The sequence below is a fragment of the Sphingomonas dokdonensis genome, from assembly GCF_002197685.1.
GTDB lineage: Bacteria > Pseudomonadota > Alphaproteobacteria > Sphingomonadales > Sphingomonadaceae > Sphingomonas > Sphingomonas dokdonensis.
Window position 1 is genome coordinate 390586 of the sequence record NZ_NBBI01000001.1, and the last position, 56910, is coordinate 447495.

General features: G+C 65.3%; 51 protein-coding genes and 2 riboswitches (2 of these 53 cut by a window edge). Of the genes, 25 read left to right on the forward strand and 26 right to left on the reverse strand.

Translation table 11 applies throughout. The features are described from left to right. The 7 genes from SPDO_RS01880 to SPDO_RS01910 form a co-directional block, all read left to right on the forward strand. Nucleotides 1-86, forward strand: partial view of a bifunctional [glutamine synthetase] adenylyltransferase/[glutamine synthetase]-adenylyl-L-tyrosine phosphorylase gene (locus SPDO_RS01880; RefSeq protein ID WP_088365746.1) — the 3' portion only. Its footprint begins 2467 nt before the window's first position; 86 of the gene's 2553 nt are visible here — the last part of the coding sequence; the start codon falls outside the window, past its left edge; its stop codon occupies nucleotides 84-86. Beyond that, the gene (locus SPDO_RS01885; protein WP_088365747.1) at nucleotides 70-516 is read left to right on the forward strand and encodes a peroxiredoxin; all 447 of its coding nucleotides are present in this window, start codon (nucleotides 70-72) and stop codon (nucleotides 514-516) included. Before SPDO_RS01880 ends, SPDO_RS01885 begins: the two co-directional genes overlap by 17 nt. A 10-nt stretch (nucleotides 517-526) precedes the next feature. Then, entirely contained in the window at nucleotides 527-1315 is a 789-nt protein-coding gene (locus SPDO_RS01890; RefSeq protein WP_088365748.1) for a ferritin-like domain-containing protein, read from the forward strand. Between the two features lie 126 nt (nucleotides 1316-1441). Beyond that, a complete protein-coding gene (locus SPDO_RS16905) occupies nucleotides 1442-2653 on the forward strand; it encodes a M23 family metallopeptidase (protein ID WP_169716230.1) in 1212 nt (403 codons plus the stop codon). A 69-nt stretch (nucleotides 2654-2722) separates the two neighbouring features. Continuing rightward, nucleotides 2723-3061: an iron-sulfur cluster insertion protein ErpA gene (gene erpA / locus SPDO_RS01900; protein WP_088365749.1), complete on the forward strand. Its 339-nt coding sequence runs from the start codon at nucleotides 2723-2725 to the stop codon at nucleotides 3059-3061. Nucleotides 3062-3071: 10 nt separating this feature from the next. Next, the gene (gene xth, locus SPDO_RS01905; protein WP_088365750.1) at nucleotides 3072-3842 is read left to right on the forward strand and encodes an exodeoxyribonuclease III; all 771 of its coding nucleotides are present in this window, start codon (nucleotides 3072-3074) and stop codon (nucleotides 3840-3842) included. Between the two features lie 279 nt (nucleotides 3843-4121). Next, nucleotides 4122-4364, forward strand: coding sequence for a hypothetical protein (locus SPDO_RS01910; RefSeq protein ID WP_088365751.1), 243 nt, complete (start codon nucleotides 4122-4124; stop codon nucleotides 4362-4364). Nucleotides 4365-4513: 149 nt separating this feature from the next. Here SPDO_RS01910 and SPDO_RS01915 read toward each other — a convergent pair whose 3' ends face one another. Next, on the reverse strand, nucleotides 4514-5668 hold the full coding sequence (locus SPDO_RS01915; RefSeq protein ID WP_088365752.1) for a GNAT family protein: 1155 nt from the start codon (nucleotides 5666-5668) through the stop codon (nucleotides 4514-4516). Nucleotides 5669-5765: 97 nt separating this feature from the next. Here SPDO_RS01915 and SPDO_RS01920 point away from each other — a divergent pair, with 97 nt between their 5' ends. Continuing rightward, nucleotides 5766-6854 carry a fatty acid desaturase family protein gene (locus SPDO_RS01920; protein WP_425441908.1) on the forward strand — a complete coding sequence of 363 codons (1089 nt, stop codon included), beginning with the start codon at nucleotides 5766-5768 and terminating at the stop codon, nucleotides 6852-6854. A gap of 181 nt (nucleotides 6855-7035) precedes the next feature. Here the strand turns inward: SPDO_RS01920 and lptG are convergent, their stop codons facing one another. The 10 genes from lptG to SPDO_RS01970 form a co-directional block, all read right to left on the reverse strand. Next, nucleotides 7036-8127: an LPS export ABC transporter permease LptG gene (gene lptG, locus SPDO_RS01925; protein WP_088365753.1), complete on the reverse strand. Its 1092-nt coding sequence runs from the start codon at nucleotides 8125-8127 to the stop codon at nucleotides 7036-7038. Then, entirely contained in the window at nucleotides 8124-9320 is a 1197-nt protein-coding gene (gene lptF, locus SPDO_RS01930) for an LPS export ABC transporter permease LptF (RefSeq protein ID WP_211279970.1), read from the reverse strand. Before lptF ends, lptG begins: the two co-directional genes overlap by 4 nt. A gap of 171 nt (nucleotides 9321-9491) precedes the next feature. Further along, nucleotides 9492-11420: an ATP-binding protein gene (locus SPDO_RS01935; RefSeq protein WP_088365754.1), complete on the reverse strand. Its 1929-nt coding sequence runs from the start codon at nucleotides 11418-11420 to the stop codon at nucleotides 9492-9494. 48 nt (nucleotides 11421-11468) lie between these two features. Next, nucleotides 11469-12731 (reverse strand): serine palmitoyltransferase, encoded by a 1263-nt coding sequence (gene spt, locus SPDO_RS01940; RefSeq protein WP_088365755.1) that lies wholly within the window; start codon nucleotides 12729-12731, stop codon nucleotides 11469-11471. A 92-nt stretch (nucleotides 12732-12823) separates the two neighbouring features. Then, complete coding sequence (locus SPDO_RS01945) at nucleotides 12824-13066, reverse strand: acyl carrier protein (RefSeq protein ID WP_046410945.1); 243 nt, start codon at nucleotides 13064-13066, stop codon at nucleotides 12824-12826. 56 nt (nucleotides 13067-13122) lie between these two features. Continuing rightward, nucleotides 13123-14004: an NAD-dependent epimerase/dehydratase family protein gene (locus SPDO_RS01950; protein WP_088365756.1), complete on the reverse strand. Its 882-nt coding sequence runs from the start codon at nucleotides 14002-14004 to the stop codon at nucleotides 13123-13125. Further along, nucleotides 14001-15101 (reverse strand): glutamate 5-kinase, encoded by a 1101-nt coding sequence (gene proB / locus SPDO_RS01955; protein WP_088365757.1) that lies wholly within the window; start codon nucleotides 15099-15101, stop codon nucleotides 14001-14003. The genes SPDO_RS01950 and proB overlap by 4 nt, the downstream gene beginning before the upstream one ends. Before the next feature lie 45 nt (nucleotides 15102-15146). Beyond that, nucleotides 15147-15716 carry an aminoacyl-tRNA hydrolase gene (gene pth / locus SPDO_RS01960; protein ID WP_088365758.1) on the reverse strand — a complete coding sequence of 190 codons (570 nt, stop codon included), beginning with the start codon at nucleotides 15714-15716 and terminating at the stop codon, nucleotides 15147-15149. A 135-nt stretch (nucleotides 15717-15851) separates the two neighbouring features. Next, nucleotides 15852-16484: a 50S ribosomal protein L25/general stress protein Ctc gene (locus SPDO_RS01965; RefSeq protein WP_088365759.1), complete on the reverse strand. Its 633-nt coding sequence runs from the start codon at nucleotides 16482-16484 to the stop codon at nucleotides 15852-15854. A gap of 113 nt (nucleotides 16485-16597) precedes the next feature. Continuing rightward, a complete protein-coding gene (locus SPDO_RS01970) occupies nucleotides 16598-17500 on the reverse strand; it encodes a TraB/GumN family protein (protein ID WP_245828993.1) in 903 nt (300 codons plus the stop codon). Between the two features lie 130 nt (nucleotides 17501-17630). Here SPDO_RS01970 and SPDO_RS01975 point away from each other — a divergent pair, with 130 nt between their 5' ends. The 3 genes from SPDO_RS01975 to ppdK all read left to right on the forward strand — a co-directional run bounded on the left by SPDO_RS01975 (nucleotide 17631) and on the right by ppdK (nucleotide 23291). After that, nucleotides 17631-18470, forward strand: coding sequence for a glycine--tRNA ligase subunit alpha (locus SPDO_RS01975; protein WP_088366321.1), 840 nt, complete (start codon nucleotides 17631-17633; stop codon nucleotides 18468-18470). Further along, on the forward strand, nucleotides 18467-20494 hold the full coding sequence (gene glyS / locus SPDO_RS01980; protein ID WP_088366320.1) for a glycine--tRNA ligase subunit beta: 2028 nt from the start codon (nucleotides 18467-18469) through the stop codon (nucleotides 20492-20494). Before SPDO_RS01975 ends, glyS begins: the two co-directional genes overlap by 4 nt. A gap of 103 nt (nucleotides 20495-20597) precedes the next feature. Further along, nucleotides 20598-23291 carry a pyruvate, phosphate dikinase gene (ppdK, locus tag SPDO_RS01985; RefSeq protein WP_088365760.1) on the forward strand — a complete coding sequence of 898 codons (2694 nt, stop codon included), beginning with the start codon at nucleotides 20598-20600 and terminating at the stop codon, nucleotides 23289-23291. A 139-nt stretch (nucleotides 23292-23430) separates the two neighbouring features. On the opposite strand, the gene SPDO_RS01990 is transcribed toward ppdK, so the two are convergent. The 8 genes from SPDO_RS01990 to SPDO_RS02025 form a co-directional block, all read right to left on the reverse strand. Continuing rightward, nucleotides 23431-23796 carry a hypothetical protein gene (locus SPDO_RS01990; RefSeq protein ID WP_088365761.1) on the reverse strand — a complete coding sequence of 122 codons (366 nt, stop codon included), beginning with the start codon at nucleotides 23794-23796 and terminating at the stop codon, nucleotides 23431-23433. A gap of 68 nt (nucleotides 23797-23864) precedes the next feature. Next, the gene (locus tag SPDO_RS01995) at nucleotides 23865-24866 is read right to left on the reverse strand and encodes a type II secretion system F family protein (protein ID WP_088366322.1); all 1002 of its coding nucleotides are present in this window, start codon (nucleotides 24864-24866) and stop codon (nucleotides 23865-23867) included. 2 nt (nucleotides 24867-24868) lie between these two features. Then, on the reverse strand, nucleotides 24869-25843 hold the full coding sequence (locus SPDO_RS02000; RefSeq protein WP_088365762.1) for a type II secretion system F family protein: 975 nt from the start codon (nucleotides 25841-25843) through the stop codon (nucleotides 24869-24871). A 37-nt stretch (nucleotides 25844-25880) separates the two neighbouring features. Next, a complete protein-coding gene (locus SPDO_RS02005; RefSeq protein WP_088365763.1) occupies nucleotides 25881-27167 on the reverse strand; it encodes a CpaE/TadZ family protein in 1287 nt (428 codons plus the stop codon). A gap of 1 nt (nucleotide 27168) precedes the next feature. Further along, the gene (locus SPDO_RS02010; RefSeq protein WP_088366323.1) at nucleotides 27169-27816 is read right to left on the reverse strand and encodes a CpaD family pilus assembly protein; all 648 of its coding nucleotides are present in this window, start codon (nucleotides 27814-27816) and stop codon (nucleotides 27169-27171) included. Nucleotides 27817-27839: 23 nt separating this feature from the next. Further along, entirely contained in the window at nucleotides 27840-29492 is a 1653-nt protein-coding gene (locus SPDO_RS02015; RefSeq protein ID WP_088365764.1) for a type II and III secretion system protein family protein, read from the reverse strand. Nucleotide 29493: 1 nt separating this feature from the next. Then, on the reverse strand, nucleotides 29494-30540 hold the full coding sequence (cpaB, locus tag SPDO_RS02020; RefSeq protein ID WP_088365765.1) for a Flp pilus assembly protein CpaB: 1047 nt from the start codon (nucleotides 30538-30540) through the stop codon (nucleotides 29494-29496). A 56-nt stretch (nucleotides 30541-30596) separates the two neighbouring features. Continuing rightward, a complete protein-coding gene (locus SPDO_RS02025) occupies nucleotides 30597-31070 on the reverse strand; it encodes an A24 family peptidase (protein WP_088365766.1) in 474 nt (157 codons plus the stop codon). 55 nt (nucleotides 31071-31125) lie between these two features. Here SPDO_RS02025 and SPDO_RS02030 point away from each other — a divergent pair, with 55 nt between their 5' ends. Both SPDO_RS02030 and SPDO_RS02035 read left to right on the forward strand, forming a co-directional pair. Next, the gene (locus SPDO_RS02030) at nucleotides 31126-32052 is read left to right on the forward strand and encodes an alpha/beta fold hydrolase (protein WP_088365767.1); all 927 of its coding nucleotides are present in this window, start codon (nucleotides 31126-31128) and stop codon (nucleotides 32050-32052) included. Beyond that, nucleotides 32049-33134, forward strand: coding sequence for an NAD(P)/FAD-dependent oxidoreductase (locus SPDO_RS02035; RefSeq protein WP_088365768.1), 1086 nt, complete (start codon nucleotides 32049-32051; stop codon nucleotides 33132-33134). Before SPDO_RS02030 ends, SPDO_RS02035 begins: the two co-directional genes overlap by 4 nt. Nucleotides 33135-33152: 18 nt before the next feature. On the opposite strand, the gene rnhA is transcribed toward SPDO_RS02035, so the two are convergent. From rnhA to ispH, 3 genes are all read right to left on the reverse strand, one after another. Continuing rightward, the gene (gene rnhA / locus SPDO_RS02040) at nucleotides 33153-33605 is read right to left on the reverse strand and encodes a ribonuclease HI (RefSeq protein WP_088365769.1); all 453 of its coding nucleotides are present in this window, start codon (nucleotides 33603-33605) and stop codon (nucleotides 33153-33155) included. Further along, on the reverse strand, nucleotides 33602-34561 hold the full coding sequence (gene thrB, locus SPDO_RS02045; protein WP_088365770.1) for a homoserine kinase: 960 nt from the start codon (nucleotides 34559-34561) through the stop codon (nucleotides 33602-33604). The genes rnhA and thrB overlap by 4 nt, the downstream gene beginning before the upstream one ends. A gap of 69 nt (nucleotides 34562-34630) precedes the next feature. Continuing rightward, nucleotides 34631-35581, reverse strand: a complete 951-nt coding sequence (ispH, locus tag SPDO_RS02050; RefSeq protein WP_088365771.1) for a 4-hydroxy-3-methylbut-2-enyl diphosphate reductase — start codon at nucleotides 35579-35581, stop codon at nucleotides 34631-34633. A gap of 77 nt (nucleotides 35582-35658) precedes the next feature. On the opposite strand from ispH, the gene SPDO_RS02055 reads away from it, so the two are divergent. The 11 genes from SPDO_RS02055 (at nucleotide 35659) to SPDO_RS02105 (ending at nucleotide 48355) form a co-directional block, all read left to right on the forward strand. Then, entirely contained in the window at nucleotides 35659-36306 is a 648-nt protein-coding gene (locus SPDO_RS02055; protein ID WP_245828995.1) for a hypothetical protein, read from the forward strand. 112 nt (nucleotides 36307-36418) lie between these two features. Next, the gene (locus SPDO_RS02060; RefSeq protein ID WP_088365772.1) at nucleotides 36419-36694 is read left to right on the forward strand and encodes a DUF4214 domain-containing protein; all 276 of its coding nucleotides are present in this window, start codon (nucleotides 36419-36421) and stop codon (nucleotides 36692-36694) included. Between the two features lie 59 nt (nucleotides 36695-36753). Beyond that, a riboswitch (glycine riboswitch) is annotated at nucleotides 36754-36855 on the forward strand. After that, nucleotides 36856-36962, forward strand: a riboswitch (glycine riboswitch). It abuts the riboswitch before it with no gap. A gap of 53 nt (nucleotides 36963-37015) precedes the next feature. Beyond that, complete coding sequence (gcvT, locus tag SPDO_RS02065) at nucleotides 37016-38161, forward strand: glycine cleavage system aminomethyltransferase GcvT (RefSeq protein ID WP_088365773.1); 1146 nt, start codon at nucleotides 37016-37018, stop codon at nucleotides 38159-38161. A gap of 1 nt (nucleotide 38162) precedes the next feature. Continuing rightward, on the forward strand, nucleotides 38163-38534 hold the full coding sequence (gcvH, locus tag SPDO_RS02070; protein WP_088365774.1) for a glycine cleavage system protein GcvH: 372 nt from the start codon (nucleotides 38163-38165) through the stop codon (nucleotides 38532-38534). Nucleotides 38535-38684: 150 nt separating this feature from the next. Then, on the forward strand, nucleotides 38685-40043 hold the full coding sequence (gene gcvPA / locus SPDO_RS02075) for an aminomethyl-transferring glycine dehydrogenase subunit GcvPA (protein WP_088366325.1): 1359 nt from the start codon (nucleotides 38685-38687) through the stop codon (nucleotides 40041-40043). Beyond that, nucleotides 40040-41617: an aminomethyl-transferring glycine dehydrogenase subunit GcvPB gene (gene gcvPB / locus SPDO_RS02080; protein WP_088365775.1), complete on the forward strand. Its 1578-nt coding sequence runs from the start codon at nucleotides 40040-40042 to the stop codon at nucleotides 41615-41617. Before gcvPA ends, gcvPB begins: the two co-directional genes overlap by 4 nt. Nucleotides 41618-41933: 316 nt before the next feature. Further along, a complete protein-coding gene (locus tag SPDO_RS02085; RefSeq protein ID WP_143559558.1) occupies nucleotides 41934-43622 on the forward strand; it encodes an ATP-binding cassette domain-containing protein in 1689 nt (562 codons plus the stop codon). Then, nucleotides 43606-44682 (forward strand): efflux RND transporter periplasmic adaptor subunit, encoded by a 1077-nt coding sequence (locus SPDO_RS02090; RefSeq protein ID WP_088365776.1) that lies wholly within the window; start codon nucleotides 43606-43608, stop codon nucleotides 44680-44682. The genes SPDO_RS02085 and SPDO_RS02090 overlap by 17 nt, the downstream gene beginning before the upstream one ends. Next, nucleotides 44679-46133 carry a TolC family protein gene (locus SPDO_RS02095; protein ID WP_342746647.1) on the forward strand — a complete coding sequence of 485 codons (1455 nt, stop codon included), beginning with the start codon at nucleotides 44679-44681 and terminating at the stop codon, nucleotides 46131-46133. The genes SPDO_RS02090 and SPDO_RS02095 overlap by 4 nt, the downstream gene beginning before the upstream one ends. Nucleotides 46134-46240: 107 nt before the next feature. Further along, on the forward strand, nucleotides 46241-46789 hold the full coding sequence (locus SPDO_RS02100; protein ID WP_088365777.1) for a DUF2062 domain-containing protein: 549 nt from the start codon (nucleotides 46241-46243) through the stop codon (nucleotides 46787-46789). Between the two features lie 138 nt (nucleotides 46790-46927). Beyond that, nucleotides 46928-48355, forward strand: coding sequence for an alginate export family protein (locus tag SPDO_RS02105; protein WP_088365778.1), 1428 nt, complete (start codon nucleotides 46928-46930; stop codon nucleotides 48353-48355). Between the two features lie 81 nt (nucleotides 48356-48436). Here the strand turns inward: SPDO_RS02105 and SPDO_RS02110 are convergent, their stop codons facing one another. From SPDO_RS02110 to SPDO_RS02125, 4 genes are all read right to left on the reverse strand, one after another. Further along, nucleotides 48437-49051: a response regulator transcription factor gene (locus SPDO_RS02110; protein WP_088365779.1), complete on the reverse strand. Its 615-nt coding sequence runs from the start codon at nucleotides 49049-49051 to the stop codon at nucleotides 48437-48439. Further along, on the reverse strand, nucleotides 49051-51858 hold the full coding sequence (locus tag SPDO_RS02115) for a PAS domain S-box protein (RefSeq protein WP_088365780.1): 2808 nt from the start codon (nucleotides 51856-51858) through the stop codon (nucleotides 49051-49053). Before SPDO_RS02115 ends, SPDO_RS02110 begins: the two co-directional genes overlap by 1 nt. A 335-nt stretch (nucleotides 51859-52193) precedes the next feature. Then, nucleotides 52194-52724 carry a hypothetical protein gene (locus SPDO_RS02120; RefSeq protein ID WP_088365781.1) on the reverse strand — a complete coding sequence of 177 codons (531 nt, stop codon included), beginning with the start codon at nucleotides 52722-52724 and terminating at the stop codon, nucleotides 52194-52196. A gap of 337 nt (nucleotides 52725-53061) precedes the next feature. Further along, complete coding sequence (locus SPDO_RS02125) at nucleotides 53062-53739, reverse strand: GAF domain-containing protein (RefSeq protein WP_211279972.1); 678 nt, start codon at nucleotides 53737-53739, stop codon at nucleotides 53062-53064. A gap of 542 nt (nucleotides 53740-54281) precedes the next feature. Between SPDO_RS02125 and SPDO_RS02130 the strand changes: the two genes are divergently transcribed. Further along, nucleotides 54282-56910 carry the 5' portion of a monovalent cation/H+ antiporter subunit A gene (locus SPDO_RS02130; RefSeq protein WP_088365782.1) on the forward strand. It continues 224 nt past the right edge of the window, so the window shows 2629 of its 2853 coding nt (coding positions 1-2629); its start codon is at nucleotides 54282-54284; the stop codon falls past the right edge of the window.

The following is a 56910-nucleotide window of genomic DNA, read 5'->3' on the forward strand; positions in this document are numbered from 1 at the left end:
GGCCGGCGGTTGTCGCCGCACTGGACAGCGCGCGCGCGGAGGTTACCGCCGCGTGGAAAGGAGTGACCCATGGACATGCTGCCTGATGTGACGGTGATCGCGCCCGATGGAGGCACGCTGCGGCTGAGAAACCGGCCGTTGCCGATGGTCGTCTATTTTTATCCCAAGGACGATACCGCCGGCTGCACCCGCGAGGCGCAGGATTTCTCGGCGCTCGCCGCGGAATTTACCGCCGCCGGTGTGTCGGTGATCGGAATCAGCCGCGATGGCCCGGCCAAGCACCAGAAGTTCATCGCCAAATACGATCTGGCAGTGGCTCTGGCGAGCGACGAGGACGGGTCGGCCTGCGAAGCGTTCGGCACCTGGGTGGAAAAGTCGATGTACGGCCGCACCTACATGGGCATCGAACGATCGACCTTCCTGTTCGATCGCGAGGGGCGGTTGGCGCGCGAATGGCGCAAGGTGAAGGTGCCCGGCCACGCCGCCGCGGTGCTGGAGGCAGCGCGCGCCCTATGACGGCGCTCCTGTGACCGATGTCGCGCAGGCAGCATGCCGCGTGCTGGAGGCTGCCGATCCGGCGGACAAGGTGAAGGCGGCACGTCAGGCGGCGCGCGACTGGCGGCTGGGCCGCATCGACCATGCGTTCGACGCGGCGCTGCCCGACGAGCCGGCACGGCCACCTGCGCCCGAGCTGCTGCCACCGAACCGGATGCCCAAGCGCGGCAAGGGCGGGTCGGCGCGCGGCCGCATCGCCTTGCTGCACGCGCTGGCGCATATCGAGTTCGCCGCAATCGACCTCGCGTTCGACATGGCGGCGCGGTTCGGCGCGCAGTTCCCGCGCGCGTTCGTCGACGATTGGTTCTCGGTCGGGGCGGATGAGGCGATGCACTTCGCCATTCTGGACCGGCGCTTGCGCGCGCTCGGCAGCCACTATGGCGCGCTGCCGGCGCATGCGGGCCTGTGGGAGGCGGCACGCGCGACGGCAGACGATGCCCTGGCGCGGCTCGCCGTCGTGCCGATGGCGTTGGAGGCACGTGGGCTGGACGTGACGCCAGCCACCGTTGCGCGGTTCAACGCGGCTGGCGACACGGCGAGCGCGCGCATCCTGCAGCGCATCTATACCGACGAAATCCGGCATGTTCGCTTTGGAACCAAATGGTTCGAGGCGAGCTGTAAGGAGCGCGGGCTGATTCCGTCCGCACACTGGCAATTGCTGATCGGCACGCAGTTTCGCGGCGTGGTGAAGGGTCCGTTCAACGACTCGGCGCGCGACTCTGCCGGCCTGACGCGGGAATATTACGCCGCCCTTGCCTAATATCTCCAGATCGAGACAGTGATCCTTGTCCGGGGAGCGGGGGGCCGCGAACCAGACCTGTTTAGATTCAAGCACGTGGCGCTTGCGCGTCACTGCTGCCGTATCAACGATCTCGCTCGGGGTTTGATGTCCAATTCTTTTTCCGCGCCGGTGAACCGCATTGCCGCTGGCGCCCGCTTGCTCTTTTCGCCACGCAACGTCGTCTTCCACGATGGGCGCTCCGTTCGCCGGATGCGCCTGGGACGCGGTGCGCAGAGCGCCTTTGTCGGTGCGGCGGCTGTTGTGGTCGGCTTTGCCGGCTACGGTGCCGCGACCGCAACCACGCAGGCGGCATCGGCTGCCGGCCTGACCGCGGCGCCGCACAACGAGCAGCGGATGGCCAGCATGGAGCGCAAGCTGGCGCACATGCAGACGCGCGTGGTGACGATCCGCAAGAGCGCCGAGCAGCATGCCTCGCGGCTTGAGCAGCGCCAGGCGCTGCTCGCCGCGGCGCTGACCGGCGTGGGTGACGAAAAGAAGCTGGCGCTGGCCACGCTGAAGATCGACCCGACCGGCGATCGTCTCGCCGCGTTCGCGCTGGCACCGTTCGGCAAGGTGGAACAGCGCCAGGCGCTGCTCGCCAATGTCGCACTGGATCAGCTGCAGGCGCGCTACCAGCATGCGACGCAGGAAATTCGCGAGCGCGGGCTGCGGCCCGAGCGGCTCGTGAAGGGCCGCAAGCAGCAGGCCGCGATGGGTGGTCCGCTGATCCCGGCGGCAAGTGCCGAGGCGGCTGCTGACCTGAATGCCGATGCGCAATTCCGCTCGCTATTCATGACGTGGAAGAAGCTCGACACGCTGGAACAGGGCGTGATCTCGATCCCGTCGGTGCAGCCGGTCGCGCACCTCAGCTTCACCAGCAACTTCGGCGTGCGCAGCGATCCGTTCCGCGGCACCGCGGCGATGCATGCCGGCGTCGACATTCCCGGCCCGACCGGCACGCCGATCTATGCAACCGCCGATGGCGTGGTGAACCATGCAGGCCGCCAGGGTGGCTATGGCAATCTGATCGAGATCAACCACGGCAAGGGTATCACCACCCGCTACGGCCACCTGTCGAAGATCATCATCAGCGACAATGCGCGCGTCCGCCGCGGCCAGATCATCGGCCTGATGGGCTCGACCGGCCGCTCCACCGGCCCGCACCTCCACTATGAGGTCCGCATCGACGGCGCCGCCGTAAACCCGATCCCCTTCCTCACCACGGCCGACTATCTGCTCGCCGCACAGGATCGCTCGGTTGGCGAGATCCCCGTGTCGACCACCGGCCCGGCCGCGCAGGATGCGACCGGCCACTGATCCCAGTCGCCCGAACCCGCGAGTGGATCGCGGGTTGCGGGCAGGGTAGGGCAGGCTTATCTCCGCAGCATGGCTACACTCGCTGCCGATATCGCCCTGACCGCCGCCGCCGCGGCGCGCGTCGCCGCCATCGCGGCGAAGCAGAACAAGCCGGCGATCCTGCGCCTCTCGGTGGAGGGCGGCGGCTGTTCTGGCTTTCAGTACAAGTTCGGCTTTGCAGACGCGCCGGAAACCGGCGACGTTATCGCCGAAACCGATGGTGTCCGCCTGGTGGTGGACGACGTGAGCGTCGATCTGGTGCGCGGCGCCTCGGTTGATTACGTCGAATCGCTTGGCGGTGCGGCGTTCAAGGTCGACAATCCGAACGCCGCATCGGGTTGCGGTTGCGGCACCAGCTTCTCGGTGTAATGCCATTGGCGTGAAAATCGTCAGCTACAACGTCAACGGCATCAAGGCGCGCCTGCCGCGCCTGCTGGAATATCTCGCCGAGCAGCAGCCCGACATCGTCTGCCTGCAGGAACTGAAATCCAGCGACGAAACCTTTCCGATCCAGGATGTGCGCGATGCGGGCTATGGCGCCTGCTGGCACGGGCAGAAGGGCTTCAACGGTGTCGCCGTGCTCGCGCGCGGCGCCGATCCCGTGGAGCGCCAGCGCGGGCTGGAAGGTGAGCCGGAGGATGAGCACAGCCGCTATCTCGAATGCGAGGTCGATGGGCTGACGGTCGCATCGATCTACCTGCCCAACGGCAATCCGCAGCCCGGCCCGAAATTCGACTACAAGCTACGCTGGATCGAGCGCCTGTCGCAGCGCGCACGCGCCTTGCTCGCCGCCGAGGTGCCGGCGGTTCTCGCGGGCGATTACAACGTCATCCCCAACGACGACGATACCTTCTCGGTCCGCGCGATGGCGGACGATGCGCTGATGCAGCCGGAAAGCCGCGCTGGCTACCGTGCGCTGCTCGCGCAGGGCTGGACCGACAGCCTGCGCGTTCGCCATCCGGGCGGTGGCATCTGGACGTTCTGGGATTATCAGGCGGGCGCGTGGCAGCGCGATGCCGGCTTCCGCATCGATCATCTGTTATTGTCGCCGGCCGTCGCCGATCGCCTGATCGATGCTGGCGTCGACAAGGAATATCGCGGGCGCGAGAAGGCGAGCGATCACGCGCCCACCTGGGTTCGCTTGCGCTAGCAGCCACGGCCGCCGCGTGAGAGCGTGGCGTGTAAATCTCATGTGACAGTCAAAAGACGTTCGCCCGCGGACGCGCCTTGTTGGCGTGTTCGATTGCGAACGGTTGATATTCGGCAAGATCCGCCGCGTCTTGGCAAAGCTCACCGAAGATCAGTGATGGCCACACGGCGCGAAAACCTAAGTCCTTGATTCCACGTGGTGAGAGCGTTTGGCACGGCCCCTGCAATAGGTCTGGTGGCAACGCACTAGGGCGCTGCCGGACCTGAAAGGACCTTTGCCATGACGATCATCGCTCTCGCCGCCGCCCTCGCTTTCGGCACCGCTGCTCCCGAGCCTGCGCCGTCACCCGCGCCCGTCACCGCCGCGGCCGAGCAGGGCATGCTCCGCTCGATCAATCCCGAAGCCGACATGCGCCGCGTCTGCGTCGTCGATACCGTCACCGGCCCGGGTTCCGCCCGCCGCTACTGCCAGTCGCGCGCCCTCTGGATTGCGCAGGGCACCGATCCGCTCGCGAAGCGCTGAATGCCTCCCCCGGGGGCACAAGGGGGTAAGCTTGGTAACAAAAGAAAGGTGGAGGCGCTGGGGTTCGCGTCGAAAAGGGGCCGATCGCCCCGATCGCGAACCTCAGCCAGCGCCAGCCAGTCTCACCGATATCGCACTGAAAAGGCGCGTCACAGCGCCTTTTCGTACACCTGATACACCTTGTTGACTCGGCTATCGATCGTCTCGGCGATCGAGCGCATGCCCTGGTTGTCGTCAAGGATCCAGCCGATCTCGCCGCGCGTCGCCCCATAGCGCGTCACGGAGGCGCGGCGGATATATTCGATCATCATGAAGGCAAGCTGGCTCGCCATGCGCGAGGATTGCAATTCCTTCACCACCCCCATCAGCGGCACGCGCATCGTGCGCACCTGCGGGCGCCGCAGCCACAGGAGCAGCTTCGCCCAGCCGAACGGCAGCAGCGAGCCGTTCAGTTTGGCAAGCGGTTCGTTGAGGTCGGGCAGGGTGATCATGAAGGCGACGGGCTTGCCGTCCAGCTCGGCAATGCGGATGAGGTCATTGAAGACGATCGGCTTCAGCTTGACGCCGACGTCCTTGATCTCGGGCGGGGTCAGCGGAACGAAGCCCCAATTGTCGCTCCACGCATCGTTGAGGATCGACAGGATGATCGCCGCCTCCTCGTCGAAGCGCGACTTGTCGACCTCGCGCACGGTGATCCGCGGGTTCTTTTCGCCCGACTTGATGATGCGCTGGACGATCGGCGGGAATTCCTGCGTGATGTCCAGTTCATAGGTCATCAGCTGCTTTGCCGGCTGATAACCGGCGCGCTCGATCCAGCCGCGATATTCGGGCTTGGCGTGGCCCATCATCACGGTCGGCGCATGGTCATAGCCTTCGATCAGCAGCCCCGGCTCTTCCCAGATCGACTGCGAGATCGGGCCGAGCACGCGCGTCATCCCCTGATCGCGCAGCCACTGCTCCGCCGCTGCCAGCAGAGCCGTGAACACCCCCTCGTCTTCGGCCTCCATCAGGCCCCATTGGCCGGTGCCGGGCCCGAAGCCCTGGTCCGCCGGCATCTCCAGCGCGAGCGTATCGATATGCGCCGATATGCGCCCGACCACCGTGCCGTCACGCTCCGCCAGGAAAAGTCGTGCCTTGGCGTGGCTATACCACCCGTTTTTCTCGGGCGTGATCAGCCCCAGCGCCTCGCCCTTCAGCGGCGGCACCCAATTGGCGTCGTCGCGATAAAGGCGGAACGGCAGATCGACGAATGCCTTGCGATCGCGCTTGGTCTGCACGGGACGGATGGAAAGGGAGCCTGCCATGATCCGCCCTGTAATCGCCTGGAGCGATCATGGCGAGCGGGCTTTTCCGCGTGTAACAAGGGTGTTGAAGCCACCAAGTCGCCACTATCTTCGTGCAATGGACATCCCCATGACGACCACGACCTTTGCCCGCACCAGCGGCGCAGCCGCACCGCGCGCGCCGATCGCCGACGATCGCGCCATGCTGAAGGCGGCGGCCGAGCTGACGCGTGATCTCAACGCGCCGCGCCCCGCCGTCTATTGGGGCGACTTCCTCGCGTCGGCGGCGCTGGGCTATGCGGCGCTCGGCGTTGCGATAGCGGCGGGTCCGCTTTGGCTCACGCTGATCGCAGGCGTGGTGTCGATGCTGGCGCTGTACCGCGGCATGAGCTTCATTCACGAGCTAACGCACGTGAAGCATGCCTCGCTGCCCGGCTTCCGCATCGGCTATAATGTGTTCATCGGCGTGCCGATGCTGGTGCCCTCCTTCATGTACGAAGGGGTGCATAATCTGCACCACGCGCGCACCCGCTACGGCACCTCGGACGATCCCGAATATCTGCCGCTGGCGCTGATGAAGCCGTGGTCGCTGCCGCTGTTCGTCTTGGTCGCCGCGCTGGCCCCGGTGGCGCTGGTCTTCCGTTATGGCATCCTCTCGCCGCTGTCGGTGATCGTGCCCGGGCTGCGCAAGGTGGTGGTGGAGCGCTATTCGGCGCTCGCGATCAATCCGCAGTTCCGCCGCCGCATGCCGGAGGGCGAGGCCGCCAAGCAGTGGAACCTGATCGAGACCGCCTGTGCGCTTTGGGCCATGTCGCTGATCGCGCTGGTCGTGACGGGCGCGCTCTCGCTGCGCGCCTTTGCCATCATGATGGCGGTGGCGTCCGCCGTGGCGGTGGTCAATCAGCTGCGCACCCTCGTCGCGCACCTGTGGGAGAACGAGGGCGAGGCGATGACGGTGACCGCGCAATACCTCGACTCGGTCAACGTGCCGCCGCCCTCGACGCTGCCCGCGCTCTGGGCGCCGGTGGGTCTGCGCTACCATGCGCTGCACCACCTCCTGCCGGGCCTGCCGTATCACGCGCTGGGCGAGGCGCACCGCCGCCTCAGCGGCGTGCTCGACAAGAGCTCGCCCTACTACAAGGCGAATTACGCCGGCATGCCGGGGCTGGTGGCGAAGATCGCGCGCAGCACCATGCTGCCGCGCTGATCAGGTCTGCCGCTAAGGTCTAATCAAGCAACGCTGGATCGGCGGCGGCACCGGCCCGCTCCCCCACAGTTTATCCCGGAAGGAAGGCCAGGTGGGGTAGCGGGCCGGTGCCGCTTCCACGCACGTGAATAGACTTCAGCGCCCGCCGCGAATAGCGGCCGGCCAATCTTCTACCGCAGGTTCATTCTTCCGTCCGCAGCAGCACGGCCTCGCCGATCAGCAGGAACAGGAGGAACGGCGCCCACGCCGCTAGGAACGGCGGGTAAGCGCCCAGATTGCCCATCGCGAGCGCGAAATTGTCGGCAACGAAATAGGCAAAGCCAAGCGCCATGCCGATCACCGCGCGGATAAACAGCTTGCCCGATCGCGCGATGCCGAATGCGGCGACGGCGCCCAGCAGCGGCATCAGCACCGAGGACAACGGCCCCGACAGCTTGTGCCACAACGATCCTTCCAGCGCCTTGGTCGGGCGCCCGGCGGCGGCCAGATCGTCGATCGCCTCGTTCAGCGCGCTGAACGACAGCCCGTCGGCATTGACCGTGGAAAGCGTGAACTGATCGGGCGTGACGCCCCGCGCCACGATGATGGTGCCAAGATCGGTCATCTTGCCGCTCGCCACGTCGAAGCGGCGTGCCGGCCCGATCGCCCAGCCATTGCCGCTGCGCCGGCCGCGCGGTGCGGTGACGATCGCGCGCAACAGCCCGTCGTCACGCTCGTACAAGGTGATCCCGCCTAGTTGCGCCTGGTCGGCGCGCCCGGCGATCTGGTCCACCTGGATGAGGTCGTCCGCGGTTCGCACCCACACGTTGGCGCGGTCGCCCCGGTCGATCGGCATCGTGCCGTAATTCACCCGCTGCCATTGCGCGAGCGTGGCGGTGGAGCGCGACACGACGCGCTCGTTGAAGGCGAAGCTCACGATCGCAATGCCGATGCTGGCGGTGATCAGCGGCGCCAGCACCTGATGCGCCGACATGCCCGCCGCCTTCAGCGCAACGATCTCGCTGTTCTGGTTCATGGTGATCAGCGTCAGGATCGTGCCGAGCAGCACCGAAAAGGGCAGGAACCGCGCAATGATCTGCGGCACGCGCAGCGACATATATTGCCACACCTGCGCGTCCGTATTGCCGGGCACCGCGAGGATCTTGCCCGATTCGCCGAGCAGGTCGAGCGCCTGGAGCACCAGCACGAGCCCGGCGAGAATGCCGAACGTGCGCACCAGAAACATCTTGCCCATGTAGATCGCGACGGTGCGCGAGGGGAAGAAACCCATCATGCGCGGGCGCTCCGCGACCGCCGCCCCGGCAGGTACCGGGTGATCGCCTTCAGCGCCTTGCTGGCGCCGCGCTCGAGCGCACCGATCGGCTGTCCGCCGGGAACATAGGCCAAGGTGTAATACATCCAGATGATCAGCGCGGCGAAGATCGCGAACGGCGTCCACAGCGCCACGAACGGGTCGATGCGGCCAAGCTCACCGATCGAGGCGGCGTACTGGTTCACCTTGTGATAGGCGACCACCATCACGATCGACACGAAGACGCCAAGCGCGGAGGTGGAGCGCTTCGGCGGCACGCCCAGCGCCACCGCCAGCAGCGGCAGCAGAAACATCATCAGCACCTCCGCCAGCCGGAAATACAGCTCCGCCTGGCTGCCGTCGCGCAGCTCCGCATTGCCGCCGCCGATGCCGATCCGCGCCAGCTCGGGAAGGGTATATTCCAGGTTCCGGCCGCCGCGCGCGCGGAACTGCTCGAATTTCGGCAGGTCGATCGGCAGGTCGTGCGCGCTGAAGGTCAGCACGCGCGGCGTCGGGAAGTTGGCGCGATTGTGGATCAGCGTCCCGTCGGTCAGGCGAAAGATGATCGTGTTGGGATCGTCGGTCGCGAAAAACTGCCCGCGCTGCGCGGTCACGCTGATCCGGTCGCCCTTGGGCGTTTCGGCGCGCACGAAAATGCCCGACAGCTCGCGTCCCTTGTCGCGGCTCCGCTCGATCCGCAGCGTCAGGCGATCGCCCAGATGCGTGAACTCACCGACCTTGATCGAGGCGCCCAGCGCGCCGGTGCGCAATTCGAACCGCAGCCCCTCATAGGCGTAGCGCGCCCGCGGCTGAATGAAGCCGACGATCGCCAGGTTGATGAGCGCGAGGCCGATTGCGTACATATAGGGCACGCGCAGCAGCCGGCCGTAGCTCATTCCCACGCCGCGCATCACGTCGAGCTCCGACGAAGTGGCAAGGCGACGAAACGCCATCAGCACGCCCAGCATCAGCCCGATCGGAATGCCGAGCCCGAGATACTCGGGCAGCAGATTGGCCAGCAATTGCCACACGACGCTTACCGGGCCACCCTCGGTCGCGACAAAGTCGAACAAGCGCAGCATCCGGTCGAGCACCAGCAGCATCGCCGAGATCACCAGCGTGGAGAACAGCGGCAGCGCGATCAGCCGGGCCATGTAGCGGTCGATCGATTTCATGCGGGCGGCTGGCAGCTCAATCTAGCGGATGGGTGGCCGGTATAGGCCAGCGGACGGCGTTCGCCACCCCCTTTGCTGAACGCGCCGTCCGAAGACAACGCCTGTTCGCGGGGCAGCGCAGCGTTGAACCGATCGTAGCGGCAAACGATCCGTCACCCTGGCGCCCTGGCGCTATTCGGCCGCCAGGCTGTGCAGGTCGCCGGTGCGCTGCCGCGCCATCGCCTCCGCAATGGCCCGCTCCAGGCCGACCAGGGTGAACGGCTTGCGTAGCACGTGATGCCCGCCGAAATGCTCCGGATCGCGGGTCTCGCCGGCAAAGCCGGTGACGAAGAGCACCGGGATTGCCGCGTACTGCCGATCGAGCGCGGCGATCATCTCCGGCCCGGTCTGCCCCGGCATCAGCACGTCGCTGAGGATCAGGTCGACGGGGGCGTGTTCTTCGAGCGCTTGCGGTGCCTGCGCGGGGTCGGGGCAGGGCAGGGCGGTGTGGCCGAGTTCGGTCAGCGCACCGACGGTCGCGGAAAGGACGCGCGGATCATCCTCCACAACCAGAATCTTGAGCGATCCGGTGGCGGGTTGCTCGATCGCTTCGGGCTGGTCGTGCGCCGGCTCGCTCGCCTCTCCGAGGTCGCGCGGAATGCGCAGGCAGACGGTCGTGCCCGCACCAGGCGCCGTGTCGATGATGGCGTCGCCGCCCAGTTGCCGCGTGAACGAAAATGCCTGGCTGAGGCCGAGCCCAGTGCCCTTGCCCATCGGCTTGGTCGTGAAAAACGGCTCGAACACGCGTTCCGCCACTTCGGGCGCCATGCCGCAGCCGGTATCGCGAACCGCGATCGTCACCAGCTCGCCATTGTCCGACGGCTCTAGCCGCGTGGTGATGGTCAGCAATCCGCGCCCGTCCATGGCATCGCGCGCATTCACCGCCAGGTTCAGGATGCAGTTTTCCAGCTGCACGCGATCGGCGTGGACGCAGGCACCAGCTGTCTCGTCGACGATCTCGACGGTGATCCCGTCGCCGAGCGTCCGGTCCATCAAGTCGCGCATGGTGGCGAGCAGCGTGCCGACCGGCACCCGTTGCGGGTCGATCGGTCCCTCGCGGGCAAAGGCGAGCAGGCGGCGCGTCAGCTCTGCGGCACGCAGCGCGCCCTCGCGTGCGCTCTCGATGTGTCGCCCGGCGTCGCCGGCCGCACCCGCGGCGGACCGCTGCGCCAGTTCGAGCCCGCCGATAATGATGGCGAGCATGTTGTTGAAATCGTGCGCAATGCCGCCGGTCAGCTGGCCGATGGCATCCATCTTATGCGCCTGCCGCAGCCGCGCCTCCTGCGCGCGCAACTCATCGGTCGCTTCGCGCACAGCGACCGCAAGTTCGGCGGCTCTGGCGCGCTCGGCATCCGCCTCCGCCTGCGCCTGCGCGCCTGCCGTCAATAAACGGACCGTCATCCAGCCAAGCACCAGCGCGCCCAGCAGCAGCAACACGCCAAAGGCGGAAAACACGAACGCCGCCCTCGTCGATCGCGTCACCAGCGCCATGGTCGCTGCCGTCCGCTGGATCAGCACGTCGCGCTCGCCGGCGATGATCTCGTCAAGCACGGTGCGGATCTGATCCAGCGCCGGCGCCTGCCGCGCGGCATAATAGCGGGACAGCGCCTGCTGGTTCTTGCCGTAGGTGGTGGACAGCGCAATCAGCGACAGTTCCTCGCCGCGCTTCTGATAGGCGGATCGCAGGCGGGCGACGCGTTGCTGCTGTGCAGCGTCGTCGCGCGTCAGCGATGACAGTCGCTGGATCTGGTCCCCGGCACGTCGCCAATCATCGAAATAGGATTGGCCGAGCTGCTTGTCCCCGGAGATGACGTAGCGGCCGAGCGACGCCTCCGACTGTGCGATCGTGCCCGACAGCGTCCGGGCCAGGATCATCACGTCATAGCTGTGCGATTGCAGCGACACCGCGCGGTCGCGCTGCCGGTTCGCCTCGCCCAATGCGAGGATCAGCGCCACGAGCACGCCGATACCCAGCACACCGATCACGATAAGCGTGATGGTGCGCCGGGCTGAAAGCAGCGCCCTGGGGGCTTCGGCAGCCTTGTCCGCGATCACGGGCATGGGACTATCAGATGGGACGACTCGGCGGAAGCGGTGCCGGCGCGCGGTTCAGGCGATCACGCCGGTGGCGCGGCCGGCGGCTTCGAACATCGCGATCACCTTGGCCATCTGCTCGGGCGTATGCTCCGCGCAGACCGAGCAGCGCAGCAGGAACATGCCCGCCGGGGTTGCCGGCGGCCGCGCCACGTTGACGTACAGCCCGGCCTCCAGCAGCCCGTGCCACATGCGGACGGCCGTTTCCTGATCGTCGAGGATCACGGCGACGATGGCGGACTCGGGCGTATCGGTCGGCAGGCGGAAGCCGAGCTGCTTCAGCCCGCCATGCAGCTGCCGGGTGTTCGCCCACAGCTGCGCGCGCTTGTCCTTGGCGTGCATCAGCTTGCGGATCGAGGCGGTGGCGGACGCGACCACCGCCGGCGGCAGGCTGGCGGTGAAGATATAAGGGCGGCAGACGAAGCGCAGGATCTCGAACTTGGGATGGTTCGACACGCAGAAGCCGCCAACGGTGCCGACCGACTTGGAGAAGGTGCCGATCACGAAATCGACCTGATCCTCCAGCTCCTGATCTTCATACACGCCGCGGCCATTGGGGCCGAAGAAGCCCATCGAATGCGCCTCGTCGACCAGCACCATCGCACCATGTTTCTTGGCGACGGCGACCATTTCCTTCAGCGGCGCGATATCGCCGAGCATCGAATAGACGCCTTCGAGGACGACGAGCTTGCCCGGCTCCTTGGGCAGGCGCCCGAGCCGTTTGTCGAGATCCTCGACCGAATTGTGGCGGAAGCGGACGATCTCGGCATTGCCCATGGCGCAGCCGTCATAGATGGACGCATGGCTGTCGGCGTCGAGGATGATATACTCGCCTTTGCCGGCAATGGCTGAGATGACGCCCAGGTTCGCCTGATAACCCGTTGAAAAGACGATCGCGCCCGACATGCCATAGAAGTCGCGCAGCGCCTGCTCGACTTCCATGTGATCGTGGAAGGTGCCGTTCAGCGCGCGGCTGCCGTTGGTGCCGCTGCCGAACCTGTCGAACGCCTGCTTGCCGGCGGCGATGACGTCGGGATCGAACGTCATGCCCATGTAATTGTAGGTGCCGAGCAGGATCGTCTCGCGGCCCTTGATCACCGCGACGGTGGGGCTCTTCACCTCCTCCATCACGATGCCGAACGGATCGCGCACGCCAGAATCGAGCAGCGCCTGCCGTTCCGCGATCAGCGGCGCGAACTTGTCGAACAGGTCACGCTCCGGCGCCACGGTGGCGGGCTCAGCGGGCAGGGCTTCAGCCTGAAGGCCGGTTTCGGTCATGTCTTGTCTAATCCCAACCGTTCAAATCGGGTCGTGTCATTTCACCACGGGCGCCATGCGGGCGATGTCCGCGCACGGCGTGAAACGGGCGTTCAGTTCTTCAGCTTGGCGACCGCATCGGCAAGCTGGCCCACCGTCTCGATCTCGGCCTGCATGTTCATCGTGATGATGATGTCGAACTCGTCCTCGATCGCCGCGACGAAATCCATCACGGTCAGCGAATCCCATTCGAGATCGCCCTGGAAGGTCGTCGCCTCGGTGACCGTCACGCCCTTCTTGTTGAAGGGTTCGATCTGGGCCTTGACGGTGTCGAAGATGCTATCGCGGTCGCTCATGCCGGGTCCTTAGCTGCAAGCAGCGAAGGTGCCAATCGAATGCGGCGGAAGCGTGGTCATCGTGCGATGGCGTAAGACCGCGCCGTCTGCGCCATGCCCTGGTCGAGCGCGATCTGCGGCACCCACAGGTTTGCCGGCGGGCGACGATCGGCTCGCGCGGTCCAGTCGGGATGGCTCAGATACGCGACCCGGTCGAGCGTCAGCTTGGCGCCGTCGCCGCGCAGCGTGCGATCCAGCCGAGCGGCAACGCGCATCAGCGCCTCCGGCAAATGCATCGGCAGCACGCGCCGTCCCACCGCGCGGCCGATCGCGGCGGCGAGATCGGCATGGGTCAGCGTCTCGCCGTCATCGACCTCGTATAGTTCTTCCGCGCCCGGCCGCTCGGCGAGCAGGACCAGCAATCGCGCCAGGTCCGCGACATGGATCAGCGACACGCGCCCCGGCGGCGGCAGAAAGGCAAGGCCAAGCCGCGCGAGCCGGAACATGTCGCGCATCTCGGTATCGCCGGGGCCATAAACGCCGGTCGGGCGCACGATCGTCCAGTCGCTGGCGCTCTCCGCCACGATCGTCTCCGCCTCGCGCTTCGACCAGCCGTATACCGATAGCTGCGGCTCGCGCGCCGACAGCGACGACACATGCACCAGCCGCCGCACACCCGTCGCCGCGATCACCGCGCGCGTCCCGTCGATATTGCCCGCAACGAACCCCGCCTTGTCGGGCGGGTTGACCACGCCGGCGATGTGGATGACCGCGTCGGCGCCGTCGATCAGCGCGGCAAGGCTTGCCGCATCGTCCAACGCCCCCGCCACCCAGACAACGCCTTCGCGCGTCGCCTGCGGCCGCCGCGTCAGCGCCCGGACCTGATGCCCCGCCGCCAGCGCTGCATCGATCGTCGCCCGGCCGACAAAGCCGGTGCCGCCGGTCAGCGCCAGGATCACAGCAGCGCCATATGATTGCGGTGGATCAGCGCTGCGCGCGGCGCATAGCCGAGCAGCGCCTCCTGCTCCTCGCTGCGCCGGCCAAGCAGCCGCTGCATCTCGCCCGCGTCATATTCCGCCAGCCCGCGCGCGATCGGCCCGTCCGGCCCCGCGATCGTCACCACGTCGCCGCGCGCGAAATCGCCCGACACCGCCGTCGCCCCCGCCGCCAGCAGACTGCGCCCTTCCGCCAGTGCCTGCGCCGCGCCCGCGTCCACCGTGACGACGCCGTTCGCCGTCAGTCGCCCCGCCAGCCAAGCCTTGCGGGCGCTGGCGCGCTTCTCCGGCAAAAACATCGTGTGCCGCGCCTCGGTCGACAGCGGCCGGTCGACCCGCCCCGACGCAATCGCCAGCGCAACGCCGGCCCCCGTCGCGATCCGCGCCGCCGCGATCTTTGACACCATGCCGCCCGATCCCATGCCCGATGCCGAGCCGACGTCCGCCATGCCGGCGACCCGCGCGTCGATCTGCGCGACCACCGGGATGTGCACCGCCCCGGGCTGCGCCGGATTGCGATCGTAAAGGCCGTCGATGTCGGACAGCAGCAGCACGCCATCCGCGCCCGCCGCCTGCGCCACGCGCGCCGCCAGCCGATCGTTGTCGCCGAAGCGGATCTCGGCGGTCGCCACGCTGTCGTTCTCGTTGATCACCGGCACCGTGCCGAGTTGCAGCAGCCGCCCCAGCGTCGCCGCGGCGTTGAGGTAACGGCGGCGATCCTCCAGATCGTCCAGCGTCACCAGCATCTGCGCCGCGGTCAGCCCGTTCTCGCCGAGCACCTCCGCCCAGGTTTGGCAGAGCGCGATCTGCCCGGTCGCCGCCGCCGCCTGCGCATCCTCGAGGCTCGCTCGCCCGCCACGCGGCAGGCCGAGCCGACGCGCCCCCAGCGCGATCGCGCCGGAGGAAACGATCGCCACCTGCTGCCCGGCACCGGCACGCGCGGCGACGTCGGCAGCGATGCCCGCCAGCCAGTCGCGCCGCACCGCGCCCGCCGGGTCGACCAGCAGCGCCGAGCCGATCTTCACCACGAGGCGCGGGCAGGTGTCAGGCGAAAACAGCATGGCCCCTGCGCGATACTGCGCGCGGCCGCGATGGGGAAGGGGCGCTCAGCCCTGTAGCCTAAGCGCCACGTCGTTCATGAAGCGCACGTCATCGCCCGCCGCCAGCGTCGGTGCCTCCGCCGCCAGCGCACCGAGCAGGTCGCTCAGCGGGTCCATTTCGCTCTTGGCGTAATTGCCGAGCACATGGCCCGTCACGCGGTCCTTGTGCCCCGGATGCCCGATACCCAGCCGCACGCGCCGAAACTCTGGTCCCAGATGCTGGTCGATCGAGCGCAGCCCATTGTGCCCCGCCAGCCCGCCGCCCATCCGCACCTTCACCTTCATCGGCGCAAGGTCGAGCTCGTCATGAAAGACGGTCAGCACCTCGACGCCCAGCTTGTAGAAGCGCAGCGCCTCGGCCACGCTGCGGCCGCTCTCGTTCATGAACGTCGCGGGCTTCAGCAGCAGCACCTTCTGATTGCCCAGCCGCCCCTCGCGCACCCAGCCCTGGAATTTCTTCGCCGTCGCGCCGAAGTCATGCACCTCGGCGATCGCATCGACCGCCATGAAGCCGACATTGTGTCGCTGCATCGCATGTTGCGGGCCCGGATTGCCCAGGCCGACCCATAGCTGCATCACCGATCCATCCGTATCATTGGCGTGTCACTGGCGTAACATTGGCGTGTCATTGGCGCCCAAACGAAAACGGGCGGGGGGCGTTGCCGCCTCCCGCCCGCGAAACCGTGCCGCCCCAGGCGGCACCGAACGACATTACGCGTCCGACGCGTCCTCGGCCGTGTCGGTCGTCTCGGTCGCTTCGGTCGAGGTGTCGCCCTCGGCCGACTTCAGCGCCGACGGTGCAACCACCGTCGCAATGGTGAAGTCGCGATCGTCGATCGCCGACTGCGTGCCCTTGGGCAGCGTCACGGCCGAAATGTGGAGCGATTCGCCCACTTCCAGGCCCTTCAGCGAGATGGTGACTTCCGACGGGATTTCCGCCGCGTCGCACACCAGCTCCAGCTCGTGACGAACCACGTTCAGCACGCCGCCCTTCTTGATGCCCGGCGCCAGATCTTCGTCGACAAACGCCACCGGCACCGCGACGGTGACGGTCGAGTGCGCGCCGATGCGCAGAAAGTCGACGTGAACCGGACGATCGGTAACCGGGTGGAAGTGCACGTCCTTGGGCAGGGTGCGCTCGCCGTTCAGCATCACGACGGTGTTCATGAAGTGGCCGGTGCCCAGTGCCTTCACCAGGGCCTTCTCCTCGAGGTGGATCGAGGTCGGCTCCTTGTTCTGGCCGTAGATCACGGCGGGGACGCGGCCGTCACGACGCAGCGCCCGGGAGGCTCCCTTGCCAACCCGGTCACGCGTCTCGGCTGCGAGCGTCAGCTGGTCGCTCATCGTTATTCTCCGAAACTCATGTGTGTCCTTCCGCGCCACGCCTCCAGGGATGACCATGGCCGGAAGCGGGCGCGCATAGCGAGGCGCGGCGCGAAAAGCAATCCTCGCGCGGCTTAGTACTTTATACGCACCGCCTTCAGCTTGTACTTGCCGAGCTGCGCCTGCACGCTCTGCGGCCCCGCCAGATGGCCGGCGCCCACCGCGATGAAGACGCGGCCCGGCGTGCGCATCCGCTCGGCGATCCACGCGGCCCATTTGGCGTTGCGATCGGCGAGCAGCGCCTTGCCGACCTCCGGCGAATCCTTCAGCCCCTCGTTCATGGTCTCGGCCAGCCCGTCGGGGTCGCCCGCCGCCCAATCCGTCACCATCCGGTCCATCATCTCGCCCGCCTTGGGCAATTCCTCGACGGTGGAATTGAGCAGGTCGAGCTGCGCCTTCTCCGACAGCGAATCGAAGATCGACATCTGCCCTTCGAACGTTTCCAGCCCCATCACCTGCTTCTTCTGCGCCTTGGCGGCCTTGGTCAGCACGCCCTCCGGCCCGTTCCCGGCATCATAGCCGAGCTTCTGTACCGGCAGCACGGACAGGCTGATCGCGGCGAACCACGGCTGCATCCGCTCGAACTGGGCAACCGGCAGCTTGTTGTCCTCCAGCGCCTTCACGAATGCCGCGCGCTTGTCCTCGGGCAGCTTTTCGGTGAGCGGCGGCCCGCCTTTGGCAAACGCCTTGGAAATGACGATCTTCTGCTGCGTCTCCTGATCGGGCTCCACCATTTCCAGCACCAGCGTGCCCGAGCGGTCGAACGCCTTCTTCACCGCCTCGTCGAACCACGACAGGCCGGGTTTCAGGACGTGGATCGTCCCGAACAGATAGATCGTCGTATCCTTGTCGCGCACCACCCATAGCGCGGGGTCGGCGTCCTGCTGCGCCTGCGCAACCGGCGCGGGCTGCGCGCAGGCGGGCAGGGTGAAGGCAAGGCCGAGCGCGGCGAACAACGGGGTAAAGGGTCGAAACACGGAAACGGGCAACCTTCCTGATCGAGGCGGCACGAGCCTAGCGCGGCCCTTGCCTGTTGGCGAGCCATCCGCCATTGCCCGCCCCGCGATGAACGCCACCTCAACAGACGCGCCATTGAGCTTCCAGGACATGATCCTGCGCCTCCATTCCTATTGGGGAGCGCGGGGCTGCGCCATTCTGCAACCCTATGACATGCGCATGGGCGCGGGCACCTTTCACCCCGCCACGACGCTGCGTGCCTTGGGGCCCGATCCGTGGAATGCCGCCTTCGTCCAGCCCAGCCGCCGCCCGACCGACGGCCGCTATGGCGAGAACCCGAACCGGCTGCAGCATTATTACCAGTATCAGGTGATCCTGAAGCCGAGCCCGCCCGATCTGCAGGAGCTGTATCTCGGCAGCCTCGCGGCGATCGGCATCGACTTCACCCGCCACGACATCCGCTTCGTCGAGGATGACTGGGAAAGCCCCACGTTGGGCGCCTGGGGCCTTGGCTGGGAAGTGTGGTGCGACGGGATGGAGGTGACCCAGTTCACCTATTTTCAGCAGATGGGCGGCTTTGACTGCAAGCCGGTTGCGGGCGAGCTCACCTACGGGCTCGAACGGCTGGCGATGTACATTCAGAACGTCGACAATGTGTACGACCTGCGCTTCAACGACGCCGGCGTTTCCTACGGCGACGTGTTCCTCGAAAACGAGCGGCAGATGTCGACCTGGAACTTCGAGGTCGCCGACACCGACACGTTGTTCGACCTGTTCCGAAAGGCGGCGGCCGAATGCGAGAATTGTCTCGCAGCAAAGCTCCCGATCCCGGCCTATGAGCAGGCGATCGAGGCAAGCCACATCTTCAATCTGCTGAACGCGCGCGGCGTGATCTCCGTCGCCGAGCGTCAGGCCTATATCGGCCGCGTCCGCGATCTCGCGAAGGGTGCCTGCACGGCGTATATGGAAAAGAACGGGTGGATGGCGTGACCGACTTCCTCCTCGAACTGCGCTCGGAGGAAATCCCGGCGCGCATGCAGGACAAGGCCCGCGAGGATCTCGCCCGCCTGTTCGCCGCCGAACTCGACAAGGCCGGGCTTAAGGCCGCCGAACTCGTCACCTACGCGACGCCGCGCCGTCTCGCGCTGATCGCCCGTGATCTGCCGGCTGAGACCCAGGCGGTAAGCGAGGAGCTGAAGGGGCCGCCCGCGGACGCGCCCGATGCTGCCATCGAAGGTTTCCTGCGCAAGGCCGGCCTGACGCGCGACGCGCTCCAGACCCGCGAGGTGAAGGGCCGCGCCACCTTGTTCGCCGTGATCGACAAGCCCGGCCGCGCCACCGCCGATGTGCTCGCAGAGGTGATCCCCACGATCATCCGCGCTTTTCCCTGGCCCAAGTCGATGCGCTGGGGCGATGCCTCGATTTCGACCGAGAGCCTGCGCTGGGTGCGCCCGCTGCAGGGCATCATCGCGCTGTTTGGCGACGATGTGGTGCCGTGCGCCATCGCCGGCGTCGAAAGCGGCGCGGCGACGGTCGGCCACCGCTTCCACCACCCCGGCGTCATCACCATCGGCAGCGCGGCCGATTATGTCGAAAAGCTGCGCGCCTGCCACGTCATCGTCGACCAGAACGAACGCCGCGCCACGATCGCGCTCGGCGCCAAGATGGCCGCGAACATGGCCGGCCTCACGCTGATCGAGGACGAAGGGCTGGTCAGCGAGAACGCCGGCCTCACCGAATGGCCGGTGCCGCTGCTCGGACGCTTCGACGAGGCGTTCCTCGACGTGCCGCCCGAGGTGATCCAGCTCACCGCACGCGTGAACCAGAAGTATTTCGTCTGCCGCGATGCGGGCGGCTCGCTTGCCAACGCCTTCGTCTGCACCGCGAACATCGACGCGGCGGACGGTGGCGAGCGGATCGTGGAGGGCAACCGCAAGGTGCTCGCCGCGCGCCTCTCCGACGCGCGCTTCTTCTACGAGACCGATCTCAAGGTGCCGCTCGCCGACCAGGCGACGAAGCTCGAAAAGATTGTCTTCCACGAAAAGCTCGGCACCGTCGCCGACAAGGTGGATCGCGTGGCGAAGCTCGCCCGCTGGCTCGCCGAGGAAGGCATCGTCAAGGGGGCCGATCCCGAGTTGGCCGAACGCGCCGCGCGCCTCGCCAAGGCCGATCTCGTCACCGGCATGGTCGGTGAATTCCCCGAGCTCCAGGGCCTGATGGGCGGCTATTACGCCGCCGCACAGGGCGAGCCCGCCGAAGTCGCAGAAGCGATCCGCGACCACTATAAGCCGGTCGGGCAGGGGGATGATGTGCCCACCGCGCCAGTCACGGTCGCGGTGTCGCTGGCGGACAAGCTGGACAGCATAACCCAGTTCTTCGGTGCCGATCTCAAGCCCAGCGGCTCCAAGGATCCGTTCGCGCTCCGCCGCTCGGCCTTGGGCATCCTCGCACTGATCCTCGACAATGGCCTGCGCTTCCCGCTGTCGCGGACCGCCAACAACGACGTGCTCGATTTCTTCGCCGATCGCCTCAAGGTGCAGCAGCGCGAAGCCGGCGTTCGCCACGACCTGATCGACGCGGTGTTCGCGCTCGGCGGCGAGGACGATCTCGTCCGCCTGCTCGCGCGGGTGAAGGCGCTGCAGTCGTTCGTCGGCACCGAGGACGGCGCCAATCTGCTCGCCGGATACAAGCGCGCCGCGAACATCCTGAAGAAGGAAAGCTATCAGGCCGACACCGCGCCATTCGAGGCCGATTATCGCCGGGAGCAGGCCGAAGCTGCGTTGGTCACCGCACTGGATGCGGCCGAACCCGCCTCGGCAAAAGCGATCGCCAACGAAGATTTCGAGGCAGCGATGGCGGCGCTGGCAACCTTGCGCGCACCGATCGATTCGTTCTTCGATCAAGTCACTGTGAACGATGCGGATCCTGCCAAGCGAGCCGGCCGTTTGGCGCTTCTGGCCCGGGTTCGGGCAGCCGTTCACGGCGTTGCGGATTTCTCGCGGATCGAGGGATAAGCGGGTAAACGGTTACATCTACAAAGGCGCCGGTTTGCGCTTGCAATCGGGCGCCCGGCCGTGTGTTGCGGCGCAATAACGAGTTTCAGGGAGGCGATAACCCATGGCTACTGCGGCGAAGAACGAGGCGGACGCACAATACGTCTATCGTTTCGGCGGCGGCGTTTCGGACGGCGGCAGCGGGGATAAGAACCTCCTGGGCGGCAAGGGCGCAAACCTCGCCGAAATGGCCTCGATCGGCCTGCCGGTGCCTCCGGGCTTCACCATCAGCACCGCCATGTGCACCCGCTATTACGAGGAGGGTGAAACCTTCCCCGACAGCGTCCGCCGCGAAGTGGCCGAGGGCATCGCGCATATCGAGGGGATCACCGGCAAAAAGTTCGGCGATCCCGCCGATCCGCTGCTCGTTTCCGTCCGCTCGGGCGCCCGCGTCTCGATGCCCGGCATGATGGACACCGTCCTCAATCTCGGCCTGAACGACCAGACGGTCGAGGGCCTCGCCAGCGCAAGCGGTGACGAGCGTTTCGCCTGGGACAGCTATCGCCGCTTCATCCAGATGTATTCGGACGTGGTGCTCGGCCTCGACCATGGTGCGTTCGAGGAAGCGCTAGAAGTTGCTAAGGAAGACAAGGGCTTCACGCTCGATACCGAGCTGTCGGCGGCCGACCTGAAGGCGCTCGTGGCCGAGTTCAAGGGGCTGGTTGACGAGCAGCAGGGCAAGCCGTTCCCGCAGGACGTGCACGATCAGCTGTGGGGCGCGATTGGCGCCGTGTTCGGCTCGTGGCAGTCGGATCGCGCCAAGGTCTATCGCCGCCTGAACGACATTCCCGGCAGCTGGGGCACCGCGGTCAACGTGCAGGCAATGGTGTTCGGCAACATGGGCGATACCTCCGCGACTGGCGTCGCCTTCACCCGCGATCCGTCCGCCGGGCACAATGCCTATTACGGCGAGTTCCTGATCAATGCGCAGGGCGAGGACGTCGTCGCCGGCATCCGCACCCCGCAGTATCTGACCAAGACCGCGCGTGAAGAGGCCGGCGCCAAGCCGCTCAGCATGGAAGAGGCGATGCCCGACGCCTATGCCGAGCTCGCCGCCGTTTTCGACCAGCTGGAGCGGCACTACCGCGACATGCAGGACATCGAATTCACGGTGCAGCAGGGCAAGCTCTGGATGCTCCAGACCCGCTCGGGCAAGCGCACCGCGAAGGCGGCACTGAAGATCGCGGTCGACATGGCAGCGGAAGGCCTGATCACCCGCGACGAGGCGATCCTGCGCGTCGATCCGCAGGCGCTCGACCAGCTGCTCCACCCGACGCTCGACCCGTCGGCGACGCGTGATGTGCTGACCAAGGGCCTGCCGGCATCGCCCGGCGCCGCTTCGGGCGCAGCCGTTTTCGACGCAGACACCGCCGAGAAGTGGGCCGCGGAGAACAAGGCGGTGATCCTGGTGCGCACCGAAACCTCGCCCGAGGACATCCACGGCATGCATGCGGCGAAGGGCATCCTCACCGCGCGTGGCGGCATGACCAGCCACGCCGCCGTGGTGGCGCGCGGCATGGGGCGTCCGTGCGTGTCCGGCGCTGGCGCGCTTTCCATCGATGCCAAGGCGAAGATCGCGCGCATTGCGGGGCGCGAAGTGCGCGAGGGCGACCTGCTCACCATCGACGGTGCCACCGGCGAGGTGATGGCCGGTGAAGTAGCGACGATCCAGCCTGAACTGGCGGGTGATTTCGGCACGCTGATGGTGTGGGCGGACGAGGTCCGTCGCCTCAAGGTGCGTGCCAACGCCGAAACGCCGCTCGACTGCCAGACGGCACGCGATTTCGGCGCGGAGGGCGTCGGCCTGTGCCGCACCGAGCATATGTTCTTCGAGGCGGACCGGATTACGGCCGTGCGCCAGATGATCCTGGCCGAGGACGAGAAGGGCCGCCGTGTGGCGCTCGAAAAGCTGCTTCCGGAGCAGCGCAGCGACTTTCAGGCTATCTTCGAGGTGATGGCTGGCCTACCGGTGACGGTGCGCCTGCTCGATCCGCCGCTCCACGAATTCCTCCCGCACGAGGAATCCGAGTTCGCCGAAGTGGCGAGTGCGGCTGGCGTGGATGTCGAGACGCTGAAGCGCCGTGCGGGTGAGTTGCACGAGTTCAACCCGATGCTCGGCCACCGTGGTTGCCGCCTGGGCGTCACCTATCCCGAGATCTATGAGGTGCAGGCGCGCGCCATCTTCGAGGCGGCACTGGACGTCGCCGAGAAGTCGGGCGAGGCACCGATCCCGGAGATCATGATCCCGCTGGTCGCGACCAAGCGCGAGCTGGAGCTGATGAAGGCCGTGGTCGATCGCACCGCCAAGGCGGTGTTCGACGAGCGTGGCAAGACGGTGGAATATCTCGTCGGTACGATGATCGAGCTGCCGCGCGCCGCGCTGCGTGCGGGCGAGATCGCCGAGGCTGGCGAGTTCTTCTCGTTCGGCACCAACGATCTGACGCAGACCACGTTGGGCGTGAGCCGCGACGATGCCGGCCGCTTCCTCGGCTCCTATGTGGAGCAGGGGATCTACGCCAAGGATCCGTTCGTCAGCATCGACGTGGAAGGCGTGGGCGAGCTGATCAAGCTGGCGGCCGAGCGCGGCCGGGCCACGCGCAGCAACATCAAGCTGGGCATTTGCGGTGAGCATGGCGGCGACCCGGCTTCCATCGCCTTCTGCGAAAGCGTCGGCCTCGATTACGTGTCGGCCTCGCCTTACCGCGTGCCGATCGCGCGGCTGGCTGCGGCGCAAGCGGCGCTCAAAGCGCGCGGCTGAGCCAAGCTCCGGCCTGACTCCGGCTTAACAGCGAAAACGGTGAGTGAAGCGCCGCTTCACTCACCGTTTTTATTTGTCAGATCGCGCATTTGCGACGGGCGGACCACCCGTTTTGCCGCGCAGCCGCGCGCCACTTATCCTAGCCGTTCGTGCCGACGCGGTTCTGCCAGTTGAACCAGCGCGCCCGCGTCGAACCGGCGGGGCGAGCCGCGCTTTGCGCCATCCGCTCACGCCCGATCGCATGCCGGTCGGTCGTCATCGTGTCGCTCGCTACCGGTGCCGCGCGGGAAAGGCGCTCATTGTCGCGCTCCAGTTCGGCAATTCGCGCCTCACGCTCGGCAAGGCGGGCGTCCAGATCCTTGCGCGTGCGCCCATGGACGTCGCGCTCGTCGGCGTAGCGCTGCTTCCACTTGCGCCCACCCGGATGGCTGGCGAGGCCGAAGAGCCATCCGGCGATCAGGGTGATGGCGAGTGCGATCCATTGCGTCGGCGTCGTGAAAAGCATCGCGTTCCTCCTGTTACGCAGGTTTAACGATGGTTCACGGCGCGCGTTCCGCCGCTCGCGCGCGGCTTCTAGAAGTTGCCACCGATAAAGGCGTCGCTGATCGAGCAGGCTGCCGGGCCGAGAATGACGACGAACAGCACGGGCAGGATGAACAGGATTAGCGGCACGGTCATGATTGCTGGAAGCCGAGCCGCCTTTTCCTCGGCGCGCATCATGCGCTCGTTCCGGAATTCACCCGAGAGCACGCGGAGCGCGCTCGCTAGCGGTGTGCCGTATTTCTCGGTCTGAACCATCGTGGTGACGATGCCCTTCACCTCCTCCAGCGCGACGCGGTTTGCCAGGTTTTCAAAGGCAAGCCGTCGATCGGTGAGGAAGCCAAGCTCGATCGCGGTAAGCGCGAATTCGTCGCCGAGTTCCGGATAAGCCTTGCCCAATTCCTTTGCCACGCGGTGGAATGCGGCGTCCACGGTCAGACCGGCTTCGGCACAGATCACCAGAAGATCGAGCGCATCCGGCAATCCCTTGCGGATTGCGTCGGACCGCTTCGTAATCTTGTTCTTCAGATAGATGTCGGGCGCCTTGTAGCTGAAGATAAAGGTGCCGGCGACGACCATGTAGCGCTTCAGCGCCGACCAATGGGCAAAATTGTCGGTGCCATAGACCAGAAACAGCATGAACCCGCCGAGCACGATCGGCAGCATCATGCGGCCAAAGATCACGCCGACCGCCCATTCCTTCTTCCGAATGCCGGCCTGCAGCAGCTTGGTCTGCGCTTCCTTGAGCTGGCTGTCCTGAAGAACCTTGAGCGATTCCAGCAGCTGGCGGATGCGATCTGCGTTTTCGCTCTTCTGGACCAGCTTTGCGCGACGCTTGCTGGTCGATGCGGTGATGCCGGCTTTTAGCTGCTCGCGACGCTCGTTCAGCGCCTTGACCCGTTTGGTCATGGGATCGCGCACGCTGACGGCAGCGTAGATGGCGACAAAGACGGCGGCGGCGGCGACGGCAGCGAGCACGGTCGCGACCCAGATCACGTCCACGCCGAGTATGGTGGGTCCTTGCGTCGGTTCCATCATCAGATCTCGAAATTGACCATCTTGGCCATGATAAAAGCGCCAATGCTCATCCAGATGAGGCCACCGACACCAGCAACCATCAGGCGCTCGTCGACAAAGAAGTTCTGCATGTACGAACTGTTGACGAACCAGATGAGGCCGAAGACGATAAAGGGAAGGGCGCCGATGATCATTGCCGATGCCTTCGATTCCGACGACATGGCGCGGATCTTTAGCTTCATCTGACCGCGCAGGCGCAGAACGGTGGCAAGGTTCTGCAGCGTTTCTGCCAAGTTGCCGCCGGTCTCGCGCTGGATGGCAATGGTGATGACGAAGAACTGGAACTCGGCGGTGCCCAGCCGATCAGCCGTCTCTTGCAGCGCCACATCCATGGACCGACCGATCTTCATCTTATCGGCAACCGTCCGGAACTCCTCGCCGACCGGCCCGCTCACTTCGCTGCCAACAACGGCCATCGTCTCGGTGATCGGCAGACCGGAGCGCAGGCCGCGTACCAACAGTTCGATGGCGTCGGGGAACTTGGCATTGAAGGCTTTGACCCGGCGCCCGATGACATAGCTGACGCCAAAGTGCGGAATGCCGCCGCCCGCCGCCAAACCCAGGAGAAGCGCTAGCAGGAGCGGAAAGCCGATAAACAACAGCAACAGCGTGGCGGCGACAACAATGCCGAGCGTGACGCCGCCATAGCGGCCTACCGTCCATTGCTTGCCAGTCATGTTCAGCCGCTTTTGCAGCTCCTCCGGCCGCGGCAGGAAGCGCATCGCGGCCCGATCGGCCTTGGTCGAACCGCGCCCGGTGATACGGCGCAGCTGCGCCTCGACCAGGTCGCCCTGTGCCGCCGTATGGCGTTGCCGCACCGTATCGAGGCGCCGCGCCGCGACTCGCTGAGGCGAGGGGCCTGCAAAGGCAAAGATCACCAGCCCCAGGGTCAGGAGCGCGCCGATCGCCAGGGTGATCACCGGTGTGAGGGGCATGTCGGGTTCCGTTCTCCTGCGATCCGGGTGGCGCTGTTCAGCTCTTTGCCGACTTCTTGGGCATCAAGCCTTTAAGATCGGCAAACTTGCTCATCAGCGAAGCGCCCGATTTGCCGCGCTTGCGCGCCTTGCCGCCGTCCGCTTCATCCTGCGTGATGAAGCACAGGTGCTTCACGAGATCGCCGATCGCGCCCATCGTCTTGGATGCCTTGCCGGTCTCCGCCAGCGGCTTGCCAAGCTTGGCGGCCTGAGCGGCGAGCTTCTGATCGAAGGGCACGACATAGTCGATCTTTCGCTCGATCGATGTTTCGAAATCCTTGCGGCTGATTTCCAGCTGCGCGGCCGGCTGCACCTTGTTGGCGAGCAGCATGACCTGCGCCTCGGGCGCGTTGGACTTCAGCCATGACAGCAGGCGAATGGTGTCGCGCGCCGCGGCGAGCGTCAGCTCGGTTACGACCACCACGGTCTGTGCCTTGTGCATGAGCTGCGGGTGGCTGACGAGCATGTGGCGCGGCAGATCCGTCACCGTGCATTCGAATGCGGCGCGCATCTCGTCCTGCAACTGGAGATAGGCGCCGCCATCGGTTACGACCGGTGCGGTGATCGGTGCTTCTGCCGACAAGACGGCAAGCTTTTCGGATGCGCGCACCATGGCGCGCTCGATGAACAGCCCGTCGATCCGGCTCGGATTCTCGATCGCGTCGGTCAGCCCGCGACCTGGCTCCAGATCGAGCGCCAGCGCGCCGGTGCCGAAATGCACATCCAGATCGAGGAGTGCCGTGGAGCGCCGTTCGCGATCGCTCATCATCCAGGCGAGCGATGTCGCAATGGTCGACGCGCCGGCACCGCCACGCGTGCCAATGACGGCGACCGAGCAATGTGGGTGTTCGTTTGCGGTCTCCACCACCTTGGGCGCGTTCAGCAGCAGCTGCGCATGGCTGAAGGCGTCGCGCAGCATGTCCGGGTTGAGTGGCTTCAGCAGGTAATCCTGAATGCCGCTGGACACGAGATCGCGATACAGCCTGACGTCGTTGACCTGGCCCGAAGCGAGCACGATCGTGCCCGGCTCGCACACTTCGGCCAGCGAGTTGATGTCGTTGAGCGGATCGCCCGACTCTGCGAGATCGACGAACAGGATTTGCGGCGAGGCGGATACTGAAAGCGACTGCACGGCATTGCGCAGCCCGCCCTTGTTCACCTTTTCGGCGGACCAGCCCATTTCGCTGACGATCGGGCGCAGCGCCTCTGCGCTGTTTTCATCGCAGACATAGGCGACAAACGGTTCGCGATTGCCCGCGCCCGCGGGTTTCCATGGTGCGTTCATGTTATTTGCCTCCCGAGCTGCCGCCGCCGGTCGCTTCGGCGCGCACCGCCGTGCCGCCGGCGCCGGTCGGCTCGGCCTTGCGGAAGCGATCGATCGCCTTGGTTGCGACGGCTGGATCGTAGGGGCTGGCAGCGCCTTCTCCGCGCACAAGATCGGTCGGGCTGGCGACCATCGCCGCCAGGTTCGAGTTTACCGCGCAGCCGTGATTGGACGACGTGTGCGCGTTGTAGTTCGGCTCGTACATGCGGCTGTAATCGGGGCAACCCGGCACATAGGCGTGCGCGCGGCTGACCACGATCCGCGCAGTGCCCGGGGCGATCGGCGCTGGCGTGACGGGCGCCTCGTCTGAGACGAGAAGGCCAAACCGCGCGGCGGCAGCCGCGACGTCCGCACGCGTCGCGGGATCGCGTGATGGGTCGTCAACGGCGATGCGATCGCCATAGCCAACCTTCAGTGAGGCCATCCAGGCGGCGAGACGCTGCGCCTCGCCGGACGCCAGACCGCCTGGGCCCGATCCGACGTCGAAGGCGTAATCGGCGCGCGAGACCACCGGCTGGTGGACCGACTCCAGCCCGCGATTTTGCGTGCCGCCGCATCCAGCCAGCAGCAGGGCAGGGCCGATGCCGAGGAGGAGAGAGTGCTTGAGCATGTTGCTGTTCCTCACCGTCATCATCAGTTCAACGAGAAGCCCGGCGCGGGCGCTGCGGCTTTCTTGGTCTTTTTGCCGCTGCCTGCGTTCGCGACCTTTTCCTCAGCGCCTGCCGAGGGAAGTGGCACGGCGGCTGCGGGCGCGAGCGGCGCCGTGGCGCCGATCGCGGGGGTCGCAGGCGGTGCTGCCTCCATCGTCGGCGTCGGACGCTTGCCGCCGCTGGTCCCGGAGGACAGCTGGCCGAGCAGAACCCGCTCCACATCGGTCGGCGCCTTGTATCCGTCGGTCGGCAGCTTGATGTCGTTGCCGTTCACCGGCTGAACGAGATACGGGGTGATGACGATCACCAGTTCGGTCTCGTTGCGCTGGAAACCGTTGGACCGGAACAGTGCACCCAGGATCGGCACGTCACCAACGCCGGGTGTTTTGTCGATCGAGTTGTTGTGGTTGTTCTGCAGCAGCCCCGCGATCATGAAGCTCTGGCCCGAGCCGAGCTCCACGGTGGTTTCCGTTCGACGCGTGGTGAGGCCTGGCACCTGCGTGCCACCGATCGTCACCGAGTTGGAATAATCCAGCTGCGATACCTCCGGGCGAACGCGGAGCGAAATGCGGCCGTCGCCCAGCACTGTCGGCGTGTAGGCGAGGCTGACACCATATTGCTTGTACTCGACGCCGACGGCGCCAAGGCCCTGTGCGATTGGGATCGGGATTTCGCCACCAGCCAGGAACGTGCCGGTTTCGCCCGACAGCGCGGTCAGGTTCGGATTGGCGAGATTGGTCACCTGGCCGATCCGCTCGCCCAGATCGAGTGCGCCCGCGATGTCGAGGCCAAGCAGCTTGCCAAGGCCCGCAATCGTGCTGCGCTGGCTGCCCGGTGTGATGGATGTACCAGGTTGTTGCGTGATCCTGAGAGCAGTTAGGTCAATCGAGCCATCAGGCAGACGAACGATCGACGTGGGGTCGATTGCAAAGCCTTGCACCGTCCCACCGACACCAAAAGGAAGGTCTCGTCTGGTGGTGATGCTTCCCAGCGGTCGGCCACTGCCGACGCCGAACTTGAACCCGCCGGTACCATCGATGGTCGTCAGGTTCGCGCCAATGTTTTTCACAAAGCTGCGCGTCACCTCGGCGATACGCACCTGCAGGTTGACCTGAAGCGGCGTGGCGGTGCGCAGGCGGCTGACCACCTTGGCGCCGTCGCCGACGAATGCCTGCACCAGCCGCTCGGCCTCGGCGCCGTCATCGGGATTGGCGACGGTGCCGGTCAACAGCACGATGCCGTTCAGCGTCGTAGCAGTGATCTGGGCTTCCGGCATGGCCATCGACAGCATCTGGCTGACCGAGTCGAAGTTGTTGCCGACGCGAACGGTGGCGGCATAGACCACCGCGCCGCCTTTTGCCGTGGCCGAGATGGTCGTCTCGCCGGGCTTTTTGCCGAAGACGTAAAGCTGCGTCGGCGAGCGGACCTGAACGTCGGCGATGTCCGGGCTGGCGACGAACAGGTCGCTCATCGGACGCGACAGGTTGATGAGCTGACCGCGGTTGGTCGCCACCTGAAGCGTCGTTCCCGCCGAGGCGACAGTCTGCGCAGGGGCAGCGGCCGGCATCACGGCGATCGTGGCGGCACTCAGCGCCAGCGCGACCGACCAGCGGCGCGTCTTTGAAGGAGCACGCATCTTAGTTCTTCCCCCCGACCGGCACTTCGGTCACGTTGTTACCCCGCGCGATACGAACCACCGGGCCGGAAACCACCGGCTGTGGCGCGCCTGGGTAGGCACCTGGCGCCGGCGAGATGGACGGCGCGCTCGGCATCATCGACTGCTGCGTGCGACCCGGCACCGTGCGGCGCTGAAAGCGCGACACATCGGCGCCCACCGCATAGGTCGGGTTGCCGGCCTGCGGCGTGCTGGCGAGTTTCAGCATCATGGCGCGCTCAGCCTTGGGGTCGGCGCCATCGGGGACGGAGACGTCACCCGAGGCGATCGCCTGCTCCAGTTCGGCGGCATTGTCCGCGATCGAGCGCAGGGAGAGCGAGATGGTGCCCATGGTCTGTGCAACGGCGATCTGCTCGGCGATCTTCGGCGTGGCCTCGATCGTCACGGTGGAGAAGGTGTGGACCACCGTATTGCCGGCCTCGTCCTTTTCCTGGCTGGTGCGCTGATCGGTGGCGAGTACGCGCAGGTTGCGCAGGATCGTTTCCGCGACGCGCAGCGGTGGGCCGTCGCCGCCACCCTCGACGCTTTGCGTCAGGAGCAGGTCGATGCGGTCGCCCGGGAAGACGAAGCCCGCAACGGATGATTGCGTCGACACCGGCACCGTCACGGCGCGCATGCCCGGCCCGAGCGCCGCGGCAAGGAATCCGCGATCGCCGGGCTTCACCAAGGCGCCCTGCGTGATCGGCTGGCCAGCGGTAATGGCGTTGCGGACGACCGTACCCAGCACGTTGCGCATGTCGAACTGCGCACCCTCCTGGAAGTACGCACCCTCGACCAGCTCCGCAGGCCACGGCTGGAACTTGACCGAGCCGGGATCGAGGATCGTGCCGATCGGCAGCGCACGGGTGGCGACCAGCACCTTCGGGCCGAGCGGCACCGGTGCCGGCGCACCCGGCAGGGCGCTGGCCTGCGGCGCGCTGGTGCCCATGATGAGCGAGCGTGCCATGAAGGCAGTGATCGCTGCGACGATCAACGCGCCCACCAGCAATATGACCTTGCGACTATCCATGAATCATCGTGCCTTTCGCATCAGCGCTGGCGAGTATTGCCCCTGCTGGCGTATGATTAGACAAAGTGGTTAAGAAGCGGTTCGTGCAGGGCGAAAAGCCCCGCGATTGCGATTGCTACCCCGTAAGGGATCTCGGGATTTCCGCTTCTTTTGCTCAAACGGTGATCGATGACCATCAACAGCGTGATGAGGCCGCCGACAACTGACATGACCAGGATCAGCTGGATCAGCGCCAGCACCGGCATCCAGAGCGCCAGTGCGGCGATCAACTTCACATCGCCGCCACCCATCTGCCCGAAGTGAAACGCGACGCAGAACAGCGCCAGCACGACCAATGCCACGCCCAGCTGGATAATCATGCCGGGCCATGGCGCGATCCCGATCGCCAGCCACCACAAGGGCGCCAGAAGCGCAATCGTGGCGTTCTTCCAATTGGCGATCTCGCGAACGCGGGCGTCCTCGATGCCGGCCGATAGCAACAGCAGGCCAAGCATCACAGGCAGCGCCCAGGAAAGAAATATCCACCCCATGGAGCGCGAGCACTAGACGGAATGGCTTATGAAACCGTAACCAAGCCGCCTTGCCATGAATACACCCGCCCCGATCCGCCGAGCCATCCCGGCCGACGCGACTGTTGCGCGCTGGTCGACCCCCGATGGGTGGCAGCTTCGCCGCTTCGACTGGCCGGGCAATGGCCGCGGCGGCATCCTGTTTCAGGCCGGTCGCGGCGATGTGTTCGAGAAATATCTCGAGGCTTTCGAGCATTGGCATCGCGCGGGTTGGTCCATCACCGCGTTCGATTGGCGCGGACAGGGCGGGTCGGGTCGCCTGGCACCAGACCCGCATGTCGGGCATGCCGATGATTTTGCACCGTTCATTGCCGATCTGAAGGCCGTTTGGCAGGATTGGGACGCGCCGAGTCCTCGCGTCGCGATGGGCCATTCGATGGGCGCGCATTTGGTCCTTCAGGCGCTGCTGGAGGGGGCCATAGAGCCCGACGCCGCCGTTCTGATCGCACCGATGCTGGGGCTGAAGTCGCCGCTTGGCGCACGCGCTGGCGAGTGGCTGGCGCAGTTGATGCGCCGCCTGGGTGACCCTGCGCGGGCGGCGTGGAAGGGCAACGAACGACCGGCGAGCAGACGGCAGCGGCAGCAGCTTCTGACGAGCGATGCGAGCCGTTATGCCGACGAACAATGGTGGTATGAACAGGAGCCCGCGATCAAATTGGGGCCGCCGAGTTGGTCCTGGCTGGTGCAGGCGTTCGCCTCGACGCGCGCTCAGCGTGCCGATTCGCGGCTGGCAACGCTCGCAACGCCGATCCTGATGCTGGTCGCGAAAAAGGACGGTCTGGTCGATCCCAGAGCGGCGCTCCAGGTCGCACGGCAATTGCCTCATAGCGAGGTTCGCCGATTCGGCGGCGAGTCCGCACACGAAATCCTGCGCGAGACCGACGTGGTGCGCGACCGTGCCTTGGCAGCGATCGACCAATTCTTGGCGACACGCGTTCCGTGACTTTCGATATCACGATCATCGGCGCAGGCATGGCGGGTGCATCGCTGGCGGCCGAGATCGGCAGCGACGCTCGCGTTCTGTTGATCGAGGCAGAGGATGTCGCCGGCTACCACGCCACGGGGCGATCGGCCGCTTTCTGGTCCGAAACCTATGGTGGGCCGGGCATCCAGCCGCTGACCACCGCATCGGGCGACCGGCTGCGCACCGGTGGCTTCCTCGATCCGCTTGGGTCGTTGCACATCGGGCGGGCTGCCGATGCGGCGGCGGCTGACGCGTTCCTGGCCGATTTCGCCGGGAGCGGCGTGCCGCTGATGCCGGTCGATCCGCGCGATCACGTGCATGGCCTGCGGGAAGGGTGGACGATCGGCATCATGGAGCCGACCTGCGCCTATATCGACGTGGCGGCGCTACATGCGGACGCGTTGGCGCGGGCGGGTCGCGCCGGGGCGACGTTGTTGCTCGGGGCTGCGCTTGAGCGCGCCGATCGGGTGAATGGTCAGTGGCGGCTGACTACCAGTGGCGGTGTTCATGAGGCTCGCGTGCTGGTCAATGCGGCGGGCGCGTGGGCCGATCAGGTGGCGCTTCAGGCCGGGGCGTCGCCGCTTGGCATCCAGCCTTATCGTCGCACCATGGTGCAGCTGAAAACCGATCCCGCGCCGGCTACGACGATGCCGCATGTCGTGCACGTCGGCGGTAATTTCTACTTCAAGCCGGAAGCGGGCGGGCGGCTGTGGCTCAGCCCGCACGACGAAACACCGGCGGACGCGAGCGACGTTCAGCCTGAGGAGCTTGATGTCGCCATTGCAATCGACCGGTTCGAACAAGCTGTCGATTGGCGGATCACGCAAGTGGAGCGCAAATGGGCGGGGCTGCGCAGTTTCGCGCCCGATCGCCTGCCGGTCTATGGGTTTGCGCCGGAAACGCCAGGCTTCTTCTGGTTTGCGGGGCAGGGCGGGTTCGGCATTCAAACCGCACCAGCCGCAGCGATGATCGGCGCGGGGCTGCTGCTCGGCCGCCCGTCGCCGCTCGATACAACGATCGACGTCGAGCGATACGCGCCCGATCGTTTCAGCAACAGCTGAGCGGCGTTCGGCGCAGGGCTAGCCGCGTCGTCCCGCAGCCACGGCGGCGTCGCTTGCCAAACGATCCGCGCGCTCGTTTTCAGGGTGGCCGGCGTGGCCCTTTACCCACTGCCACTCGACGCGGTGCCTTGCGCTCGCATCCAACAGCGCCTGCCACAATTCGGCGTTCTTTACCGGCTTCTTGTCGGCCGTTTTCCAGCCGTTTTTGCGCCAGCCATGGATCCACTTGGTCAGCCCGTCCATGACGTAGCGGCTGTCGGTGTAAAGCGTCACGTGGCACGGGCGCGTGAACGCCTTCAGCGCCTCGATCGCGGCAGTCAGCTCCATGCGATTATTGGTTGTCAGCGGCTCGCCGCCGGACAGCTCCTTTTCATGCTCGCCCATGCGCAGCACCGCGCCCCAGCCGCCCGGCCCCGGATTTCCCTTGCACGCGCCATCGGTGAACGCCTCGACCTTGCTCAACTCACTCATACCGAACGCTTCACCAGCTCCGCATCGTAATGTTTCAGCCGCCGCATGTAGGCGAGCGGGTCCTTGCGCACGACCAGCGCGTCCGCCGGCTTGTTCAGCCAGTCCCAGGCGCGCGACAGCGCAAAGCGGATGCAGGCGCCGCTCGCCAGCGTGTTGAACTGCGCGCGCTCGAATGCGGACAGGGGAAAGTGCCGCTCGTAGCCGGCGATCAGCGCCTCGCCGACCTTTGCGTCGAAGTTCTCGCCCTTGGCGTCGAACGACCAGGCGGTATGCATCACCGCCAGATCGTAGACGCGGATGTCGGTGCAGGCGAAATAGAAGTCGATCAGCCCGGACACCTGATCGCTGCGCATCAGCACATTGTCTGGGAAGAGATCGGCATGGATTGCGCTACGATCGAAGTCCGCGCCGCACCAGTTCGCTTCCACTGCCTCCAGCGCGGAAGCGAGATCGTCGTGCAAGCCCGCTGCGATATCGTCGAGACTGCGTCCGCAGCGTTCGAAGAGCGGGCGCCACGTATCGATGCCCATCGTATTCGGCCGCGTCGGCGTGAAATCCGCGACCGCCCGATGCATCGCGCCCATCGCGTCGCCGGCAGCGAGCGCCTGCGCCGGCGTGGGATGCGATAGTGACACGCCAGGCAGGAACTTGATGAGGCACGCCGGGCGACCTTCCAGCTCCTGAATCTCGCGCCCCTCGCGATCCTTGATGGCGGGCGGCACCGGCAGCCCCTTGGCATCGAGATGATCGAGCAGCGCCATGAAAAACGGCAGGTCGTCGGCCGCCACACGCTTCTCGTAGAGTGTCAGGATGAAACGACCCAACGTCGTGTCCACGAGGTAATTCGAGTTCTCGACCCCCTCGGCGATCCCCTTGGCGGATATCAGCTCGCCAACGTCATACCGCGCGAGAAAGGCTGCGAGCGCCTCCGCCGAGACATGCGTGTACACCGCCATTAGCGCTCCCCGTGCCGGCTCTCCGGCACTCCTCCTGTATCGATCAGCCGGTCGCGTGCGAACGGCCGGTCAGGCCGCCGCATCCAGCGCGCGGGGTAGCTTGAACGCCACCGTCTCGCGTGTCGTTTCCTCCTCGCGCTCCGTCACGTCGTAGCGGGTCGAGAGCAGATCGACGAGTTCGCGCACCAGCAGTTCCGGGGCGGACGCGCCCGCGCTCACCCCAAGTGTGCCGATACCCTCGAGAAACGCCCAGTCGAGATCGGCAGCTCGCTGGATCAGCATCGCGCGGACACCTTCACGTTCGGCCACCTCGACCAACCGGACCGAGTTGGACGAATTGGGCGCGCCGATGATCAGCACCGCGTCGCAAGCACCGGCGATCGCCTTGACGGCCGCCTGACGATTGGAGGTGGCATAGCAGATATCTTCACCGCGCGGTGCCTGCATCGCCGGAAATCGGCGCTGCAATACACCGACGACCTCCGCAGTGTCGTCGACCGACAACGTCGTCTGCGTAAGAAAGGCGAGGTTTCCCGGATCCGTCGGCTGCAACGCCTCGGCATCGGCCACGTCCTCGATCAGGGTCATCGATCCCTCGGGCACCTGGCCGAAGGTGCCGATCACCTCGGGATGACCGGCATGGCCGATGAACAGGATATGCCGCCCGGCGGCGACCAGCCGCTCTGCCTGACGATGCACGCGGGAAACGAGCGGGCAGGTGGCGTCCAGATACTCCAGGCCACGTGCCTCGGCATTGGCGGGTACCGATTTGGGCACGCCATGCGCCGAAAAGACGACCGGCGCGCCATCGGGCACTTCGTCGAGTTCCTCGACGAAAACGGCGCCCTTTGCCTTCAGCGAGTCCACCACGAACTTGTTGTGGACGATCTCGTGCCGAACGAAGACGGGCGCCCCATGCTTTTCGATCGCCAGTTCGACGATGCGAATGGCGCGGTCCACTCCGGCGCAAAAGCCGCGCGGAGCGGCGATCAGCAGTTCGAGCGCAGGCTTGTCGGTCATCCCCGCCGCTTACGCGATTGCCTGCCCACACGGAAGGCGGTTATGAGCGCGGCCGTATCGTATAAGGTGTCCGTCACGTGTCCTTTCGCATCACCGTTGCCCCGCTTGCCCTGCTCCTGCTTGCCGGCGGGTGCGCCAAAAGCGGCGAAATCTCGGTTGATGGCGGGGTGGGGATCACGGCAGTTCGGTCCGCTTGCCCGGTGGTCGGCATCCCGAGCGGCACCGGCGATATCACGTTGTTCGATCCGGCCACGAGCCGCGACGCCAGCGCGATCGACGTGACGGCGGTGATGACCAACGTGCGCGCCACCTGCGACGAAAGCGGGGCCGAAGTGGTCAGCACGGTCAGCTTCGACGTGCGCGGCCGTCGCACGCGTACCGACGGACCGCGCGAGGTGACCCTGCCTTATTTTATCACGGTGGTGCGTGGCGGCACGCAGGTGGTGGCGAAGCGCGTCGGCGCCGTGGCGCTGCGGTTTGAGCCGGGGCAGGCGCTTGCGAGCGTCTCGGGCCAGGCGAACGCGAACGTCAATCGTGCGGCGGCGACGTTGCCCGACTCGGTGCGTGAGCAACTGACGCGCAAGCGCAAGGCAGGCGACCAGGACGCAGCCGTCGATCCATTGTCGACGCCGGAGGTGCGCCAGGCGGTGCTGTCGGCGAGCTTCGAGGCGCTGGTCGGCTTTCAGCTGACGCAGGATCAGTTGCGATACAACGCGCAGCGATGATCAGCCGTTGCTCGCGTCTCGATTTGGTAAATAATTCGTAAACATCCGTCGCGGACCTATTCGCTGCTTGTAGGTCTTCCGCTAGAATGAGCCATTCTGGTGGGGAATCGACATGTCGAGGCCGTTCAAGCGTGAGGCTGAGGGTTCGGTGGCGAAGGCGCTGTCTTACGGCGCGTCGGATGCTCAGGCATTGGTTGATGTTTGCTATCATGCCGTGCTTGGGCGCGCGCCGGACCCGGCAGGGCTAACGGCTTATTGCGGCATGATCCACGACCGCCCGGATCGTGAGACGTTGATCGCCATGGTCCGCTCTATCGCGATGAGCGAAGAGGCGCGCGACTATCGCGAACACCACCTTTCGGCGCAGGAGCGATCGGCAGCGCGTTGAGCGATTGACTCGCCCCGCGCACCCCGCCACAGGCGCAAATGTCGATGCCGGGCAACCGGCGTGGGCGCGCGGGAGAGTGCGGACGGCCTTTCAGGCCCCAGCCGCCGCCGAAGGAGCAACCACCCCGGAATCTCTCAGGCAGCAGGGACCGCGCATACCCATCGACGCTCTGGAAAGCGGCTTCGCCAAACGGCGCGGCCCACCGAAGGTGTAAGCGCGGGCCTGTCCTCGTGCGAAAGCTCTCAGGTTCCGTGACAGAGGGGGTTCGGTTCGTTTCGCCAGCAATGGCGGACGATCGCCCTTGAAGACGGACGATCCGCGATGAGCGATCACGACGACGAAGACGTAATCATCGAAACCATGACGCTGCCGCTCGACGGCTGGCATCGAGCGCGCGGCGGCCGGATGGTCGAGTTCGCGGGCTATTGGATGCCGGTCCAGTATGAAGGCATCATGGCCGAGCATCTGTGGACGCGCGAAAGCGCCGGCCTGTTCGATGTCAGCCACATGGGGCAGATCACCTTCCGCGGCGAGGGGCTGGAGCCCGCGCTCGAGGCGATAATGCCCGCCGACATCGCCGGCCTTGCGCTCAACCGCGCACGCTATTCGTTGCTGCTCGACGAGGGCGGCGGCATCCTCGACGATCTGATGCTGACCCGCCTGCCGGCCGACGAGGATGGCGAGCGCATCTACATGGTCGTCAACGGCGCGACCAAGTATGACGATATCGCGCACATGCTCGATCATCTGCCGGACGACATCACGCTGAACCTGATGGAGGATCATGCGCTGCTGGCGCTGCAGGGCCCCAAGGCAGTGGATGCGCTGGTGCGGCTGGTGCCGGGCGTCGATGCTTTGGTGTTCATGCAGGCCGCGCCTTTCACCTGGCAGGGGCATGACCTGTGGATCAGCCGTTCGGGCTACACCGGCGAGGACGGCTTCGAGATTTCGATCCCGGCGGAGGGCGTCGAGGCGTTCGCCGATGCGCTGCTCGAACAGCCCGAAGTGAAGCCGATCGGCCTTGGCGCGCGCGATTCGCTGCGGCTCGAGGCGGGGTTGCCGCTCTATGGCCATGACCTCTCGCCGGAGACGACGCCGGTGATGGCGGATCTCGGCTTCGCCCTGTTCAAGCGCCGCCGCGAGGAAGGCGGCTTCCCCGCTGCCGAGCGCATCCTCGCCGAGCGCGAGAGCGGCCCCGCCACCAAGCGCGTCGGCCTGCTGGTCGACGGGCGTCAGCCGGTGCGCGAGGGCGCGACCGTGATCGATGCGGACGGACACACCGTCGGCAACGTCACCTCGGGCGGCTTCGCTCCGACCGTGGGGGCACCGATCGCGATGGCGTACGTTCCGCTCGCGATGGCGACGCCGGGCACCCGCATCCAGCTTTCGCAGCGTGGCAAGGTCCACGCCGCTACCGTCACCTCCATGCCATTCGTCCCCCACCGCTACGTCCGAGGAGCGAAGTAAGATGAGCCGTTATTTCACCGAGGATCATGAGTGGATCGACGTCGACGGTGATGTCGGCACGGTCGGCATCTCGGATTACGCGCAGGGTCAGCTCGGCGACATCGTGTTCGTCGACGTGCCGGAAGCGGGCAAGTCGCTCGCCAAGGGCGACGAGGCGGCCGTGGTCGAAAGCGTCAAGGCCGCCAGCGACGTCTATTCGCCGGTGTCCGGCGCGGTGATCGAGGGCAATGCCGCGCTTGCCGACGAGCCGGGCCTGGTGAACACCGATCCGGAAGGCGAGGGCTGGTTCTTCAAGCTGACGCTATCGGACGCGTCGGAGCTCGACGGGCTGATGGACGAGACCGCCTATCAGGCGTTCGTCGCCAAGCTCTGATCTCATCCGTCATGCCGGGCTCGTCCCGGCATCCATCGTGCCGCAGGCCGAGCGGCTAGAGGATCTTGGACCTTGTCCAAGCCGCGAAGTGGACCCCGGCACGCGGCCGGGGTGACGCCCGCGAGCGGTTGCCGGCCGGAGTAACAGATGATGCGCTACCTACCGCTTACCGACACCGACCGCCGCGAGATGCTCGCCGTCATCGGCGCCGGCTCGATCGACGATCTGTTCGTCGACGTGCCCGAAGCCGCGCGACTGTCCGGCCCCATCGCGAACCTCCCCGCCCATGCCAGCGAACTGGCCGTCGAACGCCACATGACGAAGCTCGCGCGGCAGAATCTGTCCGCGGGCGAGGCACCGTTCTTCCTCGGCTGCGGCGCGTACCGCCATCACGTCCCCGCCAGCGTCGATCACCTGATCCAGCGCGGCGAGTTCCTGACCGCCTACACGCCCTATCAGCCGGAAATCGCGCAGGGCACGCTGCAGATGCTGTTCGAGTTCCAGACGCAGGTCGCGCGCCTGCTCGGGACCGACGTAGCCAATGCCTCGATGTACGATGGCTCGACCGCCTGCTGGGAAGCGATCGGCATGGCGCGTCGCATCACCAAGCGCGCCAAGGCGATCCTGTCGGGCGGTCTCCACCCGCATTACGTCTCCGTCGCCAAGACGATGGCGAAATACACCGGCGACTCGCTCGAAACCTCGGTCCCTGCACTGACCGCAGAGACGGATGTCGACGCGCTGATCGCCAGCATCGATGATGACACCAGCTGCGTCGTCGTCCAATATCCCGACATCCTCGGCCGCATCACCGATCTCCGGCCGCTCGCCGATGCCTGTCACGCCAAGAAGGCGCTGCTGATCGCGGTTGTCACCGAGCCGGTGGCGCTGGGCGCGATCAAGTCGCCGGGTGAGATGGATGCCGATATCGTGGTGGGCGAGGGCCAGTCGATCGGCGTCGGCCTTCAGTTCGGCGGGCCGTATGTCGGTCTGTTCGGCTGCAAGGACAAATATGTCCGCCAGATGCCGGGCCGCCTGTGCGGCGAGACCGTGGATGCCGACGGCCGCCGCGGCTTCGTGCTGACGCTCTCCACGCGCGAACAGCACATCCGCCGCGAGAAGGCGACCAGCAACATCTGCACCAACTCCGGCCTGTGCGCGCTGGCCTTTTCGATCCACATGACGCTGCTCGGCGAGGCTGGCCTGCGCCGGCTGGCCGGGATCAACCACGCCCAGGCCTGCCGCGCCGCCGATCGCCTAGCGAAGGTGCCGGGCGTGCGCCTCGTCAACGACACGTTCTTCAACGAATTTACGCTCGATCTCGGCCAGGAGGCGCGGCCGCTGGTGCGCACGCTCGCCGATCGCGGCGTGCTCGCCGGCGTATCGCTCGGTCGGCTCTATCCGGGCGAAGGCGCGCTGGAGAATGGCTTGGTCGTGGCGGTGACCGAAACCGTGACCGACGAGGATATCGAGGCGCTGGCCACCGCGCTTCAGGAGGTGCTGGCATGACCATCAACCAGAGCGGCTGGAAGCCCACGTCGCCGCAGGCCAATGAAGGCGGCGCCCGCGCCACCTTCACCGGCAACAAGGCGCTGATGCTGGAAGAGGCGTTGATCTTCGAGATCGGCGACGATCAGACGACCGGCGTCGACTTCCCGGCAGGCGATGTCGCCGGCTCGCGGCTCGGCAATCTCACCCGCAAGGCGCCGATCGGCCTGCCGGGCCTCAGCGAGCCGGAAACGGTGCGGCATTATACGCGCCTCAGCCGGCAGAACTACGCCATCGACCTCGGCCTGTTTCCGCTCGGCTCGTGCACCATGAAGCACAACCCGCGCCTGAACGAGAAGATGGCGCGGCTGCCGGGTTTCGCCGACGTTCATCCGCTCCAGCCGGTCGACACGGTGCAGGGCGCGCTCGGCGTCATCAACGAACTCGCGGTGTGGCTGATCGAGCTGACCGGCATGCACGGCGTCGCGATGAGCCCGAAGGCAGGCGCGCACGGCGAGCTGTGCGGCATGTTGTGCATCAAGGCTGCGCTGGAGAAGCGCGGCGAGGGCCATCGCAAGGTCGTGCTGGTGCCGGAAAGCGCGCACGGCACCAACCCCGCGACCGCCGCCTTCGCCGGCTTCACCGTCGAGGATATCCCCGCGACGGCCGAAGGCCGCGTCGACACCGAGGCGCTGAAGGCGCGGCTCGGGCCGGACGTGGCGGCGGTGATGATCACCAATCCGAACACCTGCGGCCTGTTTGAGCGTGACCTGAAGGCGATCTCCGACGCGGTCCACGCGGCCGGCGCCTATGTCTATTGCGACGGCGCGAACTTCAACGCGATCGTCGGCCGCGTGCGGCCGGGCGACCTTGGCGTTGATGCGATGCACATCAACCTGCACAAGACCTTCTCCACCCCGCACGGCGGCGGCGGCCCGGGTTCCGGCCCGACCGTGCTGTCGGAGGCGCTCGCACCGTTCGGTCCGCTGCCCTTCACCGCGCGGATGAAGGACGGCCATATCGCGCTGATCGAGGAAGAGACGGCGGGCGACGATCATCCCGACACGTTCGGCCGCATGACCGCCTTTCACGGCCAGATGGGCATGTTCACCCGCGCGCTGACCTACATTCTCAGCCACGGCGCCGACGGCCTGCGCCAGGTTGCCGAGGACGCGGTGCTGAACGCCAACTACGTCCTGCGCAGCCTTGAGGACACGCTCGACGCGCCGTTCGCCTTCTCCGGCCCGTGCATGCACGAGGCGATCTTCTCCGACGAAGGCTTCCCTGAAGGCTTCTCGACGATCGACGTTGCCAAGGCGCTGATCGACGAGGGCTTCCACCCGATGACCATGTATTTCCCTTTGGTCGTCCATGGCGCGATGCTGGTCGAGCCGACTGAAACGGAGTCAAAGGCCGCGCTCGATCAGTTCATCGGCGCGCTGCGCTCGGTGGCAGGGCGGGCCATGGCGGGCGACCAGAGCCTCAAGACCGCGCCGCACTTCGCCCCGCGCAGCCGGCTCGACGAGACGCTGGCCGCACGCAGGCCGAAGCTGGTGTGGAAAGAGCCGGCCGGCACCCGAGAGGCGGCCGAATAAAGCCTGTGCTGGCGGCCTGAGCGGCCGCCAGTCTTTCGCGATCGAGCAAGCACCGCTGTCGTGGTGCGACGCCCGCTAGTGCCTGTCCGGCGGCTAAGCACGTGCCGCACCGCTCGGCAATGAAATGAAACGGCCACGAAAACGGTCCGCACTTGGCAAGACACGCGCGTCGAGGCAGAGGCGCGCGTAAAGGAGAAGTGCAGCCGACCCGGTTGCCGCTCGTGACAAACTCGTCAACGATTGGAAGGTACGAGCAGAGGCAGCTAGCGTCTGTCGTCCGGGCAGCGACGAGGTCCGGATTGAAAAGGAGTGGTTGGTGGCTGCGGAACGTCTAGGTTTTCGGCAGGCGGCGGCATGGCTCGCGCAAATTATCGGCCCGGACGCCGCCTATGTGCGTCTCGGACTCGTCTATACTGTTGCGATCAGCCTGCTTGCCCTGGCGACACCTATCTCTGTGCAATTGCTGATCAATAGTGTGGCCAACACGGCGCTTCCAGCGCCCTTGTGGGCGCTTTCGGGCGTGTTGCTGCTGCTGTTGCTGATCGTGGCGGGGCTTAGTGCGCTACGCGTCTGGGTAATGGCGACATTCGAGCGCCGTATCTTCTCGCGCGTGGTCGCCGAAGTGACGGTGCGCGCTGTTCACGCGCAAAACCCCTTCTTCGCCGATGCCAATCGCAATGCCTTGTTCAACCGCTTCTTCGACATGGTGGTGGTGCAAAAGGCCATTCCGAGCTTGGTGATCGGCGGCTTCACCATCGTGCTGCAGGCGGTTGTCGGATTGGCGATCACCAGTTTCTATCACCCGTTCTTTCTGGCGTTTAACGTGGTGCTGGTGCTCACCATGCTGCTGGTCTGGATGATCTGGCGTCGTGGCGCCATTACCGGGGCGGTGGCGCTTAGCCATGCCAAGCACGCCGCGGCGCGTTGGCTCGAAAGCGTCGGCGGCTCGAACGGCTTCTACAAATCGGCGCGTCATCTTGGCTTTGCGATGGACCGGTCGGAAGTGATGACGGCCGCCTATGTCGGAGCGCATCGACGCTATTTCCGGTACCATTTCGCGCAAACGGTGGCGTTTCTCCTGATTTACGCCTTTGCGGGCGCCGCGCTGCTGTTGCTTGGCGGCACCCTCATCCTGCGCGGGCAATTGTCGCTAGGCCAGCTTGTCGCCGCAGAGCTGATCCTTTCAGGCGTGTTCTACGGCATCTCGCAGCTTGGCTGGTATCTCGACACCTTCTACGATCTCGTGGCGAGTTCGGAAGAACTGTCGTTGCTGTTCGACATCCCGCAGGAGCCGCTGGTTCAGGGGGGCGGTGGCCCGCGAGACGGTGCGGTGCGGCTGACCGATGTCGACTTTGACGGGGCGCACTTCGAGTTTTCGGTGAACGCCGGGGAACAGTTGGTGACATGGGCGGAGCCTGGGGTTGAGCATCGCCTTTCCCTGCTGCTGAAGCGTCACAATCATCCCGAGCGGGGGCTCATCAGCATCGGCGGCGCGGATCTGGGTGGGTTGGATATGTACCACCTCCGCTCCGACGTGACCGTGCTGGAACGCTCGACGATCGTGGAGGTGACGATCCGCGAATATCTCCAGCTCGCCTCCGCCGCCGAACATGATCGCGAAATGATGGCGGTGTTGGAGGCAGTGGGGCTGGACCGGCGGATCGCGAGCCTGCCACGGGGGCTGGATACCGAGCTTGCCTCGTCTGGCTATCCGCTCAGCGTCGGCGAAGTGATGGCGCTGAAGCTGGCCAATGCCGTGTTGCTGCGGCCCAAGCTACTGATCCTCGGACACCTTTACGACCTGCTTACGCCCGATCGCCTGGCAGCGTCGCTAAGCCTGCTGAAGACGCACGGTACGACCGTTCTGGTCTGCACCAGCCGCCCACAGGATCTGGCGCTTGGCGGTTACCTTTATCTGGGTCATCGCAAGCAATGCCGCTGCGAGAGTGCAGAAGATCTGCGCCACGTCGCCGGGCAGGAGGGCAGCCATGCCGTATCGGCCTGAACATATCGGCCATTTCCGCACGCTCGCTTCGCTCCGCCCGCCACGCGTCGGGGTGGTGATCGGATGGTTGCTGTTGCTGGGCATCGCTGCGTCCGTGTTTATCCTCTTCTTCGTGCCGTGGCTGCAAACGGCGCAGGGGCGTGGACAGGTGGTGGCACTGAACCCGAGCGACCGCGCACAGGACGTGACAGCGCTGGTGCCTGGGCGGGTTGAGCGCTGGTACGTCGAGGACGGCCAGCATGTCGAAGAAGGGGCGCCGATCGCCCGTATCGTCGATCTTGACCCGAACTTCCTGTCCCGCCTTGCAGCCGAGCGGGCGCAGGTGGAGGCGGAGATCGCGGCGGTGCGACAGGCGCAATCGGTCGCAAGCATCGATGTCAGCCGGACTCGGCAATTGCTGGCCGAAGGCTTGGCCGCGCGGCGCGATTATGAGCAAGCGCAGATCAAGGTGGCCGATGCGGCTGCGAAGCTGGCGGAGTCGCGTGCAAAGCTGAACCGGATCGATGTTCAACTCAATCGGCAGTCGGCCCAGCTAGTGCGCGCGCCGCGTACTGGGCGGATCCAGAATCTGAACGCTGCTGCGGGCGGCGGTCTGGTGTCCGCAGGCACCGTGCTTGCGGTGGTCGCGCCCGAGCAGGTCCAGCGTGCGGTGGAGCTGCTGATGAACGGCCGCGACGTACCGCTGCTTCGGCCGGGGCGTCCCGTACGGCTGGAGTTTGAAGGCTGGCCGGCGATCCAGCTCAGCGGCTGGCCGTCGATCGCTTATGGCTATTTCGACGGGCGCGTGCGGACGATCGATCCGACGGCCAATGCGCAAGGGCTGTTCCGCATTCTGGTCGAGCCAGCGCCCAACAAGCCGGCGTGGCCCGAACAGCGCTTCGTGCGGCTGGGCAGCAAGGTGCAAGGCTGGGTCCAGGGCGAGACGGTTTCGGTCGGGTACGAGCTGTGGCGTCAGCTAAACGACTTCCCCATCGAATTCGGGAACACCGGAGTGGATGGCAGCACGACGACAAAGGAGGATGAGAAGACGGCGGTAACAAAGGCGAAGCGGCCGAAATGATGCGCTTGCTAATTGCATTGCCACTGATCGCGGCGGTGCCCATTATCGGTCTGCCGGGTGGCGCACAGGCGCAGACATTAGCACGCGTTGCTGCGCCGAGCGTCAGTGAGGGCGCCTTGACGCTAGACGAGGTGCTCCGCGTTTCCGCGCGCGCTGCGCCGCAGATCGTGGAAGCGCTAGCGCGTGAGCGGGCGGCGGAAGGGCGCGCGCTGAGCGCGGCAGGCGCGTTCGATACCGTGTTCGAGGTGGACGGGCGATCGCGCGCGCTGGGCTATTATGACGGCACGGTCGTTGCAGGCCGCGCGACCCGTCCGCTGACGGGCAATGGTGGCTATGTCTATGGCGGGTACCGGGTCAGCCGCGGCGATTTCCCGATCTACGAGGACGAGAATTACACCAATCGACTTGGGGAGGTGAAGGTCGGCGCCCTGTATTCGCTGCTGCGTGACCGGCTGGTGGACGAACGACGGACCCGCCAAACGGTAGCGGCCGCCGACATCGACATCGCGCGGTTCGAGCGGGAGTCGGTGGCGATCGGCGTGCAGCGGCGGGCGATCGACGCGTACCAGAACTGGGTCGTGGCGGGGCTACGCCTTGCCGCCTATCGCGATCTGCTCAACCTTTCCGAAAGCCGGCGCGGCGCGATTGCTCGGCAGGTCGAATTGGGGGCGCGGCCAGAGATCCTTTTGGCGGAGAACGACCAGAACCTGGTGCGGCGCCGGGCGCTGGTGGTGCGGGCAGAGGGCGATTTCGAAGCAGCGGCAAACGCGCTGTCGCTCTATTATCGTAATTCAGCCGGTGAACCTGTTCTGGTCGAGGCCGATCGACTGCCGGCCGACGCAACGGCATTGACCGGCGTTGTGGCCGCTGCGGTGGCCGATTTCGCCCAGCGACGCCCGGATCTGCAGGTGCTGCTGGCCAAGATCGACCAGGGCAGCGCCAAGCTGGCGCTCGCGCGGAACGATTTGCGCCCACGGCTCGACCTTCGTGGGGAGGTCGGCAAGGATGTCGGCGACGAAGGGCTGGGTGGTCGCTCTCGCACACCGTTGGAGGCTGCGGTTGGTTTTCGCTTCTCCATCCCGTTACAGAACAGGGCAGCACGCGGGCGACTGGCAGAGGCGCAAGCCGAGATCGATGCGTTGCAGGCGCGAAGCCGGTTTCTGCGCGATCAGATCGCTACGGAAGTCGAGGGCATCACCATCAACGTCGGTGCGGCCGAGCGGCTCGCCACCATCGCGGAGCAGGAGCGGATGTTGGCCGAGCGACTCGCCAATGCCGAGCGCCGTCGTTTCGAGCTCGGCTCCAGCGATTTCTTCCTGGTCAACCAGCGCGAGGAAACCGCTAACGACGCGCGGGTGCGATTGATCGACGCGCAGGCGCGGATCGCCACCGCCCGCGCCGAGTTGGCAGCGGCGACGGCGGACCGTGGCGCGCTTGGCTTGGAGCCCTGATCGAGGCGTCTCGGGCACCAGTGCCTTTCGTTCTTTATCGCTGCGCAGTTCATGGACCGGTAACGTCGCAGCTGTTACCTGCCGGTGTCGCGTAAAGGTCGGTTAGCGTGCGCTGGATTTCTTCAAGATTGCCTGATCGCGAGCGGTTGCTGGCAAATCGCTGGTTGCGTCCTTTTGCGCATCGACTCAGCAATCCCTCCTTGTGGCACCTGAACCGGCGGTCGGCAGCGCGTGGTTTGGCGCTGGGTCTGTTCGCCGGGCTGATCCTGCCGATTGGACAGATCGTCGTGGCGGCACTGCTGGCACTGTCCGCGCGGGCAAACGTCCTTGTCGCTGCGGGTGCAACGCTGGTTACCAATCCGCTGACCTTTCCGCCGATATATTTTCTTGCCTACCGCCTTGGGTGCAGCCTGACCGGTGCAGGTCGCGTCCATCCGGCCGGTTCGCCGCCTCGGCCCGCGATGGCGACGTGGTTGTTCGATATTGCCGCACCGACCGCGGCAGGGCTGGTGTTTCTAGCCTTTGTCGTAGCCGGGCTTGGCTATGCGCTGGTGCATGTTGGTTGGCGGTGGCGTGTCGGTCGCCGGTGGCAGCAGCGGCAACGACGGAGGCGTATGTTAAAGTCAGCGCCTCTGTCCTCGACCGCTGCTGGCTGATCGCAGCAGATTTCGCACGCGACCGTTTGGCCCAACGTTGTGGCGTCTCTTGTTGCTGCATGACATACGTATCGCGATCGACGATGCCTCGAGATGGGGGATCGCTACGCGGTGCGGGGGCAACGGCTATGAGGTTTCGTGCTGCGCCTGCGCGTCAACCGAGAACAGGTCTTGGTAAATAGGAAGCTTTCCGGTGCGGGGCTGCGGACCGCCGGTGCTGTGCTCTTACTGGCATTCAGCGCTGCGCCTACCAGTGCTCAGGAGGCGGCGCCTAGCGGATCCTCGCCTCAGGAAGCGCTGACGATACAAAGTTCGTACCGGTCGAGGGTCGAGGTGCTCGACGGTCAGGCGCGGGCAGTCGGCCCCACACATGATTTCATGTGGTCGCACCGTGCCATCGTCTTCGCCGAATATGAAACCGGCGTCGTTCGTGTCGGCGGGGAGTTGCGCGATGCACGCGCGGCGGGGGAACGGCGGAACTCCACGGCTGGCGTCGCGGAGGTGAACAGTCTGGAGCCAGTGCAGGCTTATCTGGCCGCTGATCTTGGGCCGATGCTTGCGGTGGGTGGCACAACATCATTGACCGCTGGACGCTTTACAATGGAGCTCAGCTCCGGGCGGCAGATCGCGACGCCAGAATTTGCTAATAGCGTTAACAGCTTCGTTGGCGCTCAGTTGATGTGGAGTGGCCTCGGGCAGGATCAGCTAATGGCGTTCTGGACGATGCCCGGCGTGCGCCTGCCAAACACATCTGAAGAGATACTGTCGAACAAGACGCGGCTGGACCATTTCAGCCACGCCTTGGTCTTATCGGGTCTCAGCTTCACCAAAGCCGAGGTTGGTGCGGGCGCGGCGGGCGAGATCTATCTGCTGCGTCTGAACGAACATGACACACCGGGCTTTCCGACGCGTGATCGCCACCTTACCGTTGTTGGTGTAAGAACAGCACGCCCGCCCGCGCCCGGCAAGCTCGATTTCGAAGTCGAGCTGATCCGGCAAACAGGGCATGTGCGCGCAACGGCGCGGCCGGACGACCTGCGTACCCTTCGTGCTGAGGCGTACCTGATCCATGCCGAGATCGGGCGAAGAGGCGTTGGCCATGGGGCGGTTCGGCCCTCGCTTCACTTCGATCTTGCGACGGGTGACGATCGCGATCTGGACAAATGGAGCCGGTTCGATCCCCTGTTCGGCGGCCCTCGAGGCGATTTCGGCCCGACATCGCTCTATGGCGCGGTGACGCGATCCAATATCGTGTCGGCAGGCGCGCGCGTGGAGGTGGCGCCATCCAAGCGGACCGACGGCGCTTTCATGACCCGCGCCTTATGGCTTCACTCACCCGTTGACAGCTTCGCGGCCACGGGTGTGCAGGATCGCAGCGGCCACTCCGGTCGGTGGGCGGGCATTCAATTCGAGGGGCGGGTCCGCCACTGGATCATCCCGCGCCGGCTGCGCGCGGAGGGCGGGGCGGTGTGGCTTGTGAAAGGGCGATTCCTCAGGGACGCGCCAAATGTGGCTTACCGCGGCGACAGCCGCTACGGCTATTTCGACCTGACGCTGAGCATATAGGGGCCTCGTTCGCTCGAACGGAGTTGAGTTCTCGCCTTAGCCGCACTGCCATCAGCAGGCAGAGAAGCGCGGCACCCGCGCTCAAGCGTCTGGGAACATGCCGGCCGCAAAGGCGATCTTCAGTGCATCCGAGAGGCTTCGCACATCGAGCTTTTGCATCAAATTGGCGCGATAGATCTCCACAGTACGTGGACTTAGCTCCAGTTCGAATGCGATAACCTTATTGGACCGCCCTTCGATCAGGCCCTTCAACACGTCTCGCTCGCGCGGAGACAGCGCATCGATGCGCGAGGCAGCCTGGGCGGTGCGTTCTTCCATCGCATGCTGCTGCTCGTGCTGCACGAAGGCCGCATCGATCAACTGCAGCAGGACCACCGGATCATACGGCTTTTCGAGAAAATCCACGGCCCCGATCTTCATCGCCTGAACCGCGACATCGATGCTCCCCTTGCCGGTCAGCACGATGGACACGAAGCGATTGCCGAAGGGGCGCAAGGCGCGCAGAACGTCTAGCCCGTTGCTCCCCGGCATATTGAAATCGAGCAGTAGAACGCCGGGGTCAAGCTCCTCCACTTGCTCCAGAAACAGATCGCCGGAGCGAAAGCTTCTGATCAGCAAGTTCTTGCGGACAGAGAGAAGGCTTTGCAGGGAGGCCCGGACGGGATCGTCATCGTCCACGATGTAGATGGTGCGCATCAGGGAAGCTCAAGCTCCGTTTCATTGATCATCGGAACGGTAAAGCGGAACCTTGCGCCACCCTCCGGCATGTTTTCACCCATAAGCTCGCCGCCATGTGCTTCGATGATGCGACGGCTGATCGAAAGGCCCACACCCATGCTAGCTTCTCCCTTGGTCGAGAAAAACGGTGCATGGTTTTCCTGAAAGAAGTCAGCTGGCAATCCGGGACCATTGTCGCTGATCGCGATCTCAACCGTTTCCGGGTCGACGACGTTGCTTTGCATCATGATGTTCATATGTCGCACGTCGGCGCTGCGCATCGCTTCCAATGCATTGCGGAGCAGGTTGACCAGAACTTGCTGGATCTGCACGCGATCCGCGAACATGAAGACTGCAGTCGGGTCGAGCTCGTAGCGGACCGTCACATCAAGCTGCTTCTGGCCGACAAGGACAAGCGCCACCGCATCCCGCAAAGTGTCATCCACGCGCTCGGCACGCACCTCTGAGTCGCGACGCGATACGAAATCGCGCAGGCGGCGGATGATGTCGCCTGCCCTAAGCACCTGCGCCCGCGCCTGGTCCAGCATTTCGCGGACCTGTTCGGACTCCGCGTCTTCCTCAAGCAACAGTGAAGCGGTGGCGACGAAGTTTGCCGACGCGGCAAGCGGCTGGTTCAATTCGTGCGCAAGCCCGGCGGCCATCTCCCCCATCGCTCCCAATCGCGACAGATGGGTCAGCTCCGACCGCAATGTGTTCAGTCGTTCCTCATTGTCCAAGCGCTGGCTGATGTCGCGGATGAAGCCGGTGAACAGACGCTCACCGGCCGCTATGGCCTCGCCAACTCTGAGCTCGATCGGGATTTCGCGCCCATCGGCGGCGATCGCGGTCAACAGGCGGTTGTTTCCGATAACCCGCTTGTCGCCTGTGGTGAGGTATCGGGTCAAATAGCTTGTGTGCTTATCCTGATGCTCGGTGGGGGTCAGGATAGAGATGTTCCGACCGATCACCTCTTCGGCGGAATAGCCAAACAATTGTTCGGCCGTGCGGCTGAAGGAGAGGATCTGACCTGAATCATTGATCACCACCATTGCGTCCGGCACGGTTTCCAGAACCGACACGAGCTGCGCTTCGCGCGCCTGCAAGCGCGCTTCGCGCTCCTCCCGTTGCGTAACGTCGACGTTGACGCCGAGCGTGCGTATGAGTTCGCCAGCCTCGTCGTAGAAAGCGCGCGCAGATCCTTCGATCGATCGCATCGATCCATCGGGTTGGTTAATCCGGAACTTAAAGCCGAACCGATCGGCCTTCGTCCTAGTGGCGTCGTCGATCTGGTTGTTGATGGTGGCAAGATCGTCTGGATCTACAAGCGCCTGCCATTGGTCGTAATCGTGCAGCGACCCCGCCTCTAGTCCCAGCCGCTCCTCGGCGCCGGCCGACCAGTCGATAACGCCGCTTTTTACATCCCAATCGAAGATGCCGATGCCGTGCGCGTCCACGGCCATCGCAAGCCGCGCTTCGCTCTCACGCAAGGCGTCCTGCGCGCGCGTGCGTTCCGTGATATCGATCATCGACATCACGAGCATCGCGTCCGTGCCGCGCCGCTCCAGCCGCCGTATCTGCTGCAACACGCGCAACTCTCGCCCATCGCGGCTGATCTCCACCAACTCTGTGTGACCATCGGTGTGGTCTTGGGCGGAAGGAAAAACGCCGGGGGCAACCAGATCGCGTTTGTGGCGGCCGATCGCTTCATCCGCAGTCCAGCCGTAAAGATCGACGCAGCCCCGCGACCAGTGCAAAATCCTGCCGTCGGGATCGGTGAGCGCAACTGCCGTGGAGTCGAGCGCCGATCGGAATTCCTGTACCGACGCACGTTCCTGTATCACCATGTTCACGCACCAGAACAGCATGCCGCTGACAACCAGCACGGTGAGGCCGAGGCTCAGAAACTCAGCCGGTAGCGGAGCCAAGGTGCCAGAACGGATCAGCCAAAACCGCAATGTCAAAATGAGGGTAGGCGCGGTCAGCGCCACCGGGAAGGCGAGACGCATCGCTCGCCATTCGGCGCCTTCGTTGTTGATCAGATCGCTCCAACCGGATTCGGCTCGCCAGGCGAGCAGGCCAATGGACAGAAACGCAGAACTCAACGCTGCCGGCAGCGAGCCGACGAGCGGTCCCCAGTCCGTGTCGATCCGGCCAGCACCCTGAAGGATTAGAGACGCTGAAAGCGTGCTGAAACCGAGTGTTAGAGAAGCGAGGATCGACATAATCCGGCCGCTCCGATGACCGTGGAGATTGGCAAGCGCGACGCCGGTGGTGAGCAGAAGAAAGGTGATTGCGGCGTGGTAACCGGGCGCCCCGGCCACTGGCGCTTGGGATTGAGAGATACTTTCCCGCAACACGAAATGATCCAAGTGTGGACCGATGTTCAGCACGTGCTTGATGACCGCGGCAATGCCAAACAACGCTGGTATGCTGATCAATGCGATCGCCAATCGTTGCTTGGTCATGATCGTGGCCAACAAGCTGGCCGCCAACGCAATGTAGCCGACACTGACGAGCGGCCAGGTTGGCTGCGAACCGACAACAAGACGGGCAAGAAACCGGCTGTCGATTAGCCAGCCACACAACGGAAGCGCCGCGAGAATAAAGCCAAGCCACGTGCACAGAACCGCGATAGCGTAGCTGGAGTGACTCAGTTGCTGCGTGCGCACTTGTGCCCGAAACCCTGCTGCTTTTACCTTTTGAGCAATCCCCGCAGAGTGATGATCTTGAGCTTCGGTCGCAGAGGACCGTTGCGGTAGGATTCGAAGATGATCCCGGATGATCATGCCGGATCAAGTATCACCTGAACGGTGAAAATGCGATAACCAGCTTACTGGCTTATGCGCCTGATAATATGGACGAAATACATCTATGTATTTTACACGAGGTAATGGTCCAGAATGGCTACGATTAGCAGCTGCTATTCAATCTTCCGTGACGTCGAATGTTTATTTTGACTGAGCGCTTCTGTTGAGGTTCGCTGATAGCGATCACCGCTGATAGCGATCACCGCTGATAGCGATCACCGCTGATAGCGATCACCGCTGATAGCGATCACCGCTGAAGCGCAGCCGCCCGGCCCAGCGTAGCTTGGGCGTAGCATCGTGAAATGGGCGCGCACTTAGTGCGCCGGTGAAGCGCGATTAATCGGGTGAATCAACGGCCATGGTGTGCCCCCGGCAAACGGCAGCAGGCAGGTCAGCGCGCATTCGCCGCTTAGCTGGCGCAGCAGCCAGCCGGGTCGTGACGGGCAGGGATCATCCGTCGACATGCCAAGACCCGTCCCGTCGGTGATGAAACCTATCCGGGGTGGCGTGCAGGTTGGCGACCATTTGCTTGCCAGGTGATCGATAAGCGCGGCGGATATTTCCTCTATGTCTCGTGTCCAGGCGGCGGTGGCAGGATCGGCACCGTACGAGGCAAGCAGACCTCGGTCGGCCGCATATTGCGCGTTCCAGAGCGATAGGCGCGGCCGTTCCGCGCGATACCGCGAAACTTGGATCAGGGTCGCCTGTGTTAGGGCCATCAGATCGCGGCAATCCTCTACGATGATGCGCACGCGCTGCCTCATCGCTTCCAAGATCGGCGGTGCTGCAACGATGCTACGGCCTGCATAGGGCTGGGCGTTAGCGAACTGCGAACGAGCGATCATGACCGGGCAAATCGGTTAGTGGTGCAGTATGTCGCGCAGCGATGGGAGAATACGGTGTCGGCAGCCGGAATGGGCGCCGTTCGCGCGGGTCCAACCTCGATCAGCATCTTATTCGGCGACATTATCAGAGTTCCTCCTGGGCAGAGGTGCTTGCACCTTTTGGAGGCAAACCCTGGATCACATTAGATTAACGGCACTAAACCTTGGCTCTAGGTAGTTCACCTAAGTGGTTGGGGAGATTGCCGCATTAACTCAATCGTCTGCAATCGAGACACGGACGCGGCGCGGTGTCCACGACTTGACGGAGGCGTGCTACAATGGTGCTTGAAACGCTTGGCTACTTGCCGCGTCGACGCTCTCTGTCTTCCTGCCGCTCCAGGCGGCGGAGCATGGCGTCCAGATCGGTGACCAGGCTTTCGTCCCCACTGCGGATCAGGTCTTCGATCTGACTGCCGATCGTATCCAGTGCGGTGGTACGGTCGACCGGGCTGAGCTGGTGGTGCGTGATGATGCGGGTCGCCTCGCTCGCCAGTGCGCGAAGCCGGGCATATTCTTCTTCGCTGACATGCGCGCGGGGATCGACGCCGATGACGCATAGGGCACCAAGCGCCCGACCGTTAGCGTCCAGCAGCGGGCAGCCCAGGTAGAAGCGGACGTGAGTCGGTCCGGTGACCATTGGGTTGTCGCGAAAACGCGGGTCGTACCTCGCATCGAGCACCGTGAGTATTTCATCGGCCTGTTTGATCGCGTAGTCGCAAAACGAGACCTCTCGCGCAGTTTCCGTAACGTCCAGGCCATGGCCGGCAGGAAACCATTGCCGATCGCGATCAATGATGGAGACGGCCGCCATGGGCACGCAGAAGTATTGTGCTGCCTCTTCAACAAGTTGCTGCAATGCCGGATTGTCCGCCATCGACAGGACGCCCGACGCGTAAACAGCGGCTTGTCGGACGACTTCCTGTCGTCCAAGCGCTTCGCTTTGCGCTGGAGTGCCCTCGTTCAGCTTGTCGTCCATCGTCGACTTTCCGGCATTTGCTTCGGACCTGCATTCCGCGACAGGATCATGCAACATGATGGTAACGACACCTGTGACATCATTGACGGTGCGCTTCTATGCTGCCTGTGCGGTACCCGCCATATGAGATAACCGCAATTTCGGTGTAAGCCATTCCGTAATGGTGCGGACGAGCCGGGTGAGAAATGGGCCAAGATCTGGTGCTACCGTTGGCCATGGCCTGCCGACCACCGGCCTTGTTTGCGTCTATTTCTGGGGTCAAACGTGATGTATTCGGCCTCAAATGAGAGGCGCGTGGCCTGTGTCGGCGCACCATGCGCGTTTGAGCCAGCTTGTGCTTGCAGATCGGGGTGAGGGGCGCGATAACCGCGGTGGGTGCCCGATCCCGCGTCTGATTGGGCAGGTCGTGCGTTGGTCGGGCCGCCAGCGCTGGAGAACCGTGCCCTGATGATTCGACATTGCTTGTTCCGTGCAAAGGCCAGCGGGACGCCGGAACAAGACCAGATCATTGAACGCGACCGGTTCATGCCGGGGAGCGCGGCTTGCATCTGATCCTGCTGGCATTGCTGCCGTTCTTGGGTGCCGGCTGGCTGGCGCTGTCGCCGCGCGCAAGCCGTGATGTGCACGCCGGCATCGCGGTGGCGCATGTGGTCGCTGCGCTTGGCCTGCTCATCTTTATCGCGCCGGGCGTGCTCGGGGGTGCGCCGGATGCGCTGCGCCTTCCTTGGGTGCCTGCGCTCGGCCTCGATCTCAGCCTGCGCCTCGATGGGCTTGGCCTGCTATTCGCTGCGCTGATCCTCGGCATCGGGCTGCTGATCGTGATCTACGCGCGCTTCTATCTTTCGCCGCGTGACCCGATGGGCAAGTTCCTGTCGCTGCTGCTGCTGTTCCAGGGCGCGATGCTGGGCATCTCGCTATCGGGCAACATCCTGCTGCTGCTCGTCTTTTGGGAGCTGACCAGCCTTTCCTCCTTTCTGCTGATCGGTTTCCGCAGCGATACGGCCGACGGGCGACAGGGAGCTCGCATGGCGTTGGCCGTAACTGGGGGCGGGGGACTCGCGCTGATCGGCGGGCTGCTGATGCTGGGGCACATCGCCGGCTCCTATGAGTTGGCGGACGTGCTGCTGCGCGGCGACATCGTGCGAGCCTCGCCGCTCTATCCGGCGGCATTGCTGCTGATCCTGCTGGGCTGCTTCACGAAATCGGCGCAGTTCCCGTTCCACTTCTGGTTGCCGCACGCGATGGCGGCGCCGACGCCGGTGAGCGCCTATCTCCATTCGGCCACCATGGTGAAGGCCGGGGTGTTCCTGCTCGCGCGGCTGTGGCCGGTGCTGTCGGGTAGCGACTGGTGGTTCTATCTGGTGGGCACGACCGGGCTCGTCACCATGGTGGTCGGCGCGGCGATCGCCTTGTTCAAAAATGATCTGAAGGCGATCCTGGCCTATTCGACGGTAAGCCAGCTTGGCCTCATGACCATGCTTTTCGGCTTCGGCACGCCGGCCGCGGCGCTGGCCGGCATCTTTCACCTGCTCAACCATTCGCTCTTCAAGGCCGCGCTGTTCATGAACGCCGGCATCGTGGATCACGAGGCAGGCACGCGCGACATTCGCCTGTTGGGCGGCCTTGCGCGGTTGATGCCGATCACAACGGCGCTGGGCACGATCGCGGCTGCCTCCATGGCGGGTCTGCCGCCATTCGGCGGTTTCCTTTCCAAGGAAATGATGCTCGAGGAGACGGTGCATACGGCGTGGTTGGGCACGCATTGGTTCGTGCCGGCCCTGGCGGTCATCGGCGCTGCGCTCTCCGTCGGCTATTCCTTGCGCTTCATCGTGCATCTGTATTTCGGCCCGCGGCGTGACAGCTATCCGGCCGCGCCGCATGACCCGCCGCTCGGGCTATGGGCGCCCTCGGCGGTGCTGGTCGCGCTGACGCTGCTGGTCGGGCTGTTTCCGGCGGTGCTCACCGGCTGGCTGGTCGTGCCGGCGGCAGCCGATATCACCGGCGGTACGGCATCGGGCTTTCACCCTGCGCTTTGGCATGGTGTGACCCCTGCGCTGGTGATGAGCGTGACCGCGGTGGCTGCCGGCGTCGTCCTGCTATGGCGATATGCGCCGCTGCTGCGCGCGTGGGCTGCGCTGCCGTTGTTCGAAGCAAAGCCAGTGTTTCAGGCCGGCATCGAGCGCCTGGTGCGGGCCGCACGATGGCTGAGCGACACCGTCCACGACGGCTCGCTGCAACGCCAACTGGCGCTGCTGTTCCTGCTTGCGGTCGCGATCGGCGTGGAGGGAATCTGGTACGGCGGATATTCGGCCGGGACGCGCGAATTGCTGCCGGCGCCGCCGATCGCGATCATCGCCTGGAGCCTGTTGATGGCGGCGACGGCGGCGGTCGCGTTGGTTCCCCGCCAACGCTTCGTCACGCTGATCTACATCAGCGTGATCGGGTTGGTCGTGTCGCTGGCGTTTATTCACTTGTCGGCGCCCGATCTCGCCCTGACGCAGATCTCGGTAGAAACGGTCACCATTTTATTGTTGCTGCTCGCGCTCAATCTCTTGCCCAAGCAGCCGGTGCAGCTTTCCAGCAATCCCGAACGGGTTCGCAATCTGGTGCTGGGCGTTGCGGGTGGTGTCACCAGCGGCTTGGCTGCCTGGGCGGTGATGACCCGCGAGCCGCGCAACCCGATCTCCTCCTTTCACTGGGCAAACAGCTATTCGGGCGGTGGTGGCACCAACGTCGTGAACGTGACATTGGTGGATTTTCGCGCCTTTGACACCTTTGGCGAGATCATCGTCCTTGGCATCGCCGCGCTCACCATCTTTGCGCTGCTGCAACCGGCCGCGCGCGGCGTATCGGGGCAGCGGCTGCGCGCGTGGATCGCCGATCTGCCGCGCTCGCCGGAGCGCCACCCGATGATGTTCGCGGTTGCCGCGCGGCTTCTGCTGCCGCTGGCGCTGATGGTAGGGCTTTATGTCTTCCTGCGCGGCCACAATGCGCCGGGCGGCGGCTTCATCGCGGGGCTGATCGTCTCCATCGCGCTGCTGATGCAATATATGGCATCGGGATTCGAGTGGGCGGATCAGCGGCGACAGATCGACGAACATGCCCTGATCGGCTTTGGCGTCATCATCGCGGCGCTGACCGGGGTCGGCTCGCTGGTTTTCGGTGCGCCCT

What these genes read in the sequence shown, in the direction of transcription:
- SPDO_RS01885 (WP_088365747.1), top strand. Translation starts at nt 70, where the DNA reads ATGGACATGCTGCCTGATGTGACGGTGATCGCGCCCGATGGAGGCACG.
- proB (WP_088365757.1), bottom strand. Translation starts at nt 15,101, where the DNA reads ATGCTGTTTTCGCCTGACACCTGCCCGCGCCTCGTGGTGAAGATCGGC.
- SPDO_RS02120 (WP_088365781.1), bottom strand. Translation starts at nt 52,724, where the DNA reads ATGATCGCTCGTTCGCAGTTCGCTAACGCCCAGCCCTATGCAGGCCGT.
- SPDO_RS02125 (WP_211279972.1), bottom strand. Translation starts at nt 53,739, where the DNA reads ATGGACGACAAGCTGAACGAGGGCACTCCAGCGCAAAGCGAAGCGCTT.
- SPDO_RS02015 (WP_088365764.1), bottom strand. Translation starts at nt 29,492, where the DNA reads ATGCGTGCTCCTTCAAAGACGCGCCGCTGGTCGGTCGCGCTGGCGCTG.
- gcvT (WP_088365773.1), top strand. Translation starts at nt 37,016, where the DNA reads ATGAGCGATCACGACGACGAAGACGTAATCATCGAAACCATGACGCTG.
- SPDO_RS02005 (WP_088365763.1), bottom strand. Translation starts at nt 27,167, where the DNA reads ATGAACGCACCATGGAAACCCGCGGGCGCGGGCAATCGCGAACCGTTT.
- lptF (WP_211279970.1), bottom strand. Translation starts at nt 9,320, where the DNA reads ATGAAATCGATCGACCGCTACATGGCCCGGCTGATCGCGCTGCCGCTG.
- SPDO_RS01965 (WP_088365759.1), bottom strand. Translation starts at nt 16,484, where the DNA reads ATGAGCGACCAGCTGACGCTCGCAGCCGAGACGCGTGACCGGGTTGGC.
- cpaB (WP_088365765.1), bottom strand. Translation starts at nt 30,540, where the DNA reads ATGGATAGTCGCAAGGTCATATTGCTGGTGGGCGCGTTGATCGTCGCA.
- gcvPB (WP_088365775.1), top strand. Translation starts at nt 40,040, where the DNA reads ATGACCATCAACCAGAGCGGCTGGAAGCCCACGTCGCCGCAGGCCAAT.
- SPDO_RS01990 (WP_088365761.1), bottom strand. Translation starts at nt 23,796, where the DNA reads ATGCTTTTCACGACGCCGACGCAATGGATCGCACTCGCCATCACCCTG.
- SPDO_RS02025 (WP_088365766.1), bottom strand. Translation starts at nt 31,070, where the DNA reads ATGGGGTGGATATTTCTTTCCTGGGCGCTGCCTGTGATGCTTGGCCTG.
- erpA (WP_088365749.1), top strand. Translation starts at nt 2,723, where the DNA reads ATGGCTACACTCGCTGCCGATATCGCCCTGACCGCCGCCGCCGCGGCG.
- thrB (WP_088365770.1), bottom strand. Translation starts at nt 34,561, where the DNA reads ATGGCGGTGTACACGCATGTCTCGGCGGAGGCGCTCGCAGCCTTTCTC.
- SPDO_RS02030 (WP_088365767.1), top strand. Translation starts at nt 31,126, where the DNA reads ATGAATACACCCGCCCCGATCCGCCGAGCCATCCCGGCCGACGCGACT.
- SPDO_RS02095 (WP_342746647.1), top strand. Translation starts at nt 44,679, where the DNA reads ATGATGCGCTTGCTAATTGCATTGCCACTGATCGCGGCGGTGCCCATT.
- gcvH (WP_088365774.1), top strand. Translation starts at nt 38,163, where the DNA reads ATGAGCCGTTATTTCACCGAGGATCATGAGTGGATCGACGTCGACGGT.
- SPDO_RS01910 (WP_088365751.1), top strand. Translation starts at nt 4,122, where the DNA reads ATGACGATCATCGCTCTCGCCGCCGCCCTCGCTTTCGGCACCGCTGCT.
- spt (WP_088365755.1), bottom strand. Translation starts at nt 12,731, where the DNA reads ATGACCGAAACCGGCCTTCAGGCTGAAGCCCTGCCCGCTGAGCCCGCC.
- SPDO_RS01995 (WP_088366322.1), bottom strand. Translation starts at nt 24,866, where the DNA reads ATGGAACCGACGCAAGGACCCACCATACTCGGCGTGGACGTGATCTGG.
- SPDO_RS02115 (WP_088365780.1), bottom strand. Translation starts at nt 51,858, where the DNA reads ATGATCATCCGGGATCATCTTCGAATCCTACCGCAACGGTCCTCTGCG.
- SPDO_RS02060 (WP_088365772.1), top strand. Translation starts at nt 36,419, where the DNA reads ATGTCGAGGCCGTTCAAGCGTGAGGCTGAGGGTTCGGTGGCGAAGGCG.
- SPDO_RS01920 (WP_425441908.1), top strand. Translation starts at nt 5,766, where the DNA reads ATGGACATCCCCATGACGACCACGACCTTTGCCCGCACCAGCGGCGCA.
- pth (WP_088365758.1), bottom strand. Translation starts at nt 15,716, where the DNA reads ATGCAGCTATGGGTCGGCCTGGGCAATCCGGGCCCGCAACATGCGATG.
- rnhA (WP_088365769.1), bottom strand. Translation starts at nt 33,605, where the DNA reads ATGAGTGAGTTGAGCAAGGTCGAGGCGTTCACCGATGGCGCGTGCAAG.
- lptG (WP_088365753.1), bottom strand. Translation starts at nt 8,127, where the DNA reads ATGATGGGTTTCTTCCCCTCGCGCACCGTCGCGATCTACATGGGCAAG.
- SPDO_RS02090 (WP_088365776.1), top strand. Translation starts at nt 43,606, where the DNA reads ATGCCGTATCGGCCTGAACATATCGGCCATTTCCGCACGCTCGCTTCG.
- SPDO_RS01915 (WP_088365752.1), bottom strand. Translation starts at nt 5,668, where the DNA reads ATGGCAGGCTCCCTTTCCATCCGTCCCGTGCAGACCAAGCGCGATCGC.
- ispH (WP_088365771.1), bottom strand. Translation starts at nt 35,581, where the DNA reads ATGACCGACAAGCCTGCGCTCGAACTGCTGATCGCCGCTCCGCGCGGC.
- SPDO_RS02000 (WP_088365762.1), bottom strand. Translation starts at nt 25,843, where the DNA reads ATGCCCCTCACACCGGTGATCACCCTGGCGATCGGCGCGCTCCTGACC.
- gcvPA (WP_088366325.1), top strand. Translation starts at nt 38,685, where the DNA reads ATGCGCTACCTACCGCTTACCGACACCGACCGCCGCGAGATGCTCGCC.
- SPDO_RS16905 (WP_169716230.1), top strand. Translation starts at nt 1,442, where the DNA reads ATGTCCAATTCTTTTTCCGCGCCGGTGAACCGCATTGCCGCTGGCGCC.
- ppdK (WP_088365760.1), top strand. Translation starts at nt 20,598, where the DNA reads ATGGCTACTGCGGCGAAGAACGAGGCGGACGCACAATACGTCTATCGT.
- SPDO_RS02010 (WP_088366323.1), bottom strand. Translation starts at nt 27,816, where the DNA reads ATGCTCAAGCACTCTCTCCTCCTCGGCATCGGCCCTGCCCTGCTGCTG.
- SPDO_RS02110 (WP_088365779.1), bottom strand. Translation starts at nt 49,051, where the DNA reads ATGCGCACCATCTACATCGTGGACGATGACGATCCCGTCCGGGCCTCC.
- SPDO_RS01975 (WP_088366321.1), top strand. Translation starts at nt 17,631, where the DNA reads ATGATCCTGCGCCTCCATTCCTATTGGGGAGCGCGGGGCTGCGCCATT.
- SPDO_RS01945 (WP_046410945.1), bottom strand. Translation starts at nt 13,066, where the DNA reads ATGAGCGACCGCGATAGCATCTTCGACACCGTCAAGGCCCAGATCGAA.
- SPDO_RS01935 (WP_088365754.1), bottom strand. Translation starts at nt 11,420, where the DNA reads ATGCCCGTGATCGCGGACAAGGCTGCCGAAGCCCCCAGGGCGCTGCTT.